We start from the raw sequence: 41,514 nt of genomic DNA, 5'->3' as shown, positions 1-41,514 counted from the left end.
CGCCTGCGCCTGCGCCGAAAGCCCAGCCGGTGTCGAAACCGCCGCCGGTGTCCGCGCCGGCTGCCGTGCCGCCGCCGCCAAAGCCGGTGCAGCCGCCAGCCGCACCGAAGCCCGTACCTCCCTCGGAACCCCCCGTGCCGTCGCCACCGCCGCGCAAGTGGCTGCGCTGGCTGGGCGGCATTGCCGTGCTGGCCATGGTGATCGTCTACATGAACGGCAAGCCGGGCAGCAAGAATGAATCGGCCTGCAATGATGCCATCGACAGCGGCTTGAAACTGGTGGCAAATGGCAGCCTGGACGGCGCTCGCCAGAAGCTGGCGACGGCGAAAACGGCGTGCACGGGCAAGTCCAGTGCCAAGGCCGACGATTTGCAGGCGGCGATCGGCAAGGCGGGTGCCGCGTCCGGCGGGTGCCAGCGCAGCGTGCGCGCCATCGAGCGCAACATCGATGGCCATCAATTGCAAGGCGCGGCCAGGGGCATCGCCGCGCTCGACGCCGATTGCGCGGGCGCTGCCAGCGTGGATTCCTTGCGCAAGCAGCTGGCGCGCCAGCAGGCGGCAGCCGCATCCGTGCTGGTGGGGCTGCGCCAGGCGCTCGATGGCAAGGATGCGACGGCGGCCCAGAATGGCATCGCCAGGCTGGAAGCGATCGACCGCGAAGCGGTGGAATTGCCGCAGTTGAAGGCCGACGCGCAAGCGCTGTCGGCGCCCGCGCCCGTTTCAGTACCGGCACCTGTGCCGGCGCCGGTGCCGACGACGGCGCAGCAGGAACCGGCGCCCGCGCGCGCGGTCGAACGTCCAGCGGTGGCCGAGCGCCGCCCGCAGGAAACGTCGCCCGTCGATAGCGGCGCGGCCATGCGCAACGAGATGGCGCAATCGTTCCTGCGCGACGCCGAGCGTTCTTTGTTGGAAGGCAAGTTCGACGCGGCCAAGACGTATCTGGAGAGCGCGCGTCGCGTCGATCCCGGCAATGCGCGCATCGACAATCTGTCGCGCCGCATCCGCGAGCGCGAACGGCAAGTGCTGCAGACGGAAACAACGATCAATTAATTATCAGAGGGCATCATGCTGAATCACACCACCTTGCGCGCCGCTGCCGCGCTGACCATCGCGGCCCTGCTGGCCGGCTGCGCCACGGCGCCGATGAATCCGAACGGCGTGCGCCAGGACGGCTCCTATCCGCAAAACGGGCAGGCACCGCAGGCGGGCGCGACGGACGACGACCCGTGCAGCGTGGGCACGTCGGCCGCGGCCGGTGCCGCCGTGGGAGCGCTGCTGGGCGCGCTGGCAGGCGGCAAGAATGGCGCGCTTAAGGGGGCGGCCATCGGCGGCGGCCTGGCGGCGGCCGGCTGCCTGGCCATCAACGTCAATTCGCGCCAGACCAAGACGGCGGCGCAGGCGGACCGCGACTACATCCGCACGCGCGGCGCGCTGCCGCGCGAGCCGCAAGTCGTGTCGTACACGCCGCAGCTGAGCGCGTCGACCGTCAAGCGCGGCCAGCCGTTCAAGGTGAATTCGGTGGTCGAGCTGGTCAACGGCAGCGCGCAGAACGTCAACGACGTGCGCGAAGAGCTGGTGGTGCTCGACCCGCAGGGCCAGCCGTTCAAGTCCGGCTCCAAGGCCCTGGCCAGCAACAACAAGTCGGGCGGGCGCTTTGAAAACTCGTTCGAGCTGACCTTGCCGGCCGGCGTGTCGCAGGGCGTGTATGGCGTCAAGACGAATCTGTATGTGAACGGCAAGCTGGCCGCCACGCGCGACCTGCGCACGCAGCTGGTGATGCTGGATGTGGATATGGGCGTTGACGCGCAGCTGGCACTGCGCTGATTGCCGTATGCAAACGCGTAGGTCGGATTAGCGGGGTCAAGCCCCGCGTGGTCCGACAACACCACTAACGTCAACAATGTTGTCGGATTACGGCCCCTTGGGCCTAATCCGACCTACGCGCCACCCTGGTAGCCGTGCTGGCGCCAGGCTTCATATACGACGACGGCCACCGTATTCGACAGATTCAAACTGCGGTTGTCGGGGCGCATGGGCAGGCGGATGCGCTGCTCAGCCGGAAAGCCGTCGCGCAGGGCCGGATCCAGGCCTTTTGTTTCTGAACCGAACACGAACACGTCGCCCGGCAGGAAGGCCACGTCGCCGAACGGGCGCGAGCCGCGCGTGGTCATGGCGAACATGCGGGCCGGGTCGGGCTGGGTGTCGGCCAGGAACGCTTCCCAGTTCTTGTGCACCTTCATGCTGGCGTAATCGTGGTAATCGAGGCCGGCGCGCTTCATCTTGGCATCGTCGAGCGGAAAGCCCAGCGGTTCGACCAGATGCAGCTGCGCGCCCGTGTTGGCGCACAGGCGGATGACGTTGCCCGTGTTGGGCGGGATTTCAGGTTCTACCAAAACAACGTGAAACAAAATGCTCTCCTCATATATGTAGCGAATCTATCTAATGCGGCGGCGTGCGCGCCACGGCCAGGATGCTGACCCTGGCCGCTCCCGCGCTCTTGCAGGCGGTGGCCAGCGCGTTGACGGTGTGGCCGCTGCTCATCACGTCGTCGACGATGCCCACATGGCATCCTTGCAATAAGGCCCCGTGTTCCGGCGCGATGGCGAAGGCACGTGCCAGGTTGGCTTGCCGTTCCTGCGGCGCCACGCCGCTTTGCGCCCGGGTTTCGCGCACCCGCAGCGCCAAGCGCGGTTGCAAGGGCACATCCAGCAGGCGCGCCAGCGGACGGGCAATTTCCAGCGCCTGGTTAAAGCCCCGTTCGGCCAGCCGGGCCGGGCCCAGCGGCACGGGGCACAGCAGTTGCGGCGCGTCCCATGCCGTTTGTTGCTGAATGGCAACATGCAGCAGTTGCGCAAACAGGGGCGCCAGCGCCAGGCGCGCGCCGAATTTCAGCTGCAGCAGCAACTGGTCGACGGGCGGCGCATAGTCGAACGCCGTGACGGTGGCGTCATACGCGGGCCGCTGGCGCAAACAGCGCCCGCACAGCTGCGCCACGTCGATGCCGGCAAGCGGATTGGCGCACTGGCGGCAACGGGGCCGTGCCTGTCCCCGTCCTGACTCCAGGTACTGCGCGCGGCAGGGCGGACACAGCAGTTCCGGGCAGCCGGCGCCGCACAGCGCGCACTGGGCCGGCAGCAAGGTGGCACCCAGCCACCGGCGCAGCGCCTGCCAGGCGGCATCAAGGCGGGGCTGGACGGCGGTCCGCATCGCGATGGCGTCGTTCCATGTACACTGCCGACATTATCTCACCTCACCCGATTCAACATGCCAGTTCCCACCAGTCCGCCCAAAATGAGTGCGCCCATCGATGCGGTGCAAGTACGCGATTTCTTTTCCCGTCCGGCGCGCGTCGCGCCGTCGGACTTCCTGCGCCGCGAAGTATCGCAGCGCATGCACGAACGCCTGGAACTGGTGAAGATCACGCCCTTGCGCGTGCTCGACGCCGGCTGCGGCCCGGGCGCGGACCTGGCGCAGTTGCAAAAGGATTATCCCGCCGCGCAGATTATCGGTCTCGATGCAGCGCAAGCGATGATGCAGGCGGCGCGCGCGCCCGCGTCGAAACTGGCGGGCCTGAACCAGTTCCTCAGCAAACTGCTGCCGGCCAAGACGGGCGTGGATTTATTGTGCGGCGACCTGGGCGACCTGCCGCTGGCGGCCAATAGCGTCGACCTCGTGTGGTCGAACCTGGCGCTGCACTGGCATGCCCAGCCCGACCGCGTGTTTGCCGAATGGCGGCGCGCGCTGCGCCTCGACGGCTTGCTGATGTTTTCCTGTTTCGGCCCCGACACGTTCCGCGAAGTGCGCGACGCCTTTGCCGAAGCGGATCTGTATCCGCACGCCTTGCCCTTTGTCGACATGCACGACTTTGGCGACATGCTGGTCGAGACGGGCTTTTCCACGCCCGTGCTGGACATGGAGATCATCACCGTCACCTACGACACGGCGGAAAAGCTGCTGGCGGACGTGCGCGCGTTCGGCGGCAATCCGCTGACCACGCGCCGGCGCGGCCTGATGGGCAAGGCGGCCTGGCAGCGCATGCTGGACGCGCTGGAAAAGAGGCGCCGTCCCGACGGCAAGCTGGGCCTGAGTTTCGAAGTGATCTATGGCCACGCCTTCCGTCCCGCGCCGCGCGTGACGCGCAATGGCGAAGCCATCATCCGTTTCGACTTGCCGCGAAAACCCAAATAAAAGCCGTATTCAAGCGGAAAGAAACCGACACTTGGTCGGCATCCGCGCGTCTCTGCGGCAGCAAGCGTTGCAAAGCGCGCGGCGGCCGGGCCGGGGGCGCGCACAATGCCGATTATTGCTTGATGGATTCAAGTTTACTTGATTATAATCGTTGATTGTTTGTCAGCTTGTTAAGTAGAAAAAACAAGGGCTGCATACAAAATAAAAAAAACAAAGCAAGACTTATTGGAAGTTACTGCATTAGTATAGTAACCATCTTCCACACAAGGCCATTTCAATGTGGGGAAGAAAAACAGGGTTCCAGCATGGTTGCGCGCCGCCGTTTTTTGCTGCGGCAGCCAGCATGGAATTCGCTGGTGCTTGACGCACATGGCCGCATTCCGGCCGTGTTGCTTTCATGGAGGAGCGGCAGCGGTCCAGTACGGAGAAGTCCGCAGCCGTTTAAAATATCATTATTTTTGGGTGGTTGGGGAAAACATGACACATGCAAAGCGACTTCAATCGTTGCTGCTCGGGCTGTCTTTGACAGCGTTTGGCATCGGGCGATGGGCCACGGCGGCACCGGCTGCCAGTACCTATCCCGGCACCGGCGGTCCCGTGCCGTTCGAAATGAATCTGCAACCGCCGGCGACACAGATCGCCCATGAAATCTACGATTTGCACACCTTGATGATGATCATCTGCCTGGTGATCTTCGTGGCTGTGTTCGGCGTCATGTTCTATTCCATCTTCAAGCACCGCAAGTCCCTGGGCCACAAACCGGCCACCTTCCACGAAAGCACCACCGTCGAGATCGCTTGGACCGTCGTGCCTTTCCTGATCGTCATCGGCATGGCCCTGCCTGCCACGCGCACCGTGGTGGGCATGAAGGATACCTCGAACGCCGATATCACCATCAAGGCCACCGGCATGCAGTGGAAATGGGGCTATGACTACCTGAAAGGCGAGGGCGAAGGCATTTCCTTCCTTTCCAACTTGGCCACGCCGCGCTCGCAAGTGGGCGCGCCGGGCATGCCGCCGACGGAAAAACGGGGCGAAAACTACCTGATCGAAGTCGACAACGAAGTCGTGGTGCCGGTCAACAAGAAGATCCGCGTGGTGCTGACGGCCAATGACGTCATCCACGCCTGGTCCGTGCCCGCCTTTGGCGTGAAACAGGATGCGATTCCCGGTTTCGTGCGCGACACCTGGTTCAAGGCCGACCATATCGGCACCTTCCGCGGCAATTGCGCCGAGCTGTGCGGCAAGGAACACGCGTTCATGCCCATCGTCGTCAAGGTCGTCTCGGCAGATGATTACAAGGCCTGGGTTGATGTGAAACAAAAGGAAATGGCCGCATTGGCTGATGATCCTAGCAAGGTGTGGACCATCGACGAATTGAAGGTCAAGGGCGAGAAAGTGTATGCGACCAACTGCGTGGTCTGCCACCAGGCGACAGGCAAGGGCGTGCCCGGTGCGTTTGCGCCGCTGGACGGCTCGGCCGTGGTGAACGGTCCGAAAGCGGAACAGATCCATGTCTTGCTGAACGGGCAAAAGAGCGGCAAGTTCCCAGCGGAAATGCCTGCCTGGAAACAGCTGTCCGACACGGAAATTGCCGCAGTGATCACTTACACGCGCAATTCCTGGTCGAACAAGGCCGAAGAGAACATCGTTCAACCAGCCGAAGTCGTGGCTGCACGCAAGTAATTAGGAGCCGTACATGAGCACTAGCACTAGCACCTTGGACCACGCCGGTCACGACCACGCCCACGACCACCCGACGGGCCTGCGCCGCTGGCTGTTTGCCACCAACCATAAAGATATCGGTACCTTGTACCTGTGGTTTTCGTTCATCATGCTGCTGTCGGGCGGCGTGCTGGCCCTGATGATCCGTACGGAACTGTTTCACCCAGGCTTGCAATTTTTCCACCCTGAATTCTTCAACCAGCTGACCACCATGCACGGCCTGGTGATGGTGTTTGGCGCCATCATGCCCGCCTTCGTGGGCTATGCCAACTGGATGATCCCGCTGCAGGTGGGCGCGTCCGACATGGCGTTCGCCCGCATGAACAACTTCTCGTTCTGGCTGCTGCCGCCGGCCGCGCTGCTGCTGGCCACGTCCTTCCTCGTGCCGGGCGGCGCCACGGCTGCCGGCTGGACCCTGTACGCGCCGCTGTCGACGCAGATGGGCCCCGGCATGGACATGGCGATTTTTGCCATGCACCTGATGGGCGCCTCGTCCATCATGGGCTCGATCAACATCATCGTCACCATCCTCAACATGCGCGCGCCCGGCATGACGCTGATGAAAATGCCGATGTTCTGCTGGACCTGGCTGATTACCGCGTATCTGTTGATCGCCGTCATGCCCGTGCTGGCCGGCGCCATTACCATGACCCTGACGGACCGCCATTTCGGCACGTCCTTCTTCAATGCGGCAGGCGGCGGCGACCCCGTCATGTACCAGCACATCTTCTGGTTCTTCGGCCACCCCGAGGTCTACATCATGATCTTGCCGGCCTTCGGCATCGTCTCGCAGATCCTGCCCGCGTTTGCCCGCAAGCCGCTGTTCGGCTATGCCTCGATGGTGTACGCCACGGCCTCGATCGCCATCCTGTCGTTCATCGTCTGGGCGCATCACATGTTCACGACCGGCATGCCGGTGACGAGCCAGCTGTTCTTCATGTACGCGACCATGCTGATCGCCGTGCCCACGGGCGTGAAAGTGTTCAACTGGATCGCCACCATGTGGAAGGGCTCGATGACGTTCGAAACGCCGATGCTGTTCTCGGTGGGCTTCATCTTCGTCTTCACCATGGGCGGCTTCACGGGCCTGATCCTGGCCGTGACGCCGATCGACATCCAGCTGCAGGATACCTATTATGTGGTGGCGCATTTCCACTACGTGCTGGTGGCCGGTTCGCTGTTTGCCCTGTTCGCCGGCTTCTACTACTGGTCGCCGAAATGGACGGGCCATATGTACAACGAGACGCGCGGCAAGATCCACTTCTGGCTGTCCCTGATCACGTTCAACGTGACCTTCTTCCCGATGCACTTCCTGGGCCTGGCCGGCATGCCGCGCCGCTACGCCGACTATCCGGCGCAGTTCACGGATTTCAACATGATCGCTTCGATCGGCGGCTTCGGCTTCGGCCTGATGCAGGTGTACTTCCTGTTCTTCGTGGTCTTGCCGACCATCCGCGGCGGCAAGGCTGCCCCGGCGAAGCCATGGGAAGGCGCGGAAGGCCTGGAATGGACCGTGCCGAGCCCGGCGCCTTTCCACACGTTTGAAACGCCGCCGACCGTCAAGTAATCATCGGCAAGTAGTCATCGTCAATGAATGCCAGTGTCACGGGCCGGCGCCTGCCGGCCCCTTTGAATAGAGTGCCTGCCATGACCGAAGTGAAAACTGAGCGTAAGAAACCGAACAACCTGCGTACGGGGCTGATACTGGGGGCCCTGGCCGCCTTCTTCTTCCTGTCCGTGTTCGCCAAGCGGCTGTGGCTGTCGTGACGACGCCCGTGCAAGAGGAAACACGCGGCCTGAACCGCAAGATGCTGGGCAAGTTGGTCGTCATTGCCATCCTGATGTTTGGCTTTGGCTATGCCCTGATTCCCGTCTACAAGCAGATTTGCGAAGTGATGGGCATCAACGTGCTGACGCAAAAAGATGGCACGGTGGCTTACGATAACAATACGCAGGTCGACACGACGCGCAGCATCACCGTCGAGTTCGACGGCAATGCGCAGGGGCCATGGCGCTTCCGCCCCACCGTGTCGAGCATGCAGGTGCATCCGGGCGAGCTGGTGACCGTCATGTATGAAGTGGTCAACACGCAGAACCGCGTCGTCAATGCGCAAGCCATCCCCAGTTACGCGCCGCAGAGCGCCACGCCGCATTTCAAGAAGGTCGAGTGCTTCTGCTTCAAGCAGCAGACCTTGAAACCGAACGAAGCGCGGCAAATGCCGGTGGTGTTCTTCCTCGATCCGGCCCTGCCGAAAGAGGTGAAGACCATCACCCTGTCGTACACGTTTTTCGAGATTGCCGGTCTGAGCCAGGCTCAGACGCCGGCCGTCCAATAGGAGAGCGCCATGGGCGAAACCAAGCAGCCTGAAAAAGCATCGTTCCTGTATTCGCTGCGGGCCGTCGTGTGGTCGTTTACGGGCCTGCGCCGCAAGAGCGATTTCGACACGGATTCGGCCAAGCTCAATCCCGTGCACATCGTCATCGCCGGCTTCCTGGTGGTGGCTTGCCTGATCGGCATCCTGATTTCGATAGTTAAATTCGTCGTTTTATAAATTATAAAAAACCACCCTATAAGTTCTTGAGGAGATGATGATGAGTTCCAACCACGCCGCCGTACCCTATTATTTCGTGCCCGGCCCGTCGCGCTGGCCCATGCTGGGCGGCGCCAGCCTGCTGCTGACGATGATCGGCGCCTCGGCCTGGGTCAACGACGTCTCCTGGGGCCCGTACGTCAACTACCTGGGCATCGCCGGCATCCTGCTGGTGCTGTATTTCTGGTTCGGCGACGCCATCAGCGAATCGGAGCAGGGCCTGTACAGCGAACGCATCGACCACTCGTTCCGCTGGAGCATGAGCTGGTTCATCTTTTCGGAAGTCATGTTCTTTGCCGCCTTCTTTGGCGCCCTGTTCTATGCGCGCAGCATCTCGATGCCATGGCTGGCCGACCTCGACCACAAGGTGATCTGGCCTGATTTTGCCGCCCACTGGGGCAATACGGGTCCGGCCGGCACGGTGCAGGAATTTACCACCATGACGCCGTTCTGGATTCCGACCATCAATACGGCCCTGCTGCTGACGTCGGGCGTCACCCTGACCATTTCGCACCACGCGCTGCGCGCCGGCCACCGCGCCATGACGGCCCTGTTCCTGTTTGCCACCATCGTGCTGGGCGCCATCTTCATGGGCTTCCAGGTCTACGAATACATCCACGCCTACAGCGAACTGAACTTGAAATTGACGTCCGGCATCTACGGCGCCACCTTCTTCATGCTGACGGGCTTCCACGGCTTCCATGTGACCCTGGGCGCCATCATGCTGTCCGTCATCCTGTACCGCGTGCTGAAAGGCCACTTTACGCCCGAGCACCACTTCGGCTTCGAAGGCGCCGCCTGGTACTGGCACTTTGTCGACGTCGTCTGGCTGGGCCTGTACGTGGTCGTGTATTGGTTATAATGGCGGGGTAGGGCGCGCGCCGTTGACGCGTGCGTCCGCACCATAAAAAAAGCCGTACCGGGACATCCTGGGTACGGCTTTTTTCTTAGTCTGAAGAATTTGCCAATCAGGCAATGTCGGGTGTTAATGAATTCCAGTGGGCTGAATATAGCCAAGCTTGTGCGCCAGCAGGATCAGCAAGAACAGGGTGATCGACAAGCCCACGCGCAGGGCCAGCGCCTGCACGGTGCGGTTGCTCTTGCCCTTGTCGCGCATCAGGAAGAACAGGGCCGAGCCCAGGCTGCCCAGGATCAGGATGAAGGCAATGGCAACGAGGATTTTCATGGATGGTAGCGCCAGGCTTGAGGAGGTTTCATTGTAATGCGTATCCGCTTCCATTTTAGATGGATTCCATTTGTTGTAATGCTGCTACTGGTGGCGCTGGGCGTCTCCTTGGCGCAATGGCAGCAGCGCCGCGGCGATGAAAAAGTCGCGCGCGCCGCCCTGCTCGAGGCGGGCAACCAGGCCGCACCGCTGTCCTTGACGGCTGCGCCCATGCTGGCGGCCGATGCGCAAGCGATCGAATACCGCAGGGTTACCGTCACGGGCCATTTCGTTCCTGCCTGGACGGTCTACCTGGACAACCGCCCCTACAAGGGACAAGCGGGTTTCCACGTGCTCACGCCATTCCAGATCGACGGTTCCCCTATGCACGTGCTGGTGGCGCAGGGCTGGCTGCCGCGCAACAATGCCGAACGCACGCGCATCCCCGATTACGCCACGCCCACGGGCACCGTCACCATTGCCGGCATCGCGCGCCTGAACGCGGGCCATGTGATGGAACTGGGCACGGCACCGGCCCTGGCGCCGCACGCCATCGTGCAAAATGCCGATATCGCCCAGCTGGCGCAAGCCAGCGGCCTGGCCTTGCAGCCTTTTATCCTTGAACAAACAGTCGACGTAGTTGATCGGACTGCAACGGCGCCAGCCTCCAGCCAGCTTCCCGTGCGCGACTGGCCGGCGCCGGACCTGGGCGCCGACAAGCACCGCGGCTATGCATTCCAGTGGTATGCACTGGCACTGATGGCTTTTTTATTTTTTGTCTTTACAGGATTTCGACGTGCAAACAAACAACCCTGAAGCAATGCAAGACAACCCCGGCAAGCAGGCACAGAACACGGGACGGTGGAAACTATTGGCCGTGGTGGCCGTGTGCGCCTTTCCCATCATCGCCTCGTATTTCACGTATTACATCATCAAGCCCACGGGCCGCAACAATTACGGCGCCCTGATCGACCCCCGCTTGCACCCGATACCGGAAGCGCAGCTGCAGGTGACGGAACTGGACGGCAAGGCCGCGCCGCTGGCCCAGTTCAAGGGCAAATGGGTGCTGCTGCAAACGGGGCCAGCCGACTGCCAGGAAACATGCAAGAAGCAATTATTTGACATGCAACAACTGCGTTTGATGCAGGGCAAGGAGCGCGAGCGTCTCGAGCGCGTCTGGCTGGTGACGGACGCCCAGCCGCTCGACACCCTGGTGATGCGCGAATTCGACGGCACCAGCATGCTGCGCGTGAATGGCGACGCCCTGAAAGCCTGGCTGCCCGTGGAGCCGGGCGGCCAGACCAGCGATCACCTGTACTTGATCGACCCGCTGGGTAATCTGATGATGCGCTTCCCGAAGGACGCGGACCCGAACAAGATCAAGAAAGACATCGCCAAGCTGCTCAAAGCTTCGGCGATCGGTTAAGGGGAACGCATGCCGACGATGCATCTTTCCGCGCTGGCCCAGCTGGGCTTGACGGGTCTGCTGGTGGCGTTGCTGCCTTTGACCATGGTGTGGGTGTCCGCGGACGCCAATAAATACCGCAAGCTCGTGTGGATCGCCGTCTTCCTGACGGTCGACCTGATCATGTTCGGCGGCTTTACGCGCCTGTCCGATTCCGGCCTGGGCTGCCCTGACTGGCCAGGCTGCTATGGTTCGGCCAACCCATTCCTTGCGCACGAGCACATCGTGGCGGCGGAAACCCTGATGCCGACGGGCCCCGTGACGGTGGTCAAGGCGTGGATCGAGATGACGCACCGCTACCTGGCCATGGCCATTGGCGTGCTGATCGTGGCGATGATGGTGCAGGCATGGCGCCAGTGGCGCAAGAATCGCCGCGAGGAATTCGCCCCCGCGCTGCCGACGGCGCTGTTCCTGTTCGTCTGCCTGCAGGGCGCGTTCGGCGCCTGGACGGTGACATTGAAGCTGCAACCGGTGATCGTCACCATCCACTTGCTGCTGGGCATGGGCTTGCTGGCCATGCTGACGTGGCTGGGCGGACGCCAGGATCATGCCGTCAAACCCTTGCTGCGCGCCGATGCGGACGCGGCCGTGCTGCGTCCCGTGCGCGCGCTGGCCGTTTTCTCGCTCGTGCTGCTCACCGTGCAGATCGCGCTGGGCGGCTGGGTGAGCACCAACTACGCCACCCTGGCCTGCACGGATTTCCCCCTGTGCGGCGGCAAGGTCATACCGGAGATGGATTTCGAGCATGGTTTCCATTTGTGGCGCGAGCTGGGCAAGACGGCCGCCGGCCACTATTTGCCGTTTTCCGCGCTGACGGCCATCCACTGGGTGCACCGCAATTTCGCCTTCATCGTGCTGGCCGGCATCGGCTACACCGTGTGGCGCGCGTGGACACTGCCGTCCCTGCGCGGCACGGCACGGTGGATTGCGCTGGTGCTGGCCCTGCAGGCGGTCACGGGCCTGGCGACGATCTACCTGAGCTGGCCATTGTCGATTGCCGTCATGCATAACGGCGGGGCGGCGCTGCTCGTGTTGTTGCTGACCATGTTAAACTACAAGGCTAAATTCCAACTCGATGTAGCGCGGAAATCTGCTTCCGCCGCCGCGCCAGTGCCCTCGGCACCAGCCAGTCCTTCCCGTACCGCATAAATGACTACTCAGACCATCAGCCGTAAACCCTCCCCCCGCATCGCCCAGTATTGGGCGCTGACCAAGCCCCGCGTGACGCAGCTGGCCGTGTTTTGCGCCGTCATCGGCATGTTCCTGGCCAGCGAGGAATTGCCGGACTGGCATGCGGTGGTGTTCGGCACCATCGGTATCTGGCTGCTGGCGGGCGCCGCATTTGCCGTCAACTGCCTGGCCGAGCGCGAAATCGATGCGCGCATGGCCCGCACGGCGCGCCGCCCCATGGCCATGGGCGACATCACGGTGAAGCAGACAGTCGTGTTCGCGCTGGTGATCGGCGGCCTGGGCATGGCGATCCTGTACCACCTCGTCAATCCGCTGACCATGTGGCTGACCTTTGTCACCTTTGTCGGCTACGCCCTGATCTACACCATGGTGCTGAAACCGGCCACGCCGCAAAACATCGTCATCGGCGGCCTGTCCGGCGCCATGCCGCCCGCGCTGGGCTGGGCTGCCGTGGCCAACGACGTGCCGATGCAGGCCTGGCTGCTGGTGCTGATCATTTTCGTCTGGACGCCGCCCCATTTCTGGGCCCTGGCCATGTACCGCCGCGACGATTACGCGCGTTCGGGCCTGCCCATGCTGCCCGTCACGCACGGCTTGAAATTCACGCAATTCCACGTCTGGCTGTACTCGATCGCGCTGGCCGCCACCACCTTGCTGCCGTACGCCGTGCGCATGAGCGGCCTGATCTACCTGGTCTCGGCCGTGGTGCTCAATGCCGGTTTCCTGTACTACGCGTGGAAGATGTACCGCCACTACACGGACTTGATCGCACGCAAAGCCTTTACGTATTCCATCATCTACCTGGCATTGCTGTTCGCGGCCTTGCTGGTCGACCACTACATTCCCCTCGGATCATGAAAAAATACCTGACCTTATTGCTGGCGGCCGCGCTGGTCGCCCTGCTGGCCGGCTGCGGCAAGCCGGCCGCACCGAAGCTGGCCTTCAAGAACACGGACGTGACGGGCCTGGGCTATGCGCGCGAGTTCGCACTGACGGACCATACGGGCCACCCGCGCACCCTGGCCGACTACAAGGGCAAGCTGGTGCTGATGTTCTTCGGCTACACGCAGTGCCCGGACGTGTGTCCCACGACCATGGCCGACATGGCGCAGGTGATGCAGGAAATGGGGCCGCAGGCCGACCAGGTGCAAGTGCTGTTCGTCACCGTCGACCCCGAGCGCGACACGCAGCAATTGCTGGCGCAGTATGTGCCCGCCTTCGACAAGCGTTTCGTGGGCCTGTATGGCAGCCTCGAGGCGACGGCCAAGGTGGCCAAGGAATTCAAGGTGTATTACGCCAAGGTCGAGGGCGAAACGGACAGCAGCTACACGGTCGACCATACGGCCGGCACCTATGTGTTCGACCGCGAAGGCAAGATCCGCCTGTTCGTGCGCCACGGCGAAAAACCTGCCGCCATCGCGCACGATCTTAAACTTCTGCTATCCTGACCCGGTCGCGCCGTCAGGCGCCATCTTCAGGATTGGCAGTACATGGATAAACGTTTCGAGCCTCACGCCCGCCTGGCAGCCATCATCTTCTTGCTGATCGGCTGCTTTTTCGTCTTGCGGCCCTTCCTGGCAGCCATGCTGTTCGCCGCCTGCGTGGGCATTTCCAGCTGGCCCCTGTACCTGCTGCTGCTCGACCGGCTGAAAGGCCGGCGCAACTGGGCGGCCGCCATCATGACCGTGTCGCTGGTGCTGGTCATCGTGCTGCCGCTGGCCCTCGTCACCTACAACCTGGCCGACAATGTGTCGCGCGTGTACGACCAGATCCGCGCCGCGCTGGAATCGGGCGGCCTGCATCCTCCCGCCTGGCTGGCCAGCATTCCCGTGGTGGGCGAAACCATCGATGGCTATGTGCGGCGCCTGCTGGAAGACCGCGAGGAATTATTGAATTTAGGTAAGACCATGCTGGAGCCGGCGCGCCATTTCCTCGCTTCCGGCGGCATCCTGCTGGGCACGGGCCTGGCGCAGACCAGCCTGGCCGTGTTCGTCAGCTTCTTTCTCTACCGCGACGGCCAGCAGCTGAGCCGTGCCTTGATGACGGGCGCCGGCCGCATCATCGGCGACAGTGCGCCGGGTGTGGGCCTGACCATCAGCCGCACCGTGCGCGGCGTCATGTACGGTTTGCTGGGCACGGCGCTGGCGCAGGCCCTGGTGGCCGTAGTGGGCTTCTTGATCGCCGGCGTGCCGGCCGTGGCGCTGCTGGGTGTAGCCACCTTCATCTTTTCGCTGATCCCCGTGGGGCCGCCGCTGATCTGGGGCGGCGCCGCCATCTGGCTGTTCAGCGACGGGCAGACGGGCTGGGGCATTTTCATGCTGGTGTGGGGCGCGCTGCTGATCAGCGGCGTGGACAATGTGGTCAAGCCCATGCTGATCAGCCGCGGCAGCAGCCTACCCTTCCTGCTGGTGCTGCTGGGCGTGCTGGGCGGCGTGCTGGCCTTCGGCTTCGTCGGCATCTTTATCGGCCCGACTCTGCTGGCGGTGCTGTACAGCTTGCTGCAAACGTGGACGGTGGGCGAGACCACCGTGCCGCAGGGCAAAGATACGCTGACGCGCAAGAAGTAATTAGTCTCTCAAATCCGCGTCGAGATCCCGCTCCTGCTTCGGGATCACTTTAATAAGCACGATGCGGGGTCCGTTCATCTTCTTGACGACGATGTCGAAGTCGACAAAGGTGATGCGCTGGCCCTGCTTCGGGATATCCCCCAGCTTGACCATGATCAAGCCGCCCACCGATTCCACATCGTCCAGCCCCAGCTCCTCGTTTTCGATATCGATGCCGAGGATGCGTTCGAGCGAGAAAATGGGCAGGCTGGCCTTGCCGATCAGGGTGCCGTCGCTTTGCTTGAGCCAGTCGTTTTCATTGCGGCGGAATTCATCGCGGATTTCACCGACCATGGCGCCGAGCAAGTTATCGAGGGTGATGAACCCCAGCGGGCGCTTGCCCTTTTCGCCGATCAGGGCGAAGTGGGGCGCGCCGTCGCGGAAGCGCCGGAACAGTTCCAGCGCGGGCGTGCGGGCGGAAATGATGTCCACGGGACGTAAAAACGGTGTGAGCGAGGTGATCGGCTTGCCCGCCTGCTGGGCAAAGAACAGGTCTTTCAGATGCACCACGCCCAGCACGTCGTCTTCGTTCGTGTCGAAATACGGGTAGCGGCTGAAGCGGTTGCGCAGCACCGTGTCGAGGTTTTCTTCCAGCGTGTTTGAGGCGTGCAGGGCGATCACTTCATTGATCGGGCGCATCAGGTCCGACACCGTCATCTGTTCGAAATCGAGCGACTGGGCCAGGATGTTGCGCTCGTCGCGCGTAAACTTTTCGCCGGGCTGGCTGGTGCGCAGGATCAGTTTCAGCTCTTCGGACGAGTAGTGGGCATCGTGGCCGCCCTTGCCGGACAGCCCCGCCAGGCGCAGCACCCAGTTGGCGCTGGCGTTGAGCAGGTAGATGGCCGGGTACATGGTCCAGTAGAAGCCGTACAGGGGAATCGCGCTCCACAGGCCGACGGCTTCCGGGTTGCGGATGGCCATCGATTTGGGCGCCAGTTCGCCCACGACGATGTGCAGGAAGGAAATGACGCTGAAGGCAACGACAAACGATACGCCGTGGATCAGCTCTTGCGAGGTGACGCCGATGGCGCCGAACAGCGGTTCCAGCAAGCCGGCAAACGCCGGTTCGCCGACCCAGCCCAGGCCCAGCGACGCCAGGGTGATGCCCAGCTGGCAGGCGGACAGGTAGGCGTCCAGCTGGCCGTGCACCTTGGCCAGGATGCGGCCCCGCAATCCCTGCGTCTTGGCGATGGCGCGGATGCGGGTGCGCCGCAAGGTGACGATGCCAAACTCGGCGGCAACAAAAAAACCGTTCAGCGCGACCAGGAAGAGGGCGAGCAGGACTAGCAAGACATTGTGCATGGGGGGCGCAAAAGATGGGCTGTAAAAACGTCATCTTAAACGACGAAGGGCGCAGTATGCTAATTTCCAACAAATCGGCCCTGCGGTTTTACACGATGCTGCCGCGTGCGGCGTCCACCAGCGGCGCGGCGCCCCGTTCTCCCAGCATCTGCAATAAGTCCTCGAAGTCATGCGCGCGGCCATGCGCCAGCTCGGCAGCGCTGAGTCCGATAATCTGCAGGAAGGCAAATTTACCCGAGACCAGCTGATATTCTTCCGGGTAATGTTCGCTGGGTACCATTATGATGGCGCTCAGTGCGGACTGCTGGCCATCGATGGGGCCGCCAACGGACATGCGGTCCCAGGCGTCCAGCGGTTCCTGGTCGCCGAAGCGGCCTGCCGCCAGCAGCATCTGATAGGCGGCAAACCGGCGCACCAAGGTCAGCGCCCATGGCGACTGTTGCGGGCATTCCAGCAGCAGTTCGCGGCCCAGTCCCGTCCACTCTTCATCGTCGTCGGGGTTGTCGTCCCAGGGATTGGACAGGCCGGACGACACGTAGACCCAGTGCGGCCGCCCGGGTGTCGGCGGACATTCGAACACGCCGATATGCAGCCAGCGCGGGTCGACTTGCGTGCAGTTGAACATTTGTTCAAACAGGGACAAGTCCAGCGGGTAGATGCCCGGGCCCAGGTCCCCGAACAGGGTAGTGTAGAGCGTTTCTTCGCGCTGGGCCCAGGCTGTTTCCAGAAGGCTGTCTGCCGCGCCGTCATTGGCAAGGTTGGTCATGTCGGTTCACTGAAATGGATGAGCATTTGAGTATAAAACATGCAACTTCATGACGGCGTACGGTTCAACAGGCCCATGCGCCGGCCTCAGGCGGCTGCCTTGGCGGGGGCCGTTTGCGGCCCGCCGCGCATGGCAAAGACCATGACGGCCGAGACGATGGCCGGGATGGCGACGACGAGGAAAATCGTGCTGTTGGGCCAGTTCAGGCGGATCAGCTCGCCACCGAGCACGGGGCCGATGATGGAGCCGATGCGGCCCACGCCCAGGCTCCAGCCGATGCCCGTCGAGCGCAGGGTGGTCGGGTAGTAGCTGGCTGCCAGGGCGTTGACGGCCGGCTGGCCGCCCACCACGCAAAAGCCGGCGATGAAAATCGTGATGAACAGGAAGGCCAGCGACACGTCGGGACGGCCGATCAGGGCGATGGCCACGGCGGCCACTAAAAAGCACGGCAGCAGGATGCGGCGGAAGCTGGAGCGGTCGATCAGCTGGCCCATGACGAGGGTGCCGATGGTGCCGCCCACTTGCAGGGCCGTGCCGGCCAGCACGGCGTTGGCCGTGGACAGGCCCGCTTCCTTGGCAATCGTCGGCAGCCAGTTGGACAGGAAATACAGGTTCAGCAAGTTCATGAAGTTGATGACCCACAGCAAGATCGTCATCTTGGCGCGGCCGCCCGTAAACAATTGCAGCACGGGCGCACCCTTGTGTTCCTTTTCATGCACGACGTATTGCGTGTCGGCCGTGATGGTGACCGTCGGGTCGATGCGCTTGAGCCATTGCGCGACCTTGTCCAGCTTGCGTTTCTTGAGTACCAGGAATTGCATCGATTCCGGCAGCAGGAAGAACATCAGCACGCCGATCACCAGCGGCACCACGCCGCCCACGTAAAACACGGATTGCCAGCCGAATGCGGGGATCAGCGCGGCCGACAACAGCCCGCCGAGCACGGCGCCGAGCGTAAAGCCGCACGAGACCAGCATCATCAGGGTGACTTTCTTGCGCAGGGGGCTGTATTCGCCGGCCAAGGCCATGGCGTTCGGCATCACGGCGCCCAGGCCCAGGCCCGTGATGAAACGGATCAGCTGCAATTGCTCGATGGTAGTGGCCAGCGGCGTGACCAGCATGCACAGCGCAAAGAAGATGGTCGAGCCGATCAGCACAGGGCGGCGGCCGAACTTGTCGGCCGTGATGCTGAAGACGAGCGAGCCCACCAGCATGCCCAGCAGGCCCGCGCCAAAGACGGGGCCCAGGTTGGCCTTGCTGACATGCCAGTCTGCAATGATGGCGGGGGCCACATAGCCCATCGCTTGCACGTCGAAGCCATCCATGATGACGCACAGCCCGCACAGGATCAGCATGCCGATCTGGAAGGAACCGATCTTGTTGTGATTGATGAGATCGGGAATATCGATCGTCTTGCCTGCCGTGGACATGGTGCCGCTCCTGTTTTTTATGGTGGTCGCGCCTTTCCGGAGAAGGAGGGGCGCGCGTTTGTCTCAGGCTGCATTACAATCGCTTTTGATTGATTATTCAAACGTTATTTTCGAATGGATTTATCAGGTTTCCTTGTGAATCTTCGGGTGGTCCTGGATGGCGGCCAGGATCACCTCCAAGGCCGGGTGCATGATCTTGCGTTCGTTGGAAATGACGTAAAACTGTTCGCGCAGGGACGAGGCGTCGCCCACCAGCACGGCGCCGAATTGCTCCTCGATATCGGCTGCCAGGCTGGCCGAGGCGAAGAACAGGCCCAGGCCCTTGCGGCCGAACGCGTTGAGCATGGCGTTGTCTTCGAATTCACCGACCACGTCGGGGCGCACGCCCTGCTGCACCATCCATTCGTCGATGCGTCCCCGCAGAGCATTGTTGCGCGCGGGCAGCAGAAACGGGGCGCCGTGCAGGCTGTGCGGGAAATTGTCGCGGTATTGTCCCGCCAGCGCGGGGATGCCGAACAGTTTCATGGCGCTTTCGCCCCACAGGTGGCTGGACACGCGCAGGCTGGCGCCGGCCGGCACGGCGCGGTCCGTCAAGACCAGGTCCAGCTTGTGCAAGGCCAGGTCGGCCAGCAGGGATTCGAATTCATCTTCCAGGCACACGAGCTTGACGGGCTGGTCCAGGCTGCGCGTGGCGTCGAGCATGCGGTAGGCCATCAGTTTCGGCAAGGAATCGGAAATGCCCACCGTCAGACGCATCTTTTCCGCGTCCGCGTCGGCCAGCGCATCCTGCATCTGCTCGCCCAGCAGGAAAATCTGGTCCGCGTAGCCGAGTGCCAGCCGGCCCGCTTCCGTGGGCACCAATCGCCGTCCCTGCGGCTGCAGCAGGGACTTGCCCAGTTCCTTTTCCAGCAGGGCCAGCTGGGTGCTGATGGTTTGCACGGCCAGGCCCAGCCGTTCAGCCGCGCGCGTCACGCCGCCTTCCTTGGCGACCACCCAAAAGAAGTACAAATGGCGGTAATTGAAACCCGTGGTTTTCATCGCTGCATCCTCTATCTTCTGTTTTTACGAAGTAATACTTCCATTATCTTCTATTTTTAAATGTGTCAGACGTCCCTATACTACGTTCCATTGAATTTGGATAAAGGGGAACTATCGATGAAACATTTCAGAGTGTCATTTCTAGTGACATTTATCTGCCTGGGTATTTCCGCCTGGTGGGGTTACACGCACGGTGGCGTGCAGACGATGCTGGCAGCGCTCGGTATCGCCGTGATCCTGGGCGTGATGGAAGTCTCGCTGTCGTTTGACAATGCGGTGGTCAACGCCTCGGTGCTGAAGAACTGGGACAAGTTCTGGCAGGGCCTGTTCCTGGGCGTGGGCATCATCATCGCCGTCTTCGGCATGCGTCTGGTGTTCCCGCTGGTCATCGTGGCGCAAGCGGCTGACCTGGGCTTGATGGAAGTGTGGAATCTGGCACTGAGCAATCCGGAACAGTATTCGATGCACCTGACGAACCACCACGCGGAAGTGGCAGCCTTCGGCGGCATTTTCCTGCTGCTGGTGTTCCTGAACTTCCTGCTGGATGCGGAAAAGGAAACGCACTGGCTGGGCCGTATTGAAGAAAAACTGGGCGCGCTGGGCAAGATTTCCTCGATTTCCGTGATGGTGGCCCTGGGCACCCTGATGGCCAGCCTGTCGATGATAGACGAAGGCCAGAAACTGGTGGTCTTGACGGCCGGCCTGTGGGGCATCTTGACCTACGTGGGCGTCGATGTGGTCAGTGGCTTGCTGGAAGGCGATAACGGCGACGGCAACGTGGGCGACATCGTCAAGCGCGGCGGTATTGGCGGCTTCCTGTACCTGGAAGTGCTTGACGCCTCGTTCAGCTTTGACGGCGTGATCGGCGCGTTCGCCATCACCAAGGATGTCGTGATCATCATGCTGGGCCTGGCCATCGGCGCGATGTTCGTGCGTTCGATGACGGTGTTCCTGGTGCGCAAGGGCACGCTCGACGAGTTCGTTTATCTGGAGCACGGCGCGCACTATGCGATCGGTATCCTGGCCGTGATCATGTTGGTCAGCATGAAGTTCCACATTCCCGAGATCTTCACGGGTCTGATCGGTGTGGCCTTCATTCTCGCCTCGCTGTGGTCGTCGATCCGCTACAAGCGACGCATGGCCTTGCTGGAAGGCGAAGACGATAAGCAGCCTGAGCTGGAAACAGCAGCCAAGGCCTAAGAGATACGCGGCAAACGACGACACCCGTTTGCCAGCGTGATGCAGCAAGCGCTGTCCCCGATCCGGGGAGTCGGGCCGGAGACAGCGCCAGGTGTACACAAGTAGTTATTTGGTTTTATACACGCTGGACTTTTATTTCACATAGGAGAAATACATCATGGCAATCAGTCTGCAAAAAGGCGGCAACGTCAACCTGAGCAAGGAAGCGCCTGGCATCTCGAAAATGATCATCGGCCTGGGCTGGGATGCCCGCGCCACCGATGGCGCCGCGTTCGACATCGACGGTTCCGTGTTCCTGCTGAAGGCCGACGGCAAGGTACGCGCCGACGTCGACATGATTTTCTACAACAACCTGAAATCGAGCGACGGTTCCGTCACCCACTCGGGCGACAACACCACGGGCGCCGGCGATGGCGATGATGAAACCGTCGTCGTCGACCTGGCCACGGTGCCAGCCGAGATCGACAAGATCGCTGTCTGCGTGACGATCCACGATGCCGAAGCGCGCAAGCAAAACTTTGGTATGGTATCGAAGGCCTACGTGCGTTGCGTCAACGCCAACGGCAACACGGAAATCGCCCGCTTCGACCTGTCGGAAGACGGTTCGGCGGAAACAGCCATGGTTTTCGGCGAAATCTACCGCAATGGCAGCGATTGGAAATTCAAGGCCATCGGCCAGGGCTACAAGGGCGGCCTGGGCCCCCTGGCAGCCTCGTTCGGCGTCGGCGTGTAAGGTAGCCACACCAAACCTACTGCGCGGTGCGCTTTGCGGCCGGCGATGCTCACCGTACTAAAGTACGGTTGCGCTTCTCGGCCACAAATCACATCCGCTCGCTACGGTTTTGTGCGGCACCGTTATTCTGTAGTAAGGGCGGTTTAGCCCGACATCATCATCATCAAGGAAGGAACAGTCAGATGCCAGTTTTTAATATTACCGGGGACGTCGACCCGTTTCTGCATGTGTCGCTGGCCAAGGGCGAGAAGATCTATTGCGAATCCGATGCGATGGTGATGATGGAAACCAATCTTGAGCTGAAAGGCAAGATGACGGGCGGCATAGGCGCCGCGCTGATGCGCACCTTTGCCAACGGCGAGTCGTTCTTTCAGCAGCATATCGAGGCCATGCGCGGCGACGGCGATTGTCTGCTGTCGCCCACCTTGCCCGGCGCGATGCGGGTGCTCGAGGTTGGCGCCCAGCAATACATGATCAGCGACGGCGCCTTCGTGGCGGCCACGTCTGGCGTGGAATTGAAGGTGCGCACGCAAAGCCTTGGCAATGCGCTGTTTGCCCAGAGCGGTGGTTTTTTCATCACCGAGACGGCAGGCAGCGGCCAGTTGGCGGTGTCCGGTTTTGGCGCGATGTCGGAATTGGAAGTGACGCCTGGCAAGGACGTGGTGATCGATAACTCGCACGTCGTGTGCTGGGACAACCGCCTGCAATACGAGATTTCCATGACGACCGGCAGCAGCGGCGGCTTTCTGGGTAACCTGATCAATAGCCAGACCAGCGGCGAGGGCATGGTGCTGAAGTTTTCAGGCACGGGAAAAATCCTCGTGTGCTCGCGCAACCGCGCGGCCTTCCTCGCCTGGACCCAAAGCAAGCCGGCGTAATCAAGCAGTAACCAACCCAACAGGAGCTATGCGTATGTCTGTCAATTTGAGCAAGGGCCAGAAGATTTCTCTGGACAAAGAAGCTGGTACCACCCTGACCCGTATCACCATGGGCCTGGGCTGGGACGCGGCCAAGACCAAGGGTTTCCTCGGTTTCGGTTCGAAGACGGAAGCCGTCGACCTGGACGCGTCGTGCGTCATGTTCGACGACAACAAGAGCACGTCCGACATCGTCTGGTTCCGCCAGCTGAAAAGCAAGGACGGCAGCATCGTCCACACGGGCGACAACCGCACGGGCGCGGGCGATGGCGACGACGAACAGATCAATGTCGATCTGTCGAAAGTGCCTGCGCACGTGAAAAGCCTCGTCTTCACCGTCAACAGCTTTACTGGCCAGAACTTCTCGCAGGTGGAAAACGCCTATTGCCGCATCTTGAATGCCAGCAATAACCAGGAAGTCGCGCGTTTCAACCTGTCTGTGCAAGGTTCCCACACGGCACAGATCATGGCCAAGCTGTACCGCCATAACGGCGAATGGAAGATGCACGCCATCGGAGAAAACGGCAACGGTCGCACCTTTGACGACCTGATGCCGCAGATTGCCGTGCATTTATAAATTGTAGTTGTAAGGAGCAGTACGCAGCGGGCGGGAGACGGACCGGATACCGGCCCTTGTCCGCTGCTCTATATTGAAGGAGAGTATGTCGTGATGCGATTGCTGATAGCCTTGCTACTTCCGTGTCTCACGTTTTTCATGCTGAAGCGCCCGCTGGCCGGCGCCGCCGCCTTGATCATGCAGTGCACTGTGATCGGCTGGGTGCCGGCGGCCCTGTGGGCCCTGTACACGGTGAACCAGCATAAAACGGAGCAGGAACTGGAAGGCGCGTTAAGCCGCAGCTACATGCGCAGGCGTAGTCGGTTGATCTAGATCAGCCGGGCGCCAGGTATCCTTGCGCTAAAGCCCGCACGAGCGATCGTGCGGGCTTTTTTGTGCGCGTTCACTTCTTGCAGCGGATCGGCACGTTCACGGAATTGCCGTCCGAACTCAGGTTGCGGTACTGCAAATCCTCGCTTTCGATGGCAAAGCGGGGCACGGCGTGCACGTAGCGCTGCTTGCAGATGGTGTCGTCGTTGATCAGCTGGCCCGCCAGCATGTAGTCGCACAGGGCGAAGCGCGATTCCTCGTCGTCGAGGATCAGCACGCGCGCGGCGCTGTACAGGGCCGATTGCAGGACGTCCGGGCTGCAGTTTTCCGGACCCGTCAGCTTCAGATGGGTCTTCGTTTGTGTGGCCAGGCGCTGCAGCTTGACGAGGGCGGCGCGTTCTTCCTTGCGCGCACTGTCGACTTGCGCATCGCCGCTGGCCAGGCGCAGCGCCAGCGAGGCGATCTGGTCGATGGAAATATGCCAGGCAAAGCCTTCCAGCCGTGTGCGGATCTGGCCCGGCAAGGGATCGGCCGCATCGATTTCGCAGCGGAACTGGCCCAGGTGGGGGCGGCACAGCACGGGGATGGCAAATGCCGAGGTGCGCTTGCCCTTGACGAATTTCTGACTTAGGTCGCCGAAGTTTTCATGCGTGATGGTATCGAAACGGGCTTGGCCAAAGCCCATCTTGACGAGGTTTTCCTTGCGCTGGCGTGAAAACAGGGCATCGACGGCATCGTAGATATTCTTGTTGAAGATGCGGTCCAGCGGCTGGCGCTCGTCCGACATTTTTTCAAACACGGCGCTGGAATTGGGCGCGTTGGCATCGATGGAAATGAGGATGAAGGGCTTGCTGTTCAGGCGCGGCGGCACGACGGCCATATCGTTGCCGTACAGCTGCGTCAGGGCCACGTCCCACAGGGTTTCCACGCCGAGGTTATCGGCCGCGCCGCCGTCGAACAGGTGCACATAGGATGGCGACTCGCGCGACTCGGAGCCCAGCTCCGGCACGAAACTGTTTTTCGGGCGGAAACGCTCGAAGGTGACGGAATCGAACACGCCGGGAAAGGCGGCCGAGGTGGCCACGGCCGTGGCCAGGCGGATATCCTGGATCGGCGAATGCAGGGTGCCGTAAAAATATTCGTAGGAAAACACCACGCGCTTGCCGCCATCGGTGGCGTCCGTCGCGTTGGCCAGGAAGATGGGACCGTCGTGGGGCAAGTCCTGGTAGGTTTTCTTGTCGTACAGCACATCGTCAAACACGTCGGACAGGAAAGACGTGCGGGTCTTGTTCGTCAACAGCATCGTCGTCAGGTTGGCCGGTTTCAAGATGGTCTGGCCGAAGAAATCCGTTTTCAGTTTGCTGCGCAGCAAGGGCCAATCCGTCTGCTTGCCATGCAGCGCATAGTAGCCGCCCGCGATGGCGCCGCCCGAGACGCCGGAGATGGCCGAGGCGCCGCTGACGAGGCCGAACTGTTCCAGCTGCTCCAGCGAGGCAGCCGAGAAATTGGCCGCGCGGCTGCCCCCGCCGGACAGGGCGATGCCGATGAAATGGTCGCTGGGCATGGGATTCTGGATGCGCGCCTTGGGCGCGTCGATGCGCAGGCGTGGGGTTTCCTGCACGGTAAACGTGCGGTTTTCGACGCCGCTGTTGGGACGCAGGGCGAGCACCGTGCAGCCGCTCAGCAGGGCAACGAGGATAAATGGTACAAACAAGCGTGGATTCATGCGCGATCTGTGCGTAGTCATTGGTTGGGATACGGACGGAAACGTGTGCGATTCTAGCAAACTTGTCGGTGCGTAACATGAAGATCGCGGCGCGATGGCAATGGCCCGCCATGCGGGCAGCACGCGCTCCGGCTCGCTGCGTGAAGCACGCGGCGAGCATCATATCCAGTAGAAAAGATGGATAGCCTGAGACTTGTCCCCGGCAGGGGCGTATTGCGCCTTAATGGCGCAGCATCACGCCCGTGGCGATGCAGGCCACGATTGCCAGGCCCATGGTCAGGCAATATGCCGCCATCAGCAGGGCCCAGCGGCAGACGGTGGCGAGTTTTCCGCTCGGATACACGCGCCACATGGCCCAGGGCAGGTAGGCGAGCAGCCAGGCGCCGAGCGCGAGGCGGACAATGTCGACGGGAATCACAATCATCAGCGCCATCGTGATAAAGGCAAAGGCATTCGTGTGCAGGGCGAACAGGAAATGCTCGCCGTAGCGCCGCCCGCTGCCCAGGTAGAGGATTTTCAGGAACAGGGCGAACAGCGGCATCAAGCAAAACATGGCGTACGGCGCGTAATGGAAAAAGCTTTCCAGCACGAGTTTTTGTTTCTCGGCCGTGGGCAGCTGCTCAAAGTCTTGCCATTGGCGCGGCAGGGTGGGGGTCTGGCCCAAAATGCTGACCTGCATGTGCGATGGCTTGTTTTCCGGAGTTTGACGGGCCCCGTGGTCGCTCACCTGGGCTTGCTGGTCGTGGACGGTGAGGAACATGTCGGGGCTGCTGAACTTGAGGATGGCAAAGAACAGGATGCTGAAGGTCAGGTAGACGCGCAGCGGCTCCACGTAGCGCACGCGGCGCCCTGCGATGTATTCCTTGCTCAGCACGCCCGGACGAAACAGCAGCAGGGCCAGGGTACGCCACAGCTTGCCTTCGAGCGCCACATAGTGCGCGACGAATTCATGCAGGAATTCGCGCGCGCTGGGCAGGTGCAAGGTGGTGGACTGGCCGCAGGCGCTGCAGAAGTTGCCTGGCGCATCCGTGTGGCAGTTATGGCAGGTAGTGGCGGGACGTGTGCTGGACGACGCTGTTTTCAAGTTGGACTCTTTCCATGGGCGAAAGGTAGAAATGATCGCCCAAGGGCGCAACATATGATGAATGAAAACAATGATAAAAGGGCATTTTTTTTCGAGCTCTAGTTGCTTCGGAGATACAAATTGCCTGCGCCGTTCAGCGGTCGCAGAAGGCTGCCAGCAGGCGCCGCTCGCCGTCCGGTGCGATGCGCAGGGCGCGGCTGTCGAGTTCGCGCTCGGCCCAGCGCTGGCGCAGGGCCAGCTGCAGGATGGCGGCGCCCAGCGCGCCGCCGAGGTGGGCGCGCCGTTCGCTCCAGTCCAGGCAGGCGCAGGCAAAGCGGCGGCGCTGCTGCTGCAGTTGCGGCACGTCGATGCCCAGGGCCGCCATGCCGGCCGCGCCCGCTTCCGACAAACGGTACTCTCCGCCATCGTCCAGCAGCCAGCCCTTCGCGTGCAACTGGTCGTGCAGGGCGACGGCGACGGTGCCGGCCATGTGGTCGTAGCAGGTGCGCGCATGGCGCAAGCGGTCCGGCGTGCTGGGCGTGAACGGCGTTGCCTGCACGCCTGCCACCACCAGCAGCGCTTCCAGCGCCCGTCCCACTTCCGGGCTGGCCAGGCGGTAATAGCGGTGCTTGCCCTGCGCCACCATCGATAGCAAGCCATCGTCGCGCAGGCGGCTCAAATGGGCGCTGGCCGTCGAGGCGCCTACTTCGGCCAGTGCCGCCAGTTCCGTGGCCGTGCGCGCATGGCCGTCGAGCAGGCTGCACAGCATGCGCGCGCGGGCCGGTTCGGCGATGGCGCCGGCCAGTTGGGCCAGGCGTCCATCGGCCGTGTGGGGAACGGTGCTGTCATCCATAATTCGTCCGTCAGCGAAGTGTTGTGGTGGAAGGGACAGCATACTCGTGTCCCCACCTCACTGCAATGGAATGCGCATGCCGCTCACCGATCCGCTTCACCCGATTGCCGCCGTCACCCATGCGGCCCCCTACGACTACTATCGCCGCCTGGCGGACGGTCCGCCGCTGCGCTTCGATGCCGTGCTCGGCTGCTGGCTGGCGACGGGGGCGGCCGGCGTGCGGGCCGTGCTCGAGCATCCCGCCTGCCGCGTGCGCCCGCCAGGGCAGGCCGTGCCGCCCAACCTGGCGGGTACGCCGTGCGGCGCGTTCTTTGCGGAACTGGTGCGCATGAACGATGGCGAACGGCATGCCGTGCCGAAACAGGTGCTGGCGCGCGCACTGGGCCAGGTGGACCTGGCGCGCCTGCAGGGGCGGGTGGCGCATCTGGCCGGCGACCGCGTTCCCGGCAGCGCCGGCCAGCTCAATGCTGCGCTGTTCGAGCTGCCCCTGTACGCGATGGCGGATTTGCTGGGCTTTGCGCCAGCGCAATGGCCGGCGCTGGTGGCCTGGACGCGTGATTTTGTCGCTTGCCTGTCGCCGCTGAGCAATGGCGCGCAGCTGGCCGGTGCGCAGGTGGCGGCCGACGCCTTGCTACAAGGTTTTTCCGTGCTGCTGCGCGAAGGGACGGCGATTCCCGGCAGCTTGCTCGACGATGTCGTGTCCGGCGCGCGGCAGGCAGGCTGGCACGCATCGGGCGCCGTGCTGGCCAACCTGGCGGGTTTGCTGTCGCAGACTTGCGAGGCGACGGCCGGCTTGCTGGGCAATGCCATCGTGGCCTTGCGCGCGCAGCCGCAGTTAGTGCCGCAGCGGGGCGCGGCGCCCCAGCCATGGCCGGCCATGCTGCGCGAAGTGAGCCGGCATGATCCGGCCATCCACAACACGCGCCGCTACACGGCGCAGGACGCGGATTTGAATGGCGTGCTCATACCGCAGGGACAGTTGATCGTGGTGGTGCTGGCCAGCGCCTGCCACGATGCCAGCGTGTATGCCGAACCGGGCCGTTTCCTGCTGCAAAGGCCCGGGCTGGCGCTGCCGGGCTTTGGCCATGGCCGCCACGTTTGTCCGGGCCAGTCCATCGCGCAGGCCATCGCCGCGGCCTGCCTGCAGGCGTGGGCCGGTGCGCTGGCCGGTATGCCGCTGGCATGGCGTTATCTGCCGTCGCTGAACGCGCGCATCCCCGTATTTAGCCCAGGAGAAATGACATGATCGCCGTGATATTCGAAGTCTGGCCCAGCGCCGCTGGGCGCCAGCAGTATCTTGACCTGGCCGCCGCGCTGCGGCCTTTGCTCGACGAAGTCGATGGTTTCATTTCCATCGAGCGTTTCAGCAGCCTGAGCGAGCCAGGCAAATTGCTGTCGCTATCGTTTTTCCGCGACGAGGCGGCGCTGGCGCAGTGGCGGCAGCTGGAAGCGCACCGCGCGGCCCAGTCGGCGGGCCGGCACGGCGTGTTTGACGACTACCGGCTGCGCATTGCCGCCGTGGTGCGCGATTACGGCATGCTGGACCGGCAACAGGCGCCCGCCGACAGCCAGCGGCGCCACGATGCTTAGCGGGGCAGCGCGCCCTGCGTGATCTTGACCTTGACCCGGTACGTGGGCTCGGCCGCATTCAGGGCGGGCGGCGTGGCCGGGTCGACGTCGAGCAGGGTGAACGTCAGGTGGTTGACGGTGACGGAACTGGCCGCGCCGGGCATGGAGTCGGACAGGACGATGTCCGTGGCGCCCGCGCTGTTGAGCAAGCTGAAGCTGTAGCTGACGTAGCCTTTCCACACGCACACGGCGCCCTTGCGGCAGCGGCTGTCGTTGACGCGCTCCAGTTTCAGGGTATCGGTGGCCGTGATGGCCACCTGTTCGCCCGGCGAGAGCACGTGGGTGACGCTGCGCGGCGTGTTTTCCGCGTCGCCGGCGCTGCCGGCCGCGCCGCAGCCGGCCAGCACGGCCAGGCAGGCAAGGAACAGGGGAAGTAAGAGGGTACGGCAAGATCGGGTCAGGTAAGGCATGCTTTTCCTTTCAGAGAGAGCGTCTTCGGCGTGGCATCCACGCGCAAGATGAAAATGATAGTAACAAAATGATATTTTCCCGGCGCGCCGTTGGCGTGCTGCAGAGGAATTGACGCGCCGGCCACGCGGCGCGCCGATTACTGCGTAGAATGGCTGTTTTGAAAATCAGGAAACAACCATGAAAAAAACCGACCTGGCCAAAAGCGATGCCAAGAAACTGATGGGAAAGATGAATGTTCCCGGCGCCGGTGCATTCGGTAAGGAAGCGGTGGTCATCGACCGCCGCGAGCAGCGCAAGCGCGATCAGGCCCTGGGCCTGGTGCCATTCGCCGTCAAGCTGAACAGCGATCTGGTCTTGCAATTGCAGACCCTGGCCAAGGAGCGCGGCGCGGATCTGAATGAAGTCGTCGCCGAGCTGATCACCAAGGGCTTGGCTGCAGCGTAACGGCTGACAATGTTTATCTGTTGATAAACATCAAGGTTTAAAACTAAAAGGCGCCTTGCGGCGCCTTTTACATTGCGGCATTGCTTGCGATTACACGTAGGCCGCCAGCGCGCCCTTCATTTTTTTCAGCGCCGCCACTTCGATCTGGCGGATGCGCTCGGCCGATACGCCGAACTCTTCAGCCAGTGCGTGCAGGGTGGCGCCGGAACCGTCGTCGTTGGCCAGCCAGCGCGCTTCGATGATGCGGCGCGAACGGGCGTCCAGCTTGGACAGTGCCGTTTCCAGGCCTTCCGATTGCAGGCGCGTCACTTGTTCCGCTTCCAGCACCTTGGTCGGCTCGCTTTGCTCCGACGACAGGTAGGCGATCGGCGAAAACTTGTCGTCTTCATCGTCGGTCGGCGATTCCAGCGCGATGTCGCGGCCGCTCAGGCGCGTTTCCATTTCAATCACTTCTTCGCGCTTCACGTCGAGCAGCTTGGCCAGCGCATCGATCTGCTTCGGCGTCATCGCGTCCAGGCCCGTCTTGTGGCTGCGCAGGTTGAAGAACAGCTTGCGCTGTGCCTTCGTCGTTGCCACCTTGACCAGGCGCCAGTTTTTCAGGATGTACTCATGCATCTCGGCTTTCACCCAGTGCATGGCGTACGACACCAGGCGCACGCCCTGGTCCGGATCGAAACGTTTCACGGCTTTCATCAAGCCGATATTGCCTTCCTGAATCAGGTCGGCGTGCGGCAAGCCATAGCCCAGGTAGCCGCGGGCAATCGAGACCACCAGGCGCAGGTGCGACAGCACCAGCTCTTGCGCGGCGGCCAGGTCATTTTTTTCACGCAGGCGTTTCGCCAGCGAAATTTCTTCGTCATGGGTCAACATGGGCAGACGGTTCACGGCCGAGATATAGGCGTCGATATTGCCCAGATTACCGGTGAACCCGAGGCCCAGCGCATTACTTTTGGTCGGAACCAATGCGGACGTTGCGGACATCATAGTCATGTTTTCTCCCTCGTAGTCTTGCTTTGTTCCAGTTGGCCATGTCACACGACATGGCAGCTTGTATCTTCGTTTTTGCGTATTCGGTCTTGCACTTCGCAGATCGCGGCACCATCTACATCTGGCGTCCATGGCGGTTCTGCTGCTGGTATGTCCCTATATTAGCACTCTCTGCTTGAGAGTGCCAATCAGCACATTTAATCGTCCTGATAGCCTAAATACTATGGCGATTTATTAATTAATACTTTATCTAAAACGCGCCGCCAGGGCGCATGGGCACTGCCGCGTGCACTTGCCGGGCCGTGCCCGCCAGGGTTGCACGGCGCTTCACGACAACATGGCTAGTCTACGGCCGCAAGCTGAAGCGAACCTTAAGAATACTTGCTAAATATCAATATCACCACAGTAGGGGGTGAATAGCAAAAAAACAAGGGGCACATGGCGGCGCCGGGGGCGCCGCCATGGGAGGGAAGGTCAGTTCAGGCGCGCCAGGTGGCGCTGCACGCAGAGGAAGGCGCCGATCAGGCCCAGGCCGGCGCTGACGGCCAGCAAGCCGGCCATCGGCAGCGGCGCCAGCGGCACCAGCTGGAATTCGGACGCGTACAAACGGGCAAATTCGGCAATCGCCGTATTGAGCGGCTGCAAGGCCAGCGCCACGGCGCCCAGGGCCAGCGCGCCCGCGCACAGGCCCAGCAGGGCGCCCGTGTAATAGAAGGGGCGGTGGATGAAGGTGTCGGTGGCGCCGATCAATTTCGAGATGCTGATTTCATCGCGCTGCTGCATCACCTGCAGGCGGATGGTGTTGAAGACCACGGCGATCACGGCCACGCCCAGGGTAATGGCCAGCAGCAGCAGCACCAGGCGCAGCACGCCCAGCAGGGCGGCCAGGCGCTTGACCCAGGCCGAATCGACTTGCGCCGATTCCACGCCGGGCAAGTGGCGCAGCTGTTCCGCCACCGCATCGACGTCCTGCGCCTCACTGGCGCTGCTGAAGGCATCGAGTTTCAGCACATAGCTGTCGGGCAGGGGATTGTCGCCCAGGGTGCTGAGCACGTCGGCCAGGCCATTCTTGTTTTTCAGCGAGTCCAGCGCCTGTTCGCGGGGAATGAAGACGATCTTCGCCTTTTGCTCGCCCACGATCTTGCGCATGGCGCCGGCCAGGCCCACGGCTTGCTCGCGCGGCGTGTCGATCTTCAGGAACACGCTGATTTCCGGGTCGACCGACATCTGTTCCGACATGGGTCGCACATTGTCGAGCATGGTCAAGCCGGCGAACGGCAGCGACAGGGCGATGGCGACGACGAGCACGTTCAATAAGAAGCCGCCTGGCGACTTGCGCAGATGAATCAGCGCCGAGCCCAGCGCGAAGCGGTGTTGACGGAACCAGCCTCTCATGCCTGTTCTCCTTCGCCGTCATCCAGGCCGGGGGCGAAATCGGGGTCGGGCGGCGCGAACACGGGCGCCTGCGTGGCCTTGTCGATGGCCACCAGCTGGCCGTTTTTCAGATGGATCACGCGGGCGGCGGCGTCGAGCATCTGTTCGTCATGGCTGGAAATGAGGCAGGTCACGCCCACCGAGTGGAACGCTTTCAGGGCGTCGAGCACCTTGTTGGCGCTGGCGCGGTCCAGGTTGGCCGTCGGTTCGTCGGCCAGGATGATCTGCGGCCGGTTGACGATGGCACGCGCGATCGACACGCGCTGCTGCTCGCCGCCCGACAGCGACAGGGGACGCGCCATGGCGCGGTCCAGCAAGCCCACCTTGTCGAGCGCGGCGCGCGCGCGCTGTTCGGCGGCCGCCTTGTGGGCGCCCACGACGAGCAGCGGCAGCATGACATTGGCCAGGATGGAGCGGTCGTTGAGCAATTTCTGCTGCTGGAAGATCAGGCCCATGTTGCGGCGCAGGAAGGGCACGCCGGCCGGCTTGATCTTTGCCATGTCCTGGCCATTGACGATCAGCTTGCCCGACGTGGGGCGTTCCATGGCGGCGATCATTTTCAGCAGGGTGGACTTGCCGGCGCCCGAGGGGCCGGCCAGGAAGACCAGCTCGCCTTTGGCAATACTGAGCGAAATGTCGCTGAGCGCCACGGCGTCGGGGGAGTATTGCTTGGAGACGTGCTGAAATTCAATCATGTATAGGCTTATCCGAGCAGCGCTTCGACAAATTCGGCAGCCACGAAAGGCTGCAAGTCTTCAATTTTCTCACCGATACCGATGAAATACACGGGCACGGGGCGCACGCGGGCAATCGCCGCCAGCACGCCGCCCTTGGCGGTACCGTCCAGTTTGGTGATCACCAGGCCGCTCAACTGCAGGGCATCGTCGAAGGCCTTCACTTGCGTGAGGGCGTTCTGGCCCGTGTTGCCGTCGATGACGAGCAGGGTTTCATGCGGCGCGCCATCCATGCCCTTGCCGATCACGCGCTTGATTTTCTTCAATTCTTCCATCAGATGCAACTGCGTCGGCAAGCGGCCCGCCGTGTCGACCATGACCACGTCGATGCCGCGCGCCTTGGCCGATTGCACAGAGTCGTAGGCCACGGCGGCCGGATCGCCCGATTCCTGCGAAATCACGGTGACGTTGTTGCGCTCGCCCCAGACCATCAGCTGCTCGCGCGCGGCGGCGCGGAAGGTGTCGCCCGCGGCCAGCAGCACGGATTGGTTGTTCGACTGCATGTGCTTGGCCAGCTTGCCGATGGTGGTGGTCTTGCCAGCGCCATTCACGCCGGAAATCATCATTACCAGCGGCTTGTGGCGGCCCAGCTCGAAGCGTTTTTCCAGCGGCAAGAGCAGCTCGATCAGCAGCACTTTCAGCGCCGCCTTGACGGCGGCCGCGTCGAGCAGCTTGTCTTCCTTGACCTTTTTCTTCAATTCCGTGAGCAGGAATTCCGTGGCGTCGATGCCCGCGTCGGACATCAGCAGCGCCGCTTCCAGCTCTTCGTACAGGGCGTCGTCGATCTTGGCACCGACGAACAGCACGGACAGGGTATTCGAGGTTTTCGACAGGCCCGCCTTCAGGCGCGTCATCCACGATTTTTTCTCGGGTTCGGCGGCCACGATCACGGGCACGAGCTCGGCCGGCGCACCGCTCAGCGGTGCAGCGGCGGGAGTCGCTGCCGGCGCGGCAGGCGGCGTGGCGGCAGGAAGAACGGGGGGCTCGGCTGGCGTAGCCTCGGGAGTGATGGGTTTTTTCTTGAAGAAACTAAACATGGATGTGTGGTGGCGGGTGCTGACCTAAGGCCCGGCGGCGCCGGACACTGTTGTTACTGGCTATTCTACCAGAGCGCGCCCGGCCCTTCATGCTTTACTGTTCGATTGGCAACATTGCGCCGCTATCCACGAAGATCGCCGCAGTTGCCGCGCTTTTCAGCCGGTTCAGTGGGTTTGCGGCGCGTGCGCCTGATGGCGGCGGCGCCAGTCGGCGATGCTTTCCTCGACTTGCCGCAAGTCCAGCACATGCAGGAAGGGCGGCGGCTGCCTGGACAAGGCGGGACTGCGTCCGCCCGCCCACAATTCCATGCCTGGCTGCAAGCTCGCGTGCAATTGCTGCAGGCTGTCGCGCGTCTGCCGCTGCTTGCTGGCACTGGAAAACGACAGGGCCACGATGTCGGCCCGCTGCGCGCGCGCGGCCGCGACGATGTCGGTCAGCGGCGTTTCTACCCCCAGCGACATGCAATGGGCACCTGCCGCCGTACACAGCGCTTCGGCCATCAGCAGGCCCAGGCCATGGCGTTCCTGCGGCAAGGTGCTGAGCACGATGCGCGGCGTCCGGGTGGACGGGCTGCTTGCCTGTGGCAGGGAAAAAATGGCGTGGCGCATTACCGTCTGCAAGGTTTCGCTATACAGATGCTCTTCGTACACGGCCAGGTCGCCGCAGGCCCACGCTTCGCCCACCATGGCGGTGAGGGGGGCGATGACGTCGATGGTGAACGCCTTCAAGCCCAGCACGGCCAGCGCCTGGCGCAGGGCATTGCCCAGTTCCGCCATCTGGTGGCCGCGGCACAGGGCCAGGTAGTGTTCGAGCTGCGGCGCCGGCGCCGGTGGCGGCGTGGCGCCCGCGCTGGCCAGCTGCTGCAGTTGCAGGGTGCTGTGCTGCATGATTTTGCCCGGGCGAAATCCGAGGTCCAGCAGGCGCTTGACCATGCGCAATTTCTGCACTTGCTCGGCGGGGTAGCTGCGTTCGCCAAACGCATCGCGCTGGGGCTGGGGAAACGCGTAGCGGCGTTCCCAGACACGCAAGGTTTCCTTGGCCAGCCCGGTGTCGCGCTCGACATCGCTGATGCTGAAGGCAGGAGAGAGTTGCAGGTCAGTATCCATACCAGGGGGCGTGCTCGCGTGCCGAAAGATCGTATCAGGCATTTTACGCCTTCCACCGCCCCGTACCAAATAGCTGAATCCGATTGGAAATTGCCTGCGTATAAGTTTTTGAACGGATTCGCGGCCTCATTGACACAGATCAATATTTGACTGACTATCGATGAAGCTTATTTTGTCCAGGACAAACATAACACAGGTGCGCTCATGAAAATCGCCGTCGTCGGTGCGGGAATTGCAGGATTGTCGTGTGCCTATCGGCTGGCGCAGGCGGGTCAGGATGTGACCTTGTATGAGGCGGGCGCGTATTTTGGCGGCCACAGCCATACGGTCGATGTCACGCTCGATGGCGTCACGCATGGCGTTGACACGGGTTTTCTCGTGTTTAACCACGCCACGTATCCGAACCTGGTGCAACTGTTCCAGGAACTGGGTGTCGAGGCGGCCGACAGCGATATGTCGTTTTCCGTGAAGATGCCGCTGGGTTCCGCGCCCGGTGCCCGCGTGCTGGAATGGGCGGGCGCCAACCTGGACACCGTGTTTGCCCAGCGCAGCAACCTGCTGCGCCCCGCTTTCTTGCGCATGCTGCGCGACATCGTACGCTTCAACCGCCAGGCCAGCGCGCTGGCCACGGCCGCCTTGCCGGCGCCGGCCCTGTCGCTGGGAGAATTCCTCGACCTGCATGGCTATGGCGAGGAATTCCGCCACTGGTATCTGTTGCCGATGGCTGCCTGCATCTGGTCGTGTCCGGCGCGCCAGATGCTGGCCTTTCCGCTGGCGACGTTCATCCGTTTCTGCCACAACCATGGCTTGCTGCAGGTCAATGACCGGCCGCAATGGCGCACGGTGCGCGGCGGCTCGCGCGTGTACGTGGAAAAACTGCTGGCGGGCATTGCGCAGCAGCGCCTGGCTTGCCCCGTGCTGGCCGTGCGCCGCCAGCCGCACGGTGGCGCGCGCATGGTCGAGCTGCACACGGTCGCCGGCGTCGAACATGCCGATCACGTGGTGCTCGCTTGCCACAGCGACCAGTCGCTGGCCCTGCTGGGCGATATCCGCGACGACGAGCGCTCCGTGCTTGAAGCCGTGCGCTACCAGCCGAACCGGGCCGTGCTGCACACGGATGCCAGCTGCCTGCCGCGGCGCCGCAAGGCCTGGTCTGCCTGGAATTACCAGGGCAGGCCGGCAGTGGAGGAAGGCGCCGCGCCGCAGGTATGCGTGCACTATTTGCTGAACCAGCTGCAGCCCTTGCCCTTTGCCACGCCCGTCATCGTCTCGCTCAATCCGCTCGACGAGCCCGATCCGGCAAGCATCATCGACGAGTTCTCGTATGCCCACCCCGTGTTCGATGGCGCGGCCATTGCAGCCCAGGCGCGCCTGGCCGGCTTCCAGGGCGCGCAGCACACGTGGTTCGCGGGCGCCTGGACGGGCTACGGCTTCCATGAAGACGGCTTGAAGTCGGGCCTGGGCGTGGCGCAAAGCCTGCTGGGGCTGGCGTCGGCGGAGCTCGGCCATGCCGCGTGATCCCTCGCTGCCCGTGCAAGCCCAGCCCCAGCTGTGCCTGGGACAGGTGCGCCATGCGCGGCTGCGTCCGCGCGCGCATGCGTTCAGCTACGGCATGTTCTATCTGCGCCTGCCCCTGCGCAGCATGGGAGCGCAGGATTTTCCCGCCCGCTTGATTTCGCGCAACGGCGTCAATGTGCTGTCCTTCCGCGACAGCGACCATGGCGATGGCGCGGTGCCGCTGCTGGACTGGATCGACGGCCTCCTGCGGCAGCACGGCGTGGATGACGCGGGCGGCGAAATCTGGCTGCAGACCATGCCGCGCCTGTTCGGCTATGTCTTCAATCCCGTCAGCTTCTGGTTTTGCCACCGCCCGGACGGCGCGCTGCGCGCCGTGGTGTGCGATGTGCGCAATACCTTCGGCGAACGCCATCTGTACTTGCTCGAACAGGGCGGCGCGATTGTCTTTGGCAGCGAACTGGTCGCCAGGAAAATCTTCCACGTGTCGCCGTTTTGCAAGGTGGAAGGCCAATACCGTTTCCGTTTCCTGCGCAACAACGACAAGGGGGGCGAACGCCACCTGGCCCGGGTCGATTACGACGACCTCGACGGTCCGCTGCTGCAGACGAGCTTGTCCGGCACGGCGCAGCCGCTGCGCGATGGCGCCATGGCTTGGGCCTTGCTGCGCTACCCCCTGATGACGTTTGGCGTGATGGCGCGCATCCATTGGCAGGCTTTGCGCCTGTGGCTGCGCCGCGTGCCGTTTTTCAGCAAACCCCTCCCCCCACAAGAAAAGGTGTCCCGATGAGCTCTGATTCCCTGCCGACCGGCATGCATGCGCGCAGCAGCGCACGTCCTGCCCACATGCCCGATCACACGCACCTGGACTTGCCCGCTTCCGGGCGCATGATCGTGCGCCTGCTGGAAAAACTGCAATACGGCGCCCTGCGCCTGCGCACGCCGGACGGCAGCATCTTGCTGTACGGCGACGGCAGCCATCCCGTCACCCTGGACTTGCACAACTGGCGCCTGTGTTCGGCTGTCCTGCGCTCGGGCGACATCGGCTTTGCCGAAACGTTTATCGGGGGCGACTGGCGCACGGACAATTTGCCGGGCTTGATCGAATTGATGATACGCAACCGCGCGCACATCGAGTCCCTGATCTACGGTAACTGGTGGGGCAACCTGATCTATAAGGTGCGCCATCTGCTGCATCGCAATTCGCGCGCCGGCAGCAAGAAGAATATCCACGCCCATTACGACATCGGCAACGCCTTTTACCAGCTGTGGCTGGACCCGTCGATGACGTATTCGAGCGCCCTGTTCACCGAGGGCGCCAGCCTGGAGCAGGCGCAGGGCGCGAAATACGCGCGCATCGCGGAGCAGTTGCAACTGCAGCCGCAGCGGGGCCAGCGGGTGCTGGAAATTGGCTGCGGCTGGGGCGGTTTTGCGGAAGCGGCGGCGCGCGACTACGGCGCCCACGTGACGGGCCTGACCTTGTCGACCGAGCAGCTCGCGTATGCGCGCCAGCGCCTGCAGGACGCGGGCCTGGCGGCGCAAGCCGACCTGCAACTGTGCGATTACCGCGACAGCCATGGCCAGTACGACGCCATCGCCTCGATCGAGATGTTCGAAGCCGTGGGGCAAAGCTACTGGCCCGGCTATTTCGCATGCGTGGCGCGCAACCTGAAGCAGGGCGGACGCGCCTGCATCCAGACCATCGTCATCGCCGACGCCTTGTTCGAGCGCTACAGCAAGAGCACTGACTTCATCCAGCAATACATTTTTCCGGGCGGCATGCTGCCATCGCCCGCCGAGTTTCGCCGCGCGGCCCAGGCGCAGGGCTTGCGCGTGGTGGACGCCTTCAGCTTTGGCCTCGATTACGCGGAAACCTTGCGCCAGTGGCGCGCCAGCTTCCTGGCCCAGCGCGTGGCGCTGGAAAAGCAGGGTTTCGATGGCCGTTTCCTGCTGACCTGGGAGTTTTACCTCGCGTATTGCGAGGCCGCTTTCCAGGCGCACAATACGGACGTCATGCAATTTACCTTGGTCAAGGAGTAATCATGCGCCGTCTGCTCGTTTTGTTCTGTCTGTCATTCTTCATGTCGGGCGCCTCGGCCCAGGCCGCCCCGCCTGCCTTTGTCGCGGCCGACGTGCCTGACGCCCGGCTGGCGGGCGAAGGCGAATACACGTGGTTCGGCATGCGTATTTACCGGGCCCAGCTTTGGGTGGGCGCGCAGGGCTACCAGGGCGCGGCGTCGGCCACGGCGCCATTCGTGCTGGAATTGCGCTATGCGCGTTCGCTCGACGGCAAGAAGATCGCCGAAGCCAGCTATGAACAGATGCAGAAAATCGGCGCGGGCACGCCGGAGCAGCGGCTGGCGTGGCTGGCCACCATGCAGCGCATCTTTCCTGACGTCAAGGAAGACCAGCGCATCGCGGGCGCCTACCGGGCCGGCATCGCGCCCGGCGTGCGCTTTTACCTCGATGGCAAGGTGCTGGCCGACGTGAGCGACGGCGACTTCGCGCGCGCCTTCTTCGCCATCTGGCTGTCGCCCGACACGACGGCGCCGAAGCTGCGCGGCGCCCTGTTGCAGCATGCGGCGCCGCTGCCATGAATGCCGGGGCCAGCGCGTTGAGCTTGCCGGCCCTGTTCCACTACGGCCTGTTCGGCTTGCCGCTGGCCATGCTGGCGCTGCCCATCTATATATATGTGGCGCCGTTTTATGCGCAGCGCAGCAGCCTTGATCTGGCGCAGATCGGCGCCGTGCTGCTGGCGGCCCGCATCGCGGCCGCCTTCATCGACCCGGCCCTGGGCGCCTGGATGGCGCGCGGCGGGCGCAGCTATGCCGTGCTCATCGCCGCCTCGCTGCCCTTGCTGCTGCTGGGCTTTGGCGCCCTGTTCCATCCGCCTGTCATGCCGCAAGCGGCCACCGTGGCCTGGTTCCTGGCCGCCTTGCTGCTCGTCTACGCTGCCTATGGCCTGGCCGGCATCGCGCACCAGAGCTGGGGCGCGGCCTTGAGTCAGGCCCACGCGCAGCGTGCGCGGGTGGCGGCCGTGCGCGAAGGCTGCGGCTTGCTGGGCGTGATCCTGGCGGCGGGACTGACTTCCGTGTTCGGCTATGACGGCTTGTCGCTGGCCTTTGCCGTCTGCCTGCTGGCCGCGGGCGCGCTGCTGCTGGCGCGCGCGCCGCGTCCGGCCGTGTCCGGCGTCACGTCGGCAGCGCCCCGCAGCGGCTGGCGGCTGCCATTTCGCCAGCGCGCGTTTCGCTGGCTGTTCGCCGTCTTGCTCGTCAATGGCGTGGCCGCCGCCATTCCCGCTACCCTGTTTCTGTTCTTTGCCGGCGATTATCTGCGCCTGGGCCATTACGCGGGGCCGTTCCTGATCGTGTACTTTTGCGCGGCGGCCGCCTCCATGCCTTTGTGGGTAGCCCTGGCGCGCCGCTTTGGCGAGGCGCGCGCCTGGGGCGGCGCCATGCTGCTGGCGGCCAGCGTGTTTGTGTGGGCGTACGGCCTTGGCGCGGGCGCCGCCTGGGGTTTTGCCGGTATCTGCCTGCTGTCGGGCCTGGCGCTGGGCGCCGACCTGGCCTTGCCGCCGGCCTTGCTGGCGGGGCTGATCGGCGCTGCGGGCCATGCCGGGCGGCATGAAGCGGCGTATTTCGGCTGGTGGAACTGGGGCGTGCAGATGAGCCTGGCGCTGGCGGCCGGCATCGCCTTGCCCCTGCTGGCCTGGCTCGGCTACGTGCCGGAACACGGTGGCGGCTTGCCGGCCCTGGCGGCGGCCTACGCCTTGCTGCCCTGCGCCTTGAAACTGCTGGCGGCGCTGCTGCTGTGGCGCGCGCCCTTGCAACATATATATAGTGACCACCTGGAGAATCGCGCATGCGCCTCATGAGCTATTGCCAACGCCGCCTGCCGCTGGCGGCCCTGTTGCTGACCTTGGCAGCCTGCTCCACGCCGCCCACGCCGGCCACGTACGCGCTGGAAACACCCAAGCTGGACTTGCAGCAGTACTTCAACGGCACCCTCGATGCCCACGGCATCTTCCAGGACCGCTCCGGCAAGGTGGTCAAGCGCTTTACCGTGGTGATACGGGCCAGCTGGGCGGGCGAGACGGGCACCCTGGACGAGGATTTCACGTATTCGGACGGCAGCAAACAACGCCGCGTGTGGACTTTGCGCAAGACGGCGCCCGGGCGCTTCATCGGCACGGCGCCCGACGTGATCGGGGAAGCCGTCGGCGAAGTGGCCGGCAATGCGTTGCGCTGGCAATACGTGCTGGCGCTGCCCGTCGATGGCACGCTCTACCACGTCGACTTCGAGGACTGGATGTTCCTGATGGATGACGCGGTCATGCTCAACCGCGCCGCCATGAGCAAATTTGGTTTCAGCCTGGGCGCCGTCACTTTATCGTTCAGCAAGCGTCCGCAGGCGGCCCCATGAATCGCAAGATCGCCATCTGGGCGGGCAAGCGCGTGTGGATCATCGGCGCTTCCAGCGGCATCGGCGCCGCGTGCGCCACCTTGCTGCTGGAGCAGGGCGCCTGCGTGGCCCTGTCGGCCCGCCATCGGGCCAGCCTGGAGCAGCTGTGCGTGGGCCAGCCGCTGGCGCAGGCATTGCCGCTCGATATCACCCAGCCCCAGCAAGTCCGGGCCGTGTGCGGAGAGCTGCGGCGCCAATGGTCGCATGTCGACCTGATCCTGGTGGTGGCTGGCGGCTATCAGGCCATGCGCGCCGACAGTTTCGACTTGGAAGCGGCGCAGGGCTTGCTGGCCCTGAATGTGGGCGGCGTGTTCAATTGCCTGGAGCAAGCCTTGCCGTGGTTGTTGCAACAGGGGAGCGGCGGCATCGGCATCGTTGCCTCCGTGGCCGGCTATGGCGGCTTGCCCAAGGCGCTCGCGTACGGCGCCAGCAAGGCGGCGCTGATCAACCTGACGGAGTCGCTGTATTTGGATTTGCATGGGCGCGGCATTGATGTGTATCAAATCAATCCCGGTTTCGTCGCCACGCCTTTGACGGCGGACAATGATTTCAAGATGCCGGCCCTGATGACGGCGCGCGACGCTGCCGCCGCCATGCTCGACGGCATTGAGCGGGGCCAGTTTCACATCCACTTTCCCAAACGCTTTACGAATACCCTGCGCCTGGCGCGGCTCTTGCCGTACCGCGCGTACTTTTGGCTGATCCGCAAGGTGACGGGCCTATGACCACAAGCATGCAGGATGCGGGGCAGAGCGAGGGTGCGCTGGCGCGCCTGGTGGCGTTTTACGAGCAGCTGAGCCTGGAGAGCCTGGCCCAACTGGGCGCCGTGTACGCGCCGGACGCCCGTTTCAAGGACCCGTTCAACGACGTCGTGGGGCATGCGGCCATCCTGGCCATCTTCGAGCACATGT

At 63.1% G+C, this 41,514-nt stretch carries 46 protein-coding genes and 2 pseudogenes (1 of these 48 only partly in view); 31 read left to right on the top strand and 17 right to left on the bottom strand.

Annotated features, from left to right (window positions below; genetic code table 11):
* Together GCN75_RS19020 and GCN75_RS29235 are read left to right on the top strand one after the other, a co-directional pair.
* Positions 1-1,049, top strand: a 1,049-nt coding sequence (locus GCN75_RS19020; protein ID WP_226941463.1) for a hypothetical protein, incomplete at its 5' end; no start/stop codon positions are given.
* A gap of 15 nt (positions 1,050-1,064) precedes the next feature.
* Positions 1,065-1,823 carry a hypothetical protein gene (locus GCN75_RS29235; protein ID WP_193317562.1) on the top strand — a complete coding sequence of 253 codons (759 nt, stop codon included), beginning with the start codon at positions 1,065-1,067 and terminating at the stop codon, positions 1,821-1,823.
* Positions 1,824-1,936: 113 nt separating this feature from the next.
* Here the strand turns inward: GCN75_RS29235 and trmL are convergent, their stop codons facing one another.
* Both trmL and GCN75_RS19000 read right to left on the bottom strand, forming a co-directional pair.
* Positions 1,937-2,407 carry a tRNA (uridine(34)/cytosine(34)/5-carboxymethylaminomethyluridine(34)-2'-O)-methyltransferase TrmL gene (gene trmL / locus GCN75_RS19005; RefSeq protein ID WP_152283819.1) on the bottom strand — a complete coding sequence of 157 codons (471 nt, stop codon included), beginning with the start codon at positions 2,405-2,407 and terminating at the stop codon, positions 1,937-1,939.
* A gap of 31 nt (positions 2,408-2,438) precedes the next feature.
* Complete coding sequence (locus GCN75_RS19000; RefSeq protein WP_152283818.1) at positions 2,439-3,206, bottom strand: ComF family protein; 768 nt, start codon at positions 3,204-3,206, stop codon at positions 2,439-2,441.
* Between the two features lie 57 nt (positions 3,207-3,263).
* On the opposite strand from GCN75_RS19000, the gene GCN75_RS18995 reads away from it, so the two are divergent.
* From GCN75_RS18995 to GCN75_RS18970, 7 genes are all read left to right on the top strand, one after another.
* Positions 3,264-4,187, top strand: coding sequence for a methyltransferase domain-containing protein (locus GCN75_RS18995; protein ID WP_226941462.1), 924 nt, complete (start codon positions 3,264-3,266; stop codon positions 4,185-4,187).
* Positions 4,188-4,664: 477 nt separating this feature from the next.
* Entirely contained in the window at positions 4,665-5,873 is a 1,209-nt protein-coding gene (gene coxB, locus GCN75_RS18990; protein WP_152283817.1) for a cytochrome c oxidase subunit II, read from the top strand.
* Between the two features lie 13 nt (positions 5,874-5,886).
* Complete coding sequence (gene ctaD, locus GCN75_RS18985; RefSeq protein WP_152283816.1) at positions 5,887-7,479, top strand: cytochrome c oxidase subunit I; 1,593 nt, start codon at positions 5,887-5,889, stop codon at positions 7,477-7,479.
* Positions 7,480-7,559: 80 nt separating this feature from the next.
* Positions 7,560-7,679 (top strand): cytochrome oxidase small assembly protein, encoded by a 120-nt coding sequence (locus tag GCN75_RS29610; protein ID WP_218965284.1) that lies wholly within the window; start codon positions 7,560-7,562, stop codon positions 7,677-7,679.
* 8 nt (positions 7,680-7,687) lie between these two features.
* On the top strand, positions 7,688-8,248 hold the full coding sequence (locus GCN75_RS18980) for a cytochrome c oxidase assembly protein (RefSeq protein ID WP_264372548.1): 561 nt from the start codon (positions 7,688-7,690) through the stop codon (positions 8,246-8,248).
* 9 nt (positions 8,249-8,257) lie between these two features.
* Positions 8,258-8,464 carry a DUF2970 domain-containing protein gene (locus GCN75_RS18975; RefSeq protein ID WP_152283815.1) on the top strand — a complete coding sequence of 69 codons (207 nt, stop codon included), beginning with the start codon at positions 8,258-8,260 and terminating at the stop codon, positions 8,462-8,464.
* 40 nt (positions 8,465-8,504) lie between these two features.
* On the top strand, positions 8,505-9,365 hold the full coding sequence (locus GCN75_RS18970; RefSeq protein ID WP_099665459.1) for a cytochrome c oxidase subunit 3: 861 nt from the start codon (positions 8,505-8,507) through the stop codon (positions 9,363-9,365).
* A gap of 123 nt (positions 9,366-9,488) precedes the next feature.
* Here GCN75_RS18970 and GCN75_RS18965 read toward each other — a convergent pair whose 3' ends face one another.
* Positions 9,489-9,689, bottom strand: coding sequence for a twin transmembrane helix small protein (locus GCN75_RS18965; RefSeq protein WP_034748996.1), 201 nt, complete (start codon positions 9,687-9,689; stop codon positions 9,489-9,491).
* A gap of 36 nt (positions 9,690-9,725) precedes the next feature.
* Here GCN75_RS18965 and GCN75_RS18960 point away from each other — a divergent pair, with 36 nt between their 5' ends.
* From GCN75_RS18960 to GCN75_RS18935, 6 genes are read left to right on the top strand one after another with little or no spacing between them, the layout of a single operon-like run.
* On the top strand, positions 9,726-10,484 hold the full coding sequence (locus GCN75_RS18960; RefSeq protein WP_152283814.1) for an SURF1 family protein: 759 nt from the start codon (positions 9,726-9,728) through the stop codon (positions 10,482-10,484).
* Between the two features lie 4 nt (positions 10,485-10,488).
* Complete coding sequence (locus GCN75_RS18955) at positions 10,489-11,094, top strand: SCO family protein (protein ID WP_152283830.1); 606 nt, start codon at positions 10,489-10,491, stop codon at positions 11,092-11,094.
* Between the two features lie 18 nt (positions 11,095-11,112).
* Positions 11,113-12,282, top strand: coding sequence for a COX15/CtaA family protein (locus tag GCN75_RS18950; protein WP_152283829.1), 1,170 nt, complete (start codon positions 11,113-11,115; stop codon positions 12,280-12,282).
* A complete protein-coding gene (gene cyoE, locus GCN75_RS18945) occupies positions 12,283-13,182 on the top strand; it encodes a heme o synthase (protein WP_152283813.1) in 900 nt (299 codons plus the stop codon).
* Positions 13,179-13,772: an SCO family protein gene (locus tag GCN75_RS18940; RefSeq protein WP_152283812.1), complete on the top strand. Its 594-nt coding sequence runs from the start codon at positions 13,179-13,181 to the stop codon at positions 13,770-13,772. The genes cyoE and GCN75_RS18940 overlap by 4 nt, the downstream gene beginning before the upstream one ends.
* A gap of 42 nt (positions 13,773-13,814) precedes the next feature.
* Entirely contained in the window at positions 13,815-14,891 is a 1,077-nt protein-coding gene (locus tag GCN75_RS18935; RefSeq protein WP_152283811.1) for an AI-2E family transporter, read from the top strand.
* On the opposite strand, the gene GCN75_RS18930 is transcribed toward GCN75_RS18935, so the two are convergent.
* The 4 genes from GCN75_RS18930 to nhaR form a co-directional block, all read right to left on the bottom strand.
* Positions 14,892-16,232 (bottom strand): hemolysin family protein, encoded by a 1,341-nt coding sequence (locus GCN75_RS18930; protein ID WP_034749482.1) that lies wholly within the window; start codon positions 16,230-16,232, stop codon positions 14,892-14,894.
* An 88-nt stretch (positions 16,233-16,320) separates the two neighbouring features.
* Positions 16,321-16,998: a suppressor of fused domain protein gene (locus GCN75_RS18925; protein WP_152283810.1), complete on the bottom strand. Its 678-nt coding sequence runs from the start codon at positions 16,996-16,998 to the stop codon at positions 16,321-16,323.
* Between the two features lie 86 nt (positions 16,999-17,084).
* On the bottom strand, positions 17,085-18,428 hold the full coding sequence (locus GCN75_RS18920; RefSeq protein ID WP_152283809.1) for an MFS transporter: 1,344 nt from the start codon (positions 18,426-18,428) through the stop codon (positions 17,085-17,087).
* Between the two features lie 123 nt (positions 18,429-18,551).
* Positions 18,552-19,466, bottom strand: a complete 915-nt coding sequence (nhaR, locus tag GCN75_RS18915; RefSeq protein ID WP_152283808.1) for a transcriptional activator NhaR — start codon at positions 19,464-19,466, stop codon at positions 18,552-18,554.
* A 117-nt stretch (positions 19,467-19,583) separates the two neighbouring features.
* Here nhaR and GCN75_RS18910 point away from each other — a divergent pair, with 117 nt between their 5' ends.
* The 5 genes from GCN75_RS18910 (at position 19,584) to GCN75_RS18890 (ending at position 23,205) form a co-directional block, all read left to right on the top strand.
* Complete coding sequence (locus GCN75_RS18910) at positions 19,584-20,666, top strand: DUF475 domain-containing protein (RefSeq protein WP_152283807.1); 1,083 nt, start codon at positions 19,584-19,586, stop codon at positions 20,664-20,666.
* Positions 20,667-20,823: 157 nt separating this feature from the next.
* A complete protein-coding gene (locus GCN75_RS18905) occupies positions 20,824-21,399 on the top strand; it encodes a TerD family protein (protein WP_152283806.1) in 576 nt (191 codons plus the stop codon).
* Positions 21,400-21,581: 182 nt separating this feature from the next.
* Positions 21,582-22,277, top strand: a complete 696-nt coding sequence (locus GCN75_RS18900; RefSeq protein ID WP_152283805.1) for a TIGR00266 family protein — start codon at positions 21,582-21,584, stop codon at positions 22,275-22,277.
* A gap of 34 nt (positions 22,278-22,311) precedes the next feature.
* Positions 22,312-22,893 (top strand): TerD family protein, encoded by a 582-nt coding sequence (locus GCN75_RS18895; RefSeq protein ID WP_152257699.1) that lies wholly within the window; start codon positions 22,312-22,314, stop codon positions 22,891-22,893.
* A gap of 93 nt (positions 22,894-22,986) precedes the next feature.
* On the top strand, positions 22,987-23,205 hold the full coding sequence (locus GCN75_RS18890) for a YqaE/Pmp3 family membrane protein (protein WP_152257720.1): 219 nt from the start codon (positions 22,987-22,989) through the stop codon (positions 23,203-23,205).
* A gap of 70 nt (positions 23,206-23,275) precedes the next feature.
* Here GCN75_RS18890 and GCN75_RS18885 read toward each other — a convergent pair whose 3' ends face one another.
* The 3 genes from GCN75_RS18885 to GCN75_RS18875 form a co-directional block, all read right to left on the bottom strand.
* Entirely contained in the window at positions 23,276-24,916 is a 1,641-nt protein-coding gene (locus GCN75_RS18885) for a patatin-like phospholipase family protein (RefSeq protein ID WP_193317561.1), read from the bottom strand.
* Positions 24,917-25,148: 232 nt separating this feature from the next.
* On the bottom strand, positions 25,149-26,012 hold the full coding sequence (locus GCN75_RS18880) for a DUF3667 domain-containing protein (RefSeq protein ID WP_226941461.1): 864 nt from the start codon (positions 26,010-26,012) through the stop codon (positions 25,149-25,151).
* 133 nt (positions 26,013-26,145) lie between these two features.
* Entirely contained in the window at positions 26,146-26,844 is a 699-nt protein-coding gene (locus GCN75_RS18875; protein WP_152283802.1) for an ArsR/SmtB family transcription factor, read from the bottom strand.
* Between the two features lie 76 nt (positions 26,845-26,920).
* Between GCN75_RS18875 and GCN75_RS18870 the strand changes: the two genes are divergently transcribed.
* Both GCN75_RS18870 and GCN75_RS18865 read left to right on the top strand, forming a co-directional pair.
* A complete protein-coding gene (locus tag GCN75_RS18870) occupies positions 26,921-28,090 on the top strand; it encodes a cytochrome P450 (RefSeq protein WP_152283801.1) in 1,170 nt (389 codons plus the stop codon).
* Complete coding sequence (locus tag GCN75_RS18865; protein ID WP_152257694.1) at positions 28,087-28,434, top strand: antibiotic biosynthesis monooxygenase family protein; 348 nt, start codon at positions 28,087-28,089, stop codon at positions 28,432-28,434. Before GCN75_RS18870 ends, GCN75_RS18865 begins: the two co-directional genes overlap by 4 nt.
* Here GCN75_RS18865 and GCN75_RS18860 read toward each other — a convergent pair.
* The gene (locus GCN75_RS18860) at positions 28,431-28,883 is read right to left on the bottom strand and encodes a hypothetical protein (protein ID WP_152283800.1); all 453 of its coding nucleotides are present in this window, start codon (positions 28,881-28,883) and stop codon (positions 28,431-28,433) included. The genes GCN75_RS18865 and GCN75_RS18860 overlap by 4 nt on opposite strands.
* Positions 28,884-29,061: 178 nt before the next feature.
* Here GCN75_RS18860 and GCN75_RS18855 point away from each other — a divergent pair, with 178 nt between their 5' ends.
* Positions 29,062-29,328: a hypothetical protein gene (locus tag GCN75_RS18855; protein WP_152283799.1), complete on the top strand. Its 267-nt coding sequence runs from the start codon at positions 29,062-29,064 to the stop codon at positions 29,326-29,328.
* Between the two features lie 90 nt (positions 29,329-29,418).
* Here GCN75_RS18855 and rpoH read toward each other — a convergent pair whose 3' ends face one another.
* From rpoH to GCN75_RS29965, 6 genes and pseudogenes are all read right to left on the bottom strand, one after another.
* Complete coding sequence (rpoH, locus tag GCN75_RS18850) at positions 29,419-30,312, bottom strand: RNA polymerase sigma factor RpoH (protein ID WP_070222520.1); 894 nt, start codon at positions 30,310-30,312, stop codon at positions 29,419-29,421.
* Positions 30,313-30,789: 477 nt separating this feature from the next.
* Entirely contained in the window at positions 30,790-31,710 is a 921-nt protein-coding gene (gene ftsX / locus GCN75_RS18845; RefSeq protein ID WP_099665445.1) for a permease-like cell division protein FtsX, read from the bottom strand.
* On the bottom strand, positions 31,707-32,444 hold the full coding sequence (locus tag GCN75_RS18840; RefSeq protein ID WP_152257691.1) for a cell division ATP-binding protein FtsE: 738 nt from the start codon (positions 32,442-32,444) through the stop codon (positions 31,707-31,709). The genes ftsX and GCN75_RS18840 overlap by 4 nt, the downstream gene beginning before the upstream one ends.
* Positions 32,445-32,452: 8 nt before the next feature.
* Positions 32,453-33,520, bottom strand: a complete 1,068-nt coding sequence (gene ftsY, locus GCN75_RS18835; protein WP_152283798.1) for a signal recognition particle-docking protein FtsY — start codon at positions 33,518-33,520, stop codon at positions 32,453-32,455.
* Positions 33,521-33,685: 165 nt separating this feature from the next.
* Positions 33,686-34,234, bottom strand: a pseudogene (locus GCN75_RS29970) (cobalamin B12-binding domain-containing protein); the annotation flags it as partial.
* A 186-nt stretch (positions 34,235-34,420) separates the two neighbouring features.
* Positions 34,421-34,627: pseudogene (locus tag GCN75_RS29965) on the bottom strand (MerR family transcriptional regulator); the annotation flags it as partial.
* 204 nt (positions 34,628-34,831) lie between these two features.
* Here GCN75_RS29965 and GCN75_RS18825 point away from each other — a divergent pair.
* The 8 genes in view from GCN75_RS18825 to GCN75_RS18790 are tightly spaced (at most 23 nt apart) and all read left to right on the top strand, a layout consistent with a single transcriptional unit that may run on beyond the window.
* Positions 34,832-36,145: an NAD(P)/FAD-dependent oxidoreductase gene (locus GCN75_RS18825; protein WP_152283796.1), complete on the top strand. Its 1,314-nt coding sequence runs from the start codon at positions 34,832-34,834 to the stop codon at positions 36,143-36,145.
* Positions 36,135-36,932, top strand: coding sequence for a DUF1365 domain-containing protein (locus GCN75_RS18820; RefSeq protein WP_152283795.1), 798 nt, complete (start codon positions 36,135-36,137; stop codon positions 36,930-36,932). The genes GCN75_RS18825 and GCN75_RS18820 overlap by 11 nt, the downstream gene beginning before the upstream one ends.
* A 23-nt stretch (positions 36,933-36,955) precedes the next feature.
* Positions 36,956-38,182, top strand: a complete 1,227-nt coding sequence (locus GCN75_RS18815; protein WP_193317563.1) for an SAM-dependent methyltransferase — start codon at positions 36,956-36,958, stop codon at positions 38,180-38,182.
* Between the two features lie 2 nt (positions 38,183-38,184).
* Entirely contained in the window at positions 38,185-38,739 is a 555-nt protein-coding gene (locus GCN75_RS18810) for a chalcone isomerase family protein (protein ID WP_152283794.1), read from the top strand.
* Entirely contained in the window at positions 38,736-40,016 is a 1,281-nt protein-coding gene (locus tag GCN75_RS18805) for an MFS transporter (protein ID WP_152283793.1), read from the top strand. The genes GCN75_RS18810 and GCN75_RS18805 overlap by 4 nt, the downstream gene beginning before the upstream one ends.
* A complete protein-coding gene (locus GCN75_RS18800) occupies positions 40,004-40,564 on the top strand; it encodes a DUF3833 domain-containing protein (protein ID WP_152283792.1) in 561 nt (186 codons plus the stop codon). The genes GCN75_RS18805 and GCN75_RS18800 overlap by 13 nt, the downstream gene beginning before the upstream one ends.
* Positions 40,561-41,328 (top strand): SDR family NAD(P)-dependent oxidoreductase, encoded by a 768-nt coding sequence (locus GCN75_RS18795; RefSeq protein WP_152283791.1) that lies wholly within the window; start codon positions 40,561-40,563, stop codon positions 41,326-41,328. The genes GCN75_RS18800 and GCN75_RS18795 overlap by 4 nt, the downstream gene beginning before the upstream one ends.
* Positions 41,325-41,514, top strand: the 5' end (the start) of a protein-coding gene (locus tag GCN75_RS18790; RefSeq protein WP_152283790.1) for a nuclear transport factor 2 family protein. It continues 266 nt past the right edge of the window; the window shows 190 of its 456 coding nt (coding positions 1-190); its start codon is at positions 41,325-41,327; its stop codon lies off the right edge, out of view. Before GCN75_RS18795 ends, GCN75_RS18790 begins: the two co-directional genes overlap by 4 nt.

The sequence above is a fragment of the Janthinobacterium violaceinigrum genome (assembly GCF_009208555.1).
Taxonomy (GTDB): Bacteria; Pseudomonadota; Gammaproteobacteria; order Burkholderiales; family Burkholderiaceae_D; genus Janthinobacterium; species Janthinobacterium violaceinigrum.
Note: the sequence above shows the minus strand (reverse complement) of the source record. Positions and strands in the feature narration are given on the sequence as shown.

Bases quoted from the DNA above. Each gene is read 5' to 3' on its own strand.
- GCN75_RS29235 (WP_193317562.1), top strand. From the start codon at position 1,065: ATGCTGAATCACACCACCTTGCGCGCCGCTGCCGCGCTGACCATCGCG.
- GCN75_RS19000 (WP_152283818.1), bottom strand. From the start codon at position 3,206: ATGCGGACCGCCGTCCAGCCCCGCCTTGATGCCGCCTGGCAGGCGCTG.
- GCN75_RS18995 (WP_226941462.1), top strand. From the start codon at position 3,264: ATGCCAGTTCCCACCAGTCCGCCCAAAATGAGTGCGCCCATCGATGCG.
- coxB (WP_152283817.1), top strand. From the start codon at position 4,665: ATGACACATGCAAAGCGACTTCAATCGTTGCTGCTCGGGCTGTCTTTG.
- ctaD (WP_152283816.1), top strand. From the start codon at position 5,887: ATGAGCACTAGCACTAGCACCTTGGACCACGCCGGTCACGACCACGCC.
- GCN75_RS29610 (WP_218965284.1), top strand. From the start codon at position 7,560: ATGACCGAAGTGAAAACTGAGCGTAAGAAACCGAACAACCTGCGTACG.
- GCN75_RS18975 (WP_152283815.1), top strand. From the start codon at position 8,258: ATGGGCGAAACCAAGCAGCCTGAAAAAGCATCGTTCCTGTATTCGCTG.
- GCN75_RS18970 (WP_099665459.1), top strand. From the start codon at position 8,505: ATGAGTTCCAACCACGCCGCCGTACCCTATTATTTCGTGCCCGGCCCG.
- GCN75_RS18965 (WP_034748996.1), bottom strand. From the start codon at position 9,689: ATGAAAATCCTCGTTGCCATTGCCTTCATCCTGATCCTGGGCAGCCTG.
- GCN75_RS18960 (WP_152283814.1), top strand. From the start codon at position 9,726: ATGCGTATCCGCTTCCATTTTAGATGGATTCCATTTGTTGTAATGCTG.
- GCN75_RS18955 (WP_152283830.1), top strand. From the start codon at position 10,489: ATGCAAGACAACCCCGGCAAGCAGGCACAGAACACGGGACGGTGGAAA.
- GCN75_RS18950 (WP_152283829.1), top strand. From the start codon at position 11,113: ATGCATCTTTCCGCGCTGGCCCAGCTGGGCTTGACGGGTCTGCTGGTG.
- cyoE (WP_152283813.1), top strand. From the start codon at position 12,283: ATGACTACTCAGACCATCAGCCGTAAACCCTCCCCCCGCATCGCCCAG.
- GCN75_RS18940 (WP_152283812.1), top strand. From the start codon at position 13,179: ATGAAAAAATACCTGACCTTATTGCTGGCGGCCGCGCTGGTCGCCCTG.
- GCN75_RS18935 (WP_152283811.1), top strand. From the start codon at position 13,815: ATGGATAAACGTTTCGAGCCTCACGCCCGCCTGGCAGCCATCATCTTC.
- GCN75_RS18930 (WP_034749482.1), bottom strand. From the start codon at position 16,232: ATGCACAATGTCTTGCTAGTCCTGCTCGCCCTCTTCCTGGTCGCGCTG.
- GCN75_RS18925 (WP_152283810.1), bottom strand. From the start codon at position 16,998: ATGACCAACCTTGCCAATGACGGCGCGGCAGACAGCCTTCTGGAAACA.
- GCN75_RS18920 (WP_152283809.1), bottom strand. From the start codon at position 18,428: ATGTCCACGGCAGGCAAGACGATCGATATTCCCGATCTCATCAATCAC.
- nhaR (WP_152283808.1), bottom strand. From the start codon at position 19,466: ATGAAAACCACGGGTTTCAATTACCGCCATTTGTACTTCTTTTGGGTG.
- GCN75_RS18910 (WP_152283807.1), top strand. From the start codon at position 19,584: ATGAAACATTTCAGAGTGTCATTTCTAGTGACATTTATCTGCCTGGGT.
- GCN75_RS18905 (WP_152283806.1), top strand. From the start codon at position 20,824: ATGGCAATCAGTCTGCAAAAAGGCGGCAACGTCAACCTGAGCAAGGAA.
- GCN75_RS18900 (WP_152283805.1), top strand. From the start codon at position 21,582: ATGCCAGTTTTTAATATTACCGGGGACGTCGACCCGTTTCTGCATGTG.
- GCN75_RS18895 (WP_152257699.1), top strand. From the start codon at position 22,312: ATGTCTGTCAATTTGAGCAAGGGCCAGAAGATTTCTCTGGACAAAGAA.
- GCN75_RS18890 (WP_152257720.1), top strand. From the start codon at position 22,987: ATGCGATTGCTGATAGCCTTGCTACTTCCGTGTCTCACGTTTTTCATG.
- GCN75_RS18875 (WP_152283802.1), bottom strand. From the start codon at position 26,844: ATGGATGACAGCACCGTTCCCCACACGGCCGATGGACGCCTGGCCCAA.
- GCN75_RS18870 (WP_152283801.1), top strand. From the start codon at position 26,921: ATGCCGCTCACCGATCCGCTTCACCCGATTGCCGCCGTCACCCATGCG.
- GCN75_RS18865 (WP_152257694.1), top strand. From the start codon at position 28,087: ATGATCGCCGTGATATTCGAAGTCTGGCCCAGCGCCGCTGGGCGCCAG.
- GCN75_RS18860 (WP_152283800.1), bottom strand. From the start codon at position 28,883: ATGCCTTACCTGACCCGATCTTGCCGTACCCTCTTACTTCCCCTGTTC.
- GCN75_RS18855 (WP_152283799.1), top strand. From the start codon at position 29,062: ATGAAAAAAACCGACCTGGCCAAAAGCGATGCCAAGAAACTGATGGGA.
- rpoH (WP_070222520.1), bottom strand. From the start codon at position 30,312: ATGATGTCCGCAACGTCCGCATTGGTTCCGACCAAAAGTAATGCGCTG.
- ftsX (WP_099665445.1), bottom strand. From the start codon at position 31,710: ATGAGAGGCTGGTTCCGTCAACACCGCTTCGCGCTGGGCTCGGCGCTG.
- GCN75_RS18840 (WP_152257691.1), bottom strand. From the start codon at position 32,444: ATGATTGAATTTCAGCACGTCTCCAAGCAATACTCCCCCGACGCCGTG.
- ftsY (WP_152283798.1), bottom strand. From the start codon at position 33,520: ATGTTTAGTTTCTTCAAGAAAAAACCCATCACTCCCGAGGCTACGCCA.
- GCN75_RS18825 (WP_152283796.1), top strand. From the start codon at position 34,832: ATGAAAATCGCCGTCGTCGGTGCGGGAATTGCAGGATTGTCGTGTGCC.
- GCN75_RS18820 (WP_152283795.1), top strand. From the start codon at position 36,135: ATGCCGCGTGATCCCTCGCTGCCCGTGCAAGCCCAGCCCCAGCTGTGC.
- GCN75_RS18815 (WP_193317563.1), top strand. From the start codon at position 36,956: ATGCATGCGCGCAGCAGCGCACGTCCTGCCCACATGCCCGATCACACG.
- GCN75_RS18810 (WP_152283794.1), top strand. From the start codon at position 38,185: ATGCGCCGTCTGCTCGTTTTGTTCTGTCTGTCATTCTTCATGTCGGGC.
- GCN75_RS18805 (WP_152283793.1), top strand. From the start codon at position 38,736: ATGAATGCCGGGGCCAGCGCGTTGAGCTTGCCGGCCCTGTTCCACTAC.
- GCN75_RS18800 (WP_152283792.1), top strand. From the start codon at position 40,004: ATGCGCCTCATGAGCTATTGCCAACGCCGCCTGCCGCTGGCGGCCCTG.
- GCN75_RS18795 (WP_152283791.1), top strand. From the start codon at position 40,561: ATGAATCGCAAGATCGCCATCTGGGCGGGCAAGCGCGTGTGGATCATC.